Origin of the sequence: Streptosporangium sp. G11 (assembly GCF_051192615.1) — a bacterium.
In the GTDB taxonomy this organism is placed as follows: domain Bacteria; phylum Actinomycetota; class Actinomycetes; order Streptosporangiales; family Streptosporangiaceae; genus Streptosporangium.
This window is the reverse complement of the sequence record NZ_JBPJUQ010000009.1, coordinates 1-57,671: the sequence shown is the minus strand read 5'-3', so window position 1 is coordinate 57,671 and position 57,671 is coordinate 1. Positions and strand designations below refer to the sequence as shown.

At 71.7% G+C, this 57,671-nt stretch carries 43 protein-coding genes (1 of these 43 running past the window's edge); 23 read left to right on the top strand and 20 right to left on the bottom strand.

The window, feature by feature from the left end:
• A protein-coding gene (locus ACSDR0_RS11855; RefSeq protein ID WP_435288831.1) for a beta-propeller domain-containing protein crosses the window boundary here: on the bottom strand, positions 1-106 show its beginning. It extends 2,126 nt beyond the left edge of the window; only the first 106 of its 2,232 coding nucleotides appear in the window; it begins with the start codon at positions 104-106; the stop codon falls past the left edge of the window.
• Positions 107-195: 89 nt separating this feature from the next.
• Here ACSDR0_RS11855 and ACSDR0_RS11850 point away from each other — a divergent pair, with 89 nt between their 5' ends.
• The 3 genes from ACSDR0_RS11850 to ACSDR0_RS11840 all read left to right on the top strand — a co-directional run bounded on the left by ACSDR0_RS11850 (position 196) and on the right by ACSDR0_RS11840 (position 5,022).
• Positions 196-1,776, top strand: coding sequence for a succinic semialdehyde dehydrogenase (locus tag ACSDR0_RS11850; RefSeq protein WP_435288830.1), 1,581 nt, complete (start codon positions 196-198; stop codon positions 1,774-1,776).
• Positions 1,777-1,874: 98 nt separating this feature from the next.
• Positions 1,875-3,566 (top strand): GMC oxidoreductase, encoded by a 1,692-nt coding sequence (locus ACSDR0_RS11845; RefSeq protein ID WP_435288829.1) that lies wholly within the window; start codon positions 1,875-1,877, stop codon positions 3,564-3,566.
• Positions 3,567-3,630: 64 nt separating this feature from the next.
• Positions 3,631-5,022, top strand: a complete 1,392-nt coding sequence (locus ACSDR0_RS11840) for a pyridoxal phosphate-dependent decarboxylase family protein (RefSeq protein WP_435288828.1) — start codon at positions 3,631-3,633, stop codon at positions 5,020-5,022.
• A 141-nt stretch (positions 5,023-5,163) separates the two neighbouring features.
• Here the strand turns inward: ACSDR0_RS11840 and ACSDR0_RS11835 are convergent, their stop codons facing one another.
• Positions 5,164-5,571: a winged helix-turn-helix transcriptional regulator gene (locus ACSDR0_RS11835; protein ID WP_435288827.1), complete on the bottom strand. Its 408-nt coding sequence runs from the start codon at positions 5,569-5,571 to the stop codon at positions 5,164-5,166.
• 82 nt (positions 5,572-5,653) lie between these two features.
• Here ACSDR0_RS11835 and ACSDR0_RS11830 point away from each other — a divergent pair, with 82 nt between their 5' ends.
• The gene (locus ACSDR0_RS11830; RefSeq protein ID WP_435288826.1) at positions 5,654-6,493 is read left to right on the top strand and encodes an NAD(P)H-binding protein; all 840 of its coding nucleotides are present in this window, start codon (positions 5,654-5,656) and stop codon (positions 6,491-6,493) included.
• A 174-nt stretch (positions 6,494-6,667) separates the two neighbouring features.
• Here the strand turns inward: ACSDR0_RS11830 and lanL are convergent, their stop codons facing one another.
• Positions 6,668-9,619, bottom strand: a complete 2,952-nt coding sequence (gene lanL / locus ACSDR0_RS11825) for a class IV lanthionine synthetase LanL (protein ID WP_435288825.1) — start codon at positions 9,617-9,619, stop codon at positions 6,668-6,670.
• 603 nt (positions 9,620-10,222) lie between these two features.
• On the opposite strand from lanL, the gene ACSDR0_RS11820 reads away from it, so the two are divergent.
• Complete coding sequence (locus tag ACSDR0_RS11820) at positions 10,223-11,758, top strand: DUF885 family protein (protein ID WP_435288824.1); 1,536 nt, start codon at positions 10,223-10,225, stop codon at positions 11,756-11,758.
• A gap of 85 nt (positions 11,759-11,843) precedes the next feature.
• Here the strand turns inward: ACSDR0_RS11820 and ACSDR0_RS11815 are convergent, their stop codons facing one another.
• A complete protein-coding gene (locus ACSDR0_RS11815) occupies positions 11,844-12,590 on the bottom strand; it encodes an SDR family NAD(P)-dependent oxidoreductase (protein WP_435288823.1) in 747 nt (248 codons plus the stop codon).
• 148 nt (positions 12,591-12,738) lie between these two features.
• On the opposite strand from ACSDR0_RS11815, the gene ACSDR0_RS11810 reads away from it, so the two are divergent.
• From ACSDR0_RS11810 to ACSDR0_RS11800, 3 genes are all read left to right on the top strand, one after another.
• Positions 12,739-13,614, top strand: a complete 876-nt coding sequence (locus ACSDR0_RS11810) for an SDR family NAD(P)-dependent oxidoreductase (RefSeq protein ID WP_435288822.1) — start codon at positions 12,739-12,741, stop codon at positions 13,612-13,614.
• Positions 13,615-13,854: 240 nt separating this feature from the next.
• The gene (gene guaA / locus ACSDR0_RS11805; protein ID WP_435288963.1) at positions 13,855-15,426 is read left to right on the top strand and encodes a glutamine-hydrolyzing GMP synthase; all 1,572 of its coding nucleotides are present in this window, start codon (positions 13,855-13,857) and stop codon (positions 15,424-15,426) included.
• Positions 15,427-15,522: 96 nt separating this feature from the next.
• Positions 15,523-16,728 carry an acyltransferase family protein gene (locus ACSDR0_RS11800; protein ID WP_435288821.1) on the top strand — a complete coding sequence of 402 codons (1,206 nt, stop codon included), beginning with the start codon at positions 15,523-15,525 and terminating at the stop codon, positions 16,726-16,728.
• 9 nt (positions 16,729-16,737) lie between these two features.
• On the opposite strand, the gene ACSDR0_RS11795 is transcribed toward ACSDR0_RS11800, so the two are convergent.
• On the bottom strand, positions 16,738-17,574 hold the full coding sequence (locus ACSDR0_RS11795) for a polysaccharide deacetylase family protein (protein ID WP_435288820.1): 837 nt from the start codon (positions 17,572-17,574) through the stop codon (positions 16,738-16,740).
• Between the two features lie 263 nt (positions 17,575-17,837).
• Here ACSDR0_RS11795 and ACSDR0_RS11790 point away from each other — a divergent pair, with 263 nt between their 5' ends.
• Positions 17,838-19,481: a hypothetical protein gene (locus ACSDR0_RS11790; protein WP_435288819.1), complete on the top strand. Its 1,644-nt coding sequence runs from the start codon at positions 17,838-17,840 to the stop codon at positions 19,479-19,481.
• A 94-nt stretch (positions 19,482-19,575) separates the two neighbouring features.
• On the opposite strand, the gene ACSDR0_RS11785 is transcribed toward ACSDR0_RS11790, so the two are convergent.
• The 3 genes from ACSDR0_RS11785 to ACSDR0_RS11775 form a co-directional block, all read right to left on the bottom strand.
• Positions 19,576-20,703, bottom strand: coding sequence for a glycosyltransferase (locus ACSDR0_RS11785; protein ID WP_435288818.1), 1,128 nt, complete (start codon positions 20,701-20,703; stop codon positions 19,576-19,578).
• A complete protein-coding gene (locus ACSDR0_RS11780; protein WP_435288817.1) occupies positions 20,700-23,597 on the bottom strand; it encodes a CDP-glycerol:glycerophosphate glycerophosphotransferase in 2,898 nt (965 codons plus the stop codon). Before ACSDR0_RS11780 ends, ACSDR0_RS11785 begins: the two co-directional genes overlap by 4 nt.
• A 203-nt stretch (positions 23,598-23,800) precedes the next feature.
• A complete protein-coding gene (locus ACSDR0_RS11775; protein WP_435288816.1) occupies positions 23,801-25,354 on the bottom strand; it encodes an NAD(P)/FAD-dependent oxidoreductase in 1,554 nt (517 codons plus the stop codon).
• A 482-nt stretch (positions 25,355-25,836) separates the two neighbouring features.
• On the opposite strand from ACSDR0_RS11775, the gene ACSDR0_RS11770 reads away from it, so the two are divergent.
• The 4 genes from ACSDR0_RS11770 to ACSDR0_RS11755 all read left to right on the top strand — a co-directional run bounded on the left by ACSDR0_RS11770 (position 25,837) and on the right by ACSDR0_RS11755 (position 32,532).
• Positions 25,837-29,268, top strand: coding sequence for a bifunctional glycosyltransferase/CDP-glycerol:glycerophosphate glycerophosphotransferase (locus ACSDR0_RS11770; protein WP_435288815.1), 3,432 nt, complete (start codon positions 25,837-25,839; stop codon positions 29,266-29,268).
• Between the two features lie 172 nt (positions 29,269-29,440).
• Positions 29,441-30,451: a CDP-alcohol phosphatidyltransferase family protein gene (locus ACSDR0_RS11765; RefSeq protein ID WP_435288814.1), complete on the top strand. Its 1,011-nt coding sequence runs from the start codon at positions 29,441-29,443 to the stop codon at positions 30,449-30,451.
• A gap of 25 nt (positions 30,452-30,476) precedes the next feature.
• Positions 30,477-31,487, top strand: a complete 1,011-nt coding sequence (locus ACSDR0_RS11760) for a sulfotransferase family protein (protein ID WP_435288813.1) — start codon at positions 30,477-30,479, stop codon at positions 31,485-31,487.
• A 1-nt stretch (position 31,488) separates the two neighbouring features.
• Positions 31,489-32,532 carry a sulfotransferase family protein gene (locus tag ACSDR0_RS11755; RefSeq protein WP_435288812.1) on the top strand — a complete coding sequence of 348 codons (1,044 nt, stop codon included), beginning with the start codon at positions 31,489-31,491 and terminating at the stop codon, positions 32,530-32,532.
• On the opposite strand, the gene ACSDR0_RS11750 is transcribed toward ACSDR0_RS11755, so the two are convergent.
• The 8 genes from ACSDR0_RS11750 to ACSDR0_RS11715 all read right to left on the bottom strand — a co-directional run bounded on the left by ACSDR0_RS11750 (position 32,522) and on the right by ACSDR0_RS11715 (position 42,776).
• Entirely contained in the window at positions 32,522-33,709 is a 1,188-nt protein-coding gene (locus ACSDR0_RS11750; protein WP_435288811.1) for a glycosyltransferase, read from the bottom strand. The genes ACSDR0_RS11755 and ACSDR0_RS11750 overlap by 11 nt on opposite strands.
• Positions 33,706-36,516, bottom strand: coding sequence for a bifunctional glycosyltransferase/CDP-glycerol:glycerophosphate glycerophosphotransferase (locus tag ACSDR0_RS11745; RefSeq protein WP_435288810.1), 2,811 nt, complete (start codon positions 36,514-36,516; stop codon positions 33,706-33,708). The genes ACSDR0_RS11750 and ACSDR0_RS11745 overlap by 4 nt, the downstream gene beginning before the upstream one ends.
• Positions 36,517-37,028: 512 nt before the next feature.
• Positions 37,029-38,330 carry an SRPBCC family protein gene (locus tag ACSDR0_RS11740; RefSeq protein WP_435288809.1) on the bottom strand — a complete coding sequence of 434 codons (1,302 nt, stop codon included), beginning with the start codon at positions 38,328-38,330 and terminating at the stop codon, positions 37,029-37,031.
• A 209-nt stretch (positions 38,331-38,539) separates the two neighbouring features.
• Positions 38,540-39,511 carry a pyridoxamine 5'-phosphate oxidase family protein gene (locus ACSDR0_RS11735; protein WP_435288808.1) on the bottom strand — a complete coding sequence of 324 codons (972 nt, stop codon included), beginning with the start codon at positions 39,509-39,511 and terminating at the stop codon, positions 38,540-38,542.
• Between the two features lie 6 nt (positions 39,512-39,517).
• Positions 39,518-39,961: a VOC family protein gene (locus ACSDR0_RS11730; protein ID WP_435288807.1), complete on the bottom strand. Its 444-nt coding sequence runs from the start codon at positions 39,959-39,961 to the stop codon at positions 39,518-39,520.
• 182 nt (positions 39,962-40,143) lie between these two features.
• Positions 40,144-40,719: a CGNR zinc finger domain-containing protein gene (locus ACSDR0_RS11725; RefSeq protein ID WP_435288806.1), complete on the bottom strand. Its 576-nt coding sequence runs from the start codon at positions 40,717-40,719 to the stop codon at positions 40,144-40,146.
• A gap of 124 nt (positions 40,720-40,843) precedes the next feature.
• A complete protein-coding gene (locus ACSDR0_RS11720; protein ID WP_435288805.1) occupies positions 40,844-41,050 on the bottom strand; it encodes a hypothetical protein in 207 nt (68 codons plus the stop codon).
• Entirely contained in the window at positions 41,040-42,776 is a 1,737-nt protein-coding gene (locus ACSDR0_RS11715) for a PspC domain-containing protein (protein WP_435288804.1), read from the bottom strand. The genes ACSDR0_RS11720 and ACSDR0_RS11715 overlap by 11 nt, the downstream gene beginning before the upstream one ends.
• A gap of 141 nt (positions 42,777-42,917) precedes the next feature.
• On the opposite strand from ACSDR0_RS11715, the gene ACSDR0_RS11710 reads away from it, so the two are divergent.
• From ACSDR0_RS11710 to ACSDR0_RS11685, 6 genes are all read left to right on the top strand, one after another.
• Positions 42,918-44,132 carry an ATP-binding protein gene (locus ACSDR0_RS11710; RefSeq protein ID WP_435288803.1) on the top strand — a complete coding sequence of 405 codons (1,215 nt, stop codon included), beginning with the start codon at positions 42,918-42,920 and terminating at the stop codon, positions 44,130-44,132.
• 154 nt (positions 44,133-44,286) lie between these two features.
• Positions 44,287-44,925 carry a response regulator gene (locus tag ACSDR0_RS11705; RefSeq protein ID WP_435288802.1) on the top strand — a complete coding sequence of 213 codons (639 nt, stop codon included), beginning with the start codon at positions 44,287-44,289 and terminating at the stop codon, positions 44,923-44,925.
• Between the two features lie 65 nt (positions 44,926-44,990).
• A complete protein-coding gene (locus ACSDR0_RS11700; RefSeq protein WP_435288801.1) occupies positions 44,991-46,460 on the top strand; it encodes a glutamate--cysteine ligase in 1,470 nt (489 codons plus the stop codon).
• A gap of 181 nt (positions 46,461-46,641) precedes the next feature.
• Positions 46,642-47,316 carry a neutral zinc metallopeptidase gene (locus tag ACSDR0_RS11695; RefSeq protein ID WP_435288800.1) on the top strand — a complete coding sequence of 225 codons (675 nt, stop codon included), beginning with the start codon at positions 46,642-46,644 and terminating at the stop codon, positions 47,314-47,316.
• Positions 47,317-47,458: 142 nt separating this feature from the next.
• Positions 47,459-47,746 carry a WhiB family transcriptional regulator gene (locus ACSDR0_RS11690; RefSeq protein ID WP_435288799.1) on the top strand — a complete coding sequence of 96 codons (288 nt, stop codon included), beginning with the start codon at positions 47,459-47,461 and terminating at the stop codon, positions 47,744-47,746.
• Between the two features lie 128 nt (positions 47,747-47,874).
• The gene (locus ACSDR0_RS11685) at positions 47,875-48,837 is read left to right on the top strand and encodes a CPBP family glutamic-type intramembrane protease (protein ID WP_435288798.1); all 963 of its coding nucleotides are present in this window, start codon (positions 47,875-47,877) and stop codon (positions 48,835-48,837) included.
• Here ACSDR0_RS11685 and ACSDR0_RS11680 read toward each other — a convergent pair.
• Together ACSDR0_RS11680 and ACSDR0_RS11675 are read right to left on the bottom strand one after the other, a co-directional pair.
• Positions 48,720-49,556, bottom strand: coding sequence for an ABC transporter permease (locus ACSDR0_RS11680; RefSeq protein ID WP_435288797.1), 837 nt, complete (start codon positions 49,554-49,556; stop codon positions 48,720-48,722). The two genes, ACSDR0_RS11685 and ACSDR0_RS11680, sit on opposite strands and share 118 nt — an antisense overlap.
• A gap of 53 nt (positions 49,557-49,609) precedes the next feature.
• Positions 49,610-50,329 (bottom strand): PIG-L deacetylase family protein, encoded by a 720-nt coding sequence (locus ACSDR0_RS11675; protein ID WP_435288796.1) that lies wholly within the window; start codon positions 50,327-50,329, stop codon positions 49,610-49,612.
• 124 nt (positions 50,330-50,453) lie between these two features.
• Here ACSDR0_RS11675 and pcrA point away from each other — a divergent pair, with 124 nt between their 5' ends.
• Positions 50,454-52,706: a DNA helicase PcrA gene (gene pcrA, locus ACSDR0_RS11670; RefSeq protein ID WP_435288962.1), complete on the top strand. Its 2,253-nt coding sequence runs from the start codon at positions 50,454-50,456 to the stop codon at positions 52,704-52,706.
• 26 nt (positions 52,707-52,732) lie between these two features.
• On the opposite strand, the gene ACSDR0_RS11665 is transcribed toward pcrA, so the two are convergent.
• Positions 52,733-53,650: a hypothetical protein gene (locus ACSDR0_RS11665; protein WP_435288795.1), complete on the bottom strand. Its 918-nt coding sequence runs from the start codon at positions 53,648-53,650 to the stop codon at positions 52,733-52,735.
• 264 nt (positions 53,651-53,914) lie between these two features.
• Complete coding sequence (locus ACSDR0_RS11660) at positions 53,915-54,823, bottom strand: hypothetical protein (protein WP_435288794.1); 909 nt, start codon at positions 54,821-54,823, stop codon at positions 53,915-53,917.
• Between the two features lie 467 nt (positions 54,824-55,290).
• On the opposite strand from ACSDR0_RS11660, the gene ACSDR0_RS11655 reads away from it, so the two are divergent.
• The 3 genes from ACSDR0_RS11655 to ACSDR0_RS11645 all read left to right on the top strand — a co-directional run.
• Positions 55,291-55,698 carry a cobalamin B12-binding domain-containing protein gene (locus ACSDR0_RS11655; protein WP_435288793.1) on the top strand — a complete coding sequence of 136 codons (408 nt, stop codon included), beginning with the start codon at positions 55,291-55,293 and terminating at the stop codon, positions 55,696-55,698.
• A gap of 295 nt (positions 55,699-55,993) precedes the next feature.
• A complete protein-coding gene (sucC, locus tag ACSDR0_RS11650) occupies positions 55,994-57,175 on the top strand; it encodes an ADP-forming succinate--CoA ligase subunit beta (RefSeq protein WP_435288792.1) in 1,182 nt (393 codons plus the stop codon).
• Positions 57,175-57,671, top strand: a 497-nt coding sequence (locus ACSDR0_RS11645; protein ID WP_435288791.1) for a CoA-binding protein, incomplete at its 3' end; no start/stop codon positions are given. The genes sucC and ACSDR0_RS11645, both read left to right, overlap by 1 nt.

Genomic DNA, 57,671 nt, shown 5'->3' with positions numbered 1-57,671 from the left:
GTGACGTACGGCCCGCGGCGGTCTTCGTCTCCGTCGAAGTGCACGCCGTGGCGAGCAGGGCGGCGGCGAGGGTGACCGCGCCGGCCGTACGAATGGATGTCCTCATGCCCCTACGACGGATCCGAAGGGCCTGCGGTTCAACAGCTTGCTACTCGCTGGTAGCCACGGCCCGCCTCCCACGATTACGCTGCGAACATGGCCGTTCCCCCTGAAATCACACGGGCCGAGATGACACGGGTCCTCGACCCCCGCATGATCGAACGCGTCGTACGGCACGTGGCCTCCGGCGGAAAGACGCGGGAGATCACGGCGCCGTTCACCGGTGAGGCCCTCGCCGAGATGCCCGTCTCCACCGCCGACGACGTCCGCGCCGCCCACGCCGCGGCGCGGGAGGCACAGCGGGCGTGGGCGGCCAGGCCCGCGCGCGAGCGTGCCGAGCCCTTCCTCCGCCTGCACGACGCCATCCTCGACCGCCGCGAGGAGATCCTCGACGTGGTCCAGTGGGAGACGGGCAAGGCCCGCAGGCACGCCTTCGAGGAGGTCCTCGACGTCGCGGGCTGCACCCTGTACTACGCACGGCGGGCCCCCGGCCTGCTGGAGCCGAAGCGGCGGGCCGGAATCCTGCCCGTCGCCACCAGGACGGTCGAGACGCACCATCCCCGGGGAACGGTGGCCCTGATCTCGCCGTGGAACTACCCGCTCTCGCTCGGCGTCACCGACGCCGTCCCCGCGCTGCTCGCGGGGAACGCCGTGGTCCACAAGCCCGACACCCGGACCGCGCTGTCCACTCTGTGGACGATCGACCTGCTGGTCTCCCTCGGAATGCCCCGCGAGATCTGGCAGGTCGTCCTCGGCGAGCCCGAGGAGGTGGGCGAACCGCTGCTCGACGGCGCCGACTACATGGCGTTCACCGGCTCCACCAGGACCGGCCGGAGGATCGCCGAGGAGGCGGCCAGGCGGCTCATCGGCTGCTCGCTGGAGCTCGGGGGCAAGAACCCGATGCTCGTGCTCGACGACGCCGACCTGGACGCGGCGACCCAGGGCGCGCTGCGCGCCTGCTTCACCAACGCCGGGCAGCTGTGCCTGTCCGTCGAGCGGCTCTACGTCCACGACTCGGTGTACGACGCCTTCGTGGAGCGTTTCGTCCGGCAGGTCGGGAACATGAGGCTCGGGGCCGGGCTCGACTGGAACGTGCAGATGGGCTCGCTCTCCTCCGCGCGGCAGCTGGAGGCGGTCGGCGCCCACGTGGACGACGCCGTCGCGAAGGGCGCCCGGGTCCTCGCCGGGGGGAGGGCCCGCCCCGATCTCGGCCCGCTGTTCTACGAGCCCACCGTCCTGTCCGGCGTCGACGAGACCATGGAGCTGTGCCGCGCCGAGACCTTCGGGCCCGTCGTCGCGATCTACCGCTTCGGCGACGACGACGAGGCGGTCGAGAGGGCCAACGACACCTCGTACGGGCTCAACGCCTCCATCTGGACCCGCGACGTGCCGCGCGGGCGGGCGCTGGCCTCCCGGATCAGGGCGGGCACGGTCAACATCAACGAGGGGTACGGCTCGGCCTACGCCTCCTACGACGCGCCCATGGGCGGCATGAAGTCCTCGGGCCTCGGCCGCCGTCACGGGATCGAGGGGCTGCTGAAGTACACCGACGCGCAGACCGTCTCCAGCCAGGCGCCCTGGCTGGGCTTCGAGCCGATCCTCGGCATGGCCTACGAGAAGTACGCCGACACCCTCGCGACCGTCTTCAGGGTCATGAAGACGCTCCACCTGAAGTAAGGGCTCCGGGGCCGCCGGGGCGTCACGGTCGTCACAGGCCGTCGACGCCCCCGGGGCCGACGGAGATCGCCGGGGATCGTCACTCGAAGGGAGCCGCCGTGTTCGACCACGACGTGCTGGTGATCGGATCGGGGTTCGGCGGGAGCGTCTCGGCGCTGCGGCTGACGGAGAAGGGCTACCGGGTCGCCGTGCTGGAGGCGGGGCGCCGCTTCGACGAGACCACGCTCCCCAGGACCTCCTGGCGGGTCCGCGACTTCCTGTGGGCTCCGGCGCTGGGCCTGAAGGGGATCCAGCGCATCCACGTGATCCGGGGCCGGAAGGGCACCGGCGTCATGGTCCTGGCGGGCGCCGGGGTCGGCGGGGGCTCCCTGGTCTACGCCAACACCCTCTACGAGCCGCCGGACGCGTTCTTCCAGGACGCCCAGTGGTCGTCCATCACCGACTGGAAGGCGGAGCTGGCCCCGTACTACGACCAGGCCTCGCGCATGCTGGGCGTGACGCCCAACCCGACCGTCACCCCGGCCGACGAGGTGGTGCGCGCGGTCGCCGAGCGGATGGGCGTGGGCGACACCTTCCACCTGGCGCCGGTCGGGGTCTTCTTCGGCACCCCGGGCGTCGAGGTGGACGACCCCTACTTCGGCGGCGCGGGGCCGCGCCGCAGGGGCTGCACCGAGTGCGGCGAGTGCATGACGGGCTGCCGCCACGGGGCCAAGAACATGCTGGTCAAGAACTACCTCTACCTGGCGGAGAGGGCCGGGGCCAGGGTCTTCCCCGAGACCACGGTCACCTCGGTCGTCCCGGTGGGCGGCGGCTACCGGGTCGAGACGCGCGGGACGGGCGCGCCCTGGCGCCGCCGCGCGTTCACCGCCGAGCACGTGGTCTTCGCGGCGGGGACGTACGGCACCCAGCGCCTGCTGCACCGGCTCAAGGCCGAGGGGACGCTGCCCCGGCTCTCCGACCGCCTGGGGACCCTCACCAGGACCAACTCGGAGGCGCTGCTCGGGTTCGAGCGCCTGTCGGTCGAGGGGGAGAAGCTCAACCGGGGGGTGGCGATCACCTCCTCGATCCACCCCGACGCGTACACGCACATCGAGCCGGTCCGCTACGGAGACGGTTCCAACGCGATGGGCATGCTCCGCACCCTGCTCATCGACGGCGGCGGCGCCCCGCGCTGGCTCAAGTTCCTCGGCGAGGCCCTGCGCCGGCCCCGCCTGGTGGCGAGGATGTTCAACCACCGCCGGTGGTCCGAGCGCGGCATCATCGCGCTGGTCATGCAGGCCAAGGACAACTCGATCACCCTGTCCCCGCGCAGGGGGCCGTTCGGCCGGAGGCTGCGCTCGGAGCGGGGCCACGGCGAGCCCAACCCCACCTGGCTGCCCGCCGGTCACGAGTTCGCCCGGTACGCGGCCGAGGAGGTCGGCGGCATCCCCGGCGGCTCCTGGCTCGACCTGTTCGACATCCCGGCCACCGCCCACTTCCTGGGCGGCTGCGCCATCGGCGCCGGGCGCGACACCGGGGTGATCGACCCCTACCACCGCGTCCACGGGTACGAGGGCCTGCACGTCGTCGACGGCTCCGCGGTCTCCGCCAACCCGGGCGTCAACCCCTCCCTCACCATCACCGCCCAGGCCGAGCGCGCCATGGCGCTCTGGCCCAACCGGGGAGAACCGGACACCCGCCCCGCCCAGGGCTCCCCGTACGCCCGCCTGTCGCCCGTCGCCCCCGGCACCCCCGCCGTCCCGGCCGCCGCCCCCGGAGCCCTCCGCCTTCCCATCGTCGGCATCACCTGACCTTCGTACGCGCCGGACGATCCGGCTGGCATGACGCCGTGAATTCGACCAGGATCCCGGTGTGATGTGGAATGTCGAAGAGTTCGTGCGCGCGGCGGGCGTGACCGTCGACGAGCTGGCCGCCTACGTGGACGAGAGCCAGCGGGGAGTGCCGCCCGTCCTGCGCCGCAGCCCCCCGGGCGAGCTGGCCGAGCGGCTCGGGCTCGCCCGGTGGATCCGCGAGGGCGGGATGACGCCGCGGGAGTACGGGGAGTTCCTCCGCGCCTACCTCGCCGAGGGCACCCGGCTGCACCACCCCGCCCAGCTGGGACATCAGGTCGCCGCGCCCGACTTCCCCGCGGCGCTCGCCGACTTCGTCCACGGCGCGCACAACAACCCGATGGCGATCTACGAGATGGGCGCCTCGGCGGCGACCGTCGAGTTCGAGGTCCTGCGCTGGATGCTCGGCAAGGTCGGTTTCGGAGAGGCGGGCGGCGGGGTCCTCACCCACGGCGGCTCGCTGGCCAACCTCACCGCGCTGCTGGCCGCGCGGGCGGCGGCGGCCCCCGGCGCGTGGACCGAGGGCGTCCCCGGCGACCTCGCCCTGCTCGCCCCCGCGTCGGCCCACTACTCGCTCGCCCGCGCCGCCGCGATCCTCGGGCTGGGCGAGCGCGCGGTCATGCCGCTGGACGTGGACGGGCTCGGCAGGATCGACGTCGCCCGCCTGCCGGAGGCCCTGGAGCGGGTGCGCCGGGCGGGGCGGCGGCCGATGGCCCTGGTGGCCAACGCCGGCGCGACCGGGACCGGCCTCTACGACGACCTGCGCGGGATCGGGGGGTTCTGCGCCGCCAACGGCGTCTGGTTCCACGTGGACGGCGCCCACGGCGCCTCCGCGCTGCTCTCCGACGGGCACCGCCACCTGCTCGACGGGATCGGGCTCGCCGACTCGGTGGTCTGGGACGCGCACAAGATGCTGCGTACCTCCAGCCTGGCCGCGGCGGTGCTGACCCGGCGCGAGGGCGACCTGGACGCGGCCTTCCGGCAGCGGGCCAGCTACCTGTTCTACGGGGAGCAGGGCTTCGACCTCATCGGCAGGACCGTGGAGTGCAGCAAGGCCGAGCTGGGCCTGAAGGTCTTCCTCAATCTGGCCTGGCGGGGCGAGCAGGGCCTGGGCGAGTACGTCGCGCGCCAGTACGCCACCGCGCACCGCTTCTGGGAGCTGGCCCGCGAGCGGCCGGGCTTCGAGTGCCCGTACGAGCCGGAGAGCAACATCGTCTGCTTCCGGTACGGCACCGGCGACCAGGTGGACATCCGCGAGCGCCTGATGGGGGACGGCGCCTTCCACCTGACCTCGGCCGAGGTCGGCGGGGTCCGCCATCTGCGGGTCACCGTCATGGCCCCCGCCACGGACGACAAGACGCTGGAGGCGCTGCTCGACCGCATCACCGAACCGGAGGCCACGGCCGGTCCCCGGTGAACCCCCGCGCGAAGAGCCGGGGCGGCGTGCTCCTCCACGGCGAGAGTCCCCGGTGAACTCCCGCGTGGAGAGCCGGACCGGGTGTGGCCGGGGTGGAAGGGCCGGTCCCCGATTCGATCCCGAGGCGGGGCCCGGCGGGTGTCAGTGAATTCCGGAGCCGGGGTTGGCGGCGTCCCAGCGGCGGCGCGACTCGGCGATGCCGTCGCGGTGCTCGGCCGACCAGTCGGCGAGGGTCCTCACCAGGTGGGTGAGGCTGTGCCCGGTCGAGGTCAGCTCGTAGTCGACCTGCGGCGGGACGACGGCGTGGACGGTCCTGGAGATCAGGCCGTCGCGCTCCAGCCGGCGTACGGTCAGGGTGAGCATCCGCTGCGAGATGCCGGGCACGGCCCGCTGGAGCTCGCGGAACCGGCGCACCCCCTGGGCCAGCTCCACGACCACCAGCACCGACCACTTGTCGCCGATCCGGTCGAGGACCTCGCGGATGCCGCAGTCCTCACCCCCGCAGGAGACGACCGGCTCCGTGGTTACCGCCGTGTGCCCGACTGACATCGAAGTGCCTCCTTATGCCACGCGTCCTGGCTATCGATGATGGACCCAGTTACCGAAGAGAACCACTCACGGGGGAGATTCCATGATTCTCATGACGGGGGCGACGGGCGCACTGGGGCGGCTCGTCGCCACGCGGCTGGCCGGGCGGGACGACGTGGTGATCGGCAGCCGCGCCCCGGAGGCGGTCCCCGCCGGGACACCGGCCCGGCCGATCGACTTCGAGCACCCCGCCTCGCTGGCGGAGGGCTTCGCCGGGGTGGACACGCTGCTGCTGATCTCCGCGGGCTACGGCGAGGACGACGTGGTGATCGCCAGGCACGGCGCGGCGATCGAGGCGGCGGAGAAGGCGGGGGTCTCGCACATCGTCTACACCAGTCTCAGCGCCGCCGGGGACCACCTGGCCTACGCGCTCGCCCACCGCTGGACCGAGCGCAGGCTCCGCGAGGGGGTCGCGAGCTGGACGATCCTGCGCAACGGCCTCTACGCCGAGCTGCTGGCGACGCTCGCGCCCGCCGTGGACGGCAGGATCACCGCGCCGCTGGGATCGGGACGGCTGGCCGCGGTGGCCCGCGAGGACCTGGCCGACGTGGCCGCCCTGGTCGCGACCGACGCCTCCGCGCACGCGGGCCGGACCTACGAGCTGGTCGGGGAGGAGGCGGTGGGCGGCGCGGAACTGGCCGCGGCCCTCACCGAGGCCACGGGAGGCGCCGTCTCGTACGAGCCCGGCACCCTCGCCGGGGCCCGCGAGGCGTTCACCGCCCTCGGCCTGGCGTCCTTCCAGGTCCCGATGCTGGTGAGCACCTACTCCTCGATCGCGAACGGGTTCATGGACGCGACGGGCGGCGACCTGCGGAGCCTGCTCGGCGGGGCTCCCCGGTCCGCCCTGGAGGTCATCGCCGCGGGACTCCGCGAGCAGGGCTAGGACGCGCGGCGGCCGAGGGCCCCCTGCCCGGCCGCGGAGAGGGCAGGGGGCCGTGTCTTCAGTTGTCGGTGCAGAACATGTGGATACGGCAGTTCGTGAGGCGGCCCGCCTCGCTGGAGGCCGGCTCGCGCTCCTCCAGACCCTGAAGGTCCTGAACGTCGAACGACATCGATTTCACCTCCTCGCCGATCTCGTGGCCGCGCCGGGCGCGGACCGCTTCTCCTTCCGCCGCCCGGGAGCGGGCGGCGAGCCTGGGGCGGGGGGACGCCAGGCGTCCCCCACGACGTCGTCGAGCATCCACGGCCGCGCGTGCCGGTGGCGCAGCCGGATGAGGAAGGCGACGATCCCGGCCGTGCCGCCGAGGAACGTCGGGACGACCTCCGAGAAGGGATCGGGCACCAGCAGCCTGCCGGAGCGGGTCACGGCTCTGGCCTCCAGGCATCCGGCCAGGTCCCGGGCCCAGCGCAGATACCGGTCGTCGGCCGTGAACCCGGCCATGTCAAGGAGGAACTCGCCGTCTCCGGGCAGGCCGTGGCAGGTCACCGCCCCCGACTGCCAGCGGGTCCGGTGCACCGCGACCGCCGCCTGGCCGGCGAGCCTGCGGGCGTCCGGGTCGCCGGTGGCGCGCCAGTACCGGACGAGGAAGGAGCCGACCCCCGACGAGCCGCCGCACCAGTGCGGGCGGCGCGGCCGGACCGTCCGCGAATCCCCCGCGAGGGTCGGCCACCAGGCGGTGTCGCCGTCGACGTCGGCGCGCTTGTACAGGGCGCGGGCGACCTCGCGCACGGTCGCCATCCACTCGGGGCGGCCGAGGGTGACGGCGGCGTAGAGCAGCGCCGTGCCGACCCCGGCGATTCCGTGCGCGAAGCCGAGGTGGTCGGCGCCCGCGAGACCGGAGTCGAACGACTCCGGCGTCGGCCATCGAGGGTGCCCCATCCGGTAGGACCGCGCGTCGTGCAGGTTCTCGAACGTCTCCACGGCCCGCCTCCGGAGTACGGGGTCGCCCGAGCGCAGGGCCAGGCGCAGCACCGTCATGCCGGACCCGGCCAGCCCGTGCGTCACGTCCGGGCTCGGGTGGTCCACCGGGAGCCGGGCCGCCGCCCGCAGCGCGAACGCCCTCGTCTCGTCGTCGCCCGCGGCCTCCGCCGCGTCATGGAGGGCCCAGACGGCTCCCGAGCGCCCGAAGTACAGGCCGGGGGGCCAGACGTCCTCGTCGGCGAGACGCCGGCGGAGCCACCCGGTCGCGGCGGCGACCGCCTCCGAGACGCCGGCGGCACCCGCGCCCCCCGTCCCGGCTGCGCCCGCTGTCCTTGCCGCGCCCTCCGTCCTCGCCGCGCTCCCTGCTCCGGCCGCGTCACCTGTCGCCGCCGCGTCACCTGTGGCGGCCGCGCGGGAGGCGAGCGCCAGGACGCCCAGGACGCCCGGTACGCCGCCGTTCACCGAGCACGGGTCCGCCTCGGCCCCGCCGGACCCACCGGCCGCGTTGGGCCACGGCGACGGGCTGTCCTGCCGGGTGTCCATGGTCTCCACCAGCCGCGCCAGCCCGTCCGCCACCAGGACGTCCGTTCGTCGCGCCCCGCCCGCCCCCACCCCCGCGCTGGCACTCGCCGTCTTCCGCGCCGTCGCGGCGCGCGTGCCGGTGAGGGAGAGCGTGTCCAGGTACCGCGCGCAGCGGCTCAGCGACCAGCGGTCCTCCGGCTCGGTGACCAGTCCCTCCACCAGGGGGCGCAGGAGGGCGAGGGTGGGATTGGCCGCGGACACCGCGGCGACGTGGTCGAGGAGGCGCCGGCCGCGGGCCGGGCCCGTCGTGCCGTCCTCGGGGAGCTCCAGCCCGGCGCCGGTCGCGAGGAAGTACGCCAGCCCGCCGAGACCGAACAGGTCGGCCGCCTCTCCCGGCGCCGGGCGGAGCTCGCCGGTGTGCGGCACCAGCTCCGGAGCCAGGTAGCCGGGGGTTCCGCCGATCATGACGATCTCGCCCGGCACCGTCGCGTACTCCAGATCGATGAGCCGCAGGTCGCCGCCGGGCAGGAGCATCACGTTGTCCGGCGACAGGTCGCGGAAGACGTGGCCGAGGTCGTGGACGGCCCGCAGCGCGTCGACGAGGCGCCGCAGGACGGGCCGGACCTCGGCGGCCCCGTTCCCGAAGCCGTCGGGTCCGAGAGGCCCGGCGTTTCCCTCGGACCAGCGGCGCAGCGTCGTCCCAGGCACGCGTTCCTCGACGAGGAACGCGTGCCCGCCCTGTTCGAAGAAGTCGACCACGGCCGGGACGACCCCGCTGGACGCCAGGGCCTCCAGCCGGGACCTCTCCGCCGCCAGCCGTCCGCGCGCGTCCCGGCCCCCGAGATCGGACGAGGCGTGCGGCCGTCCCTCCTTGATCACGACTTCGGCGCCGCTCTCGGTGTCCTCCGCGATGTACACGCCGCCCCTGTTGGCGTGTCGCACGGCCTCGCGGACCACGAAACGGCCGTTCAGCATCACGGCGGGCCGCTCCGGCGGTGTCCCGGGGGCGCGGTCCGCCGCCTCGGAGGCACCGGACGCGGTGAAGGGGGAGACGGCGAAGGACGGTGGGGAGAACCGTGGCAGCCGCTCGTCGTGGATCGCCGTCCCCTCCGGCGTGCGGAGCCTGGTCTCGTAGAAACCGTCGTTGCCGAGCACCCGGTGCCCGCCGAAGGCCCCGTAGCGGTAGTGGACGATCCCGCCGGGCCGGTACGGGTGGTCCGACAGGATCGCCGGACCGGGGAGCCCCCAGGTGGCCTCGTCGAGCAGCGGCGCCAGCCGGGCCGCCTCGGCGCTGCCCGCCGGGTAGGCGGTGACGAACTTCCCCGCCTGGGCGCGGGCGCAGTGGGGGGCGAGAAGCTCCCAGTAGTCGCCCAGCCGCGCGGGGAACTTGAAGGCGCACCCCTCGGCGGCCAGCACCCGTACGACCCGGGAGAGCACGATCGGGGCGGAGAGCATCGTCGCGGAGACGTGGAGTTTCCAGCCCTGCGTGGGCATCACGTATCCGCCGGGAACGACCAGGCACCAGAATTCCCCGTCGGTGACCGACCAGTCGCGGGCCGGGACCCGCCCGATCTCGGCGATCGCGATGTCACGCAGGAGGGCACTGTCACCCGGGGGGCTTTTCACGGGAGGTCATCCTTCGGCTGTCACGGTTCGGCGTCACGCGAGAAATCCACGTCGCATGAGGAAAATCCACGGCGCGCCGGGAAAAGGGACGCGGGACACGAACACAGGAGGTGCGTGGGAAACGAGCGAGGGGCGCGCGAGGCGCTCACGCCCGGGAGCCGCGCCGACGGCGTGGAGCCCGCCGGGGGCGTGGTCATCGCCCCATGTCATTCGGGGCCGCGTCACCGGGACCGTGCATCGGAACCGTGTCATCGGGACCGTGCATCGGGACCGTGTCACGGGGATCGCGTCGCGGTGATCGCGCATATGTGAGATCGGCGGAACCGCCGTGTTCTTTTCCGCCCGTCGGCGCTGGGCAATACGAAAACACGCTGACATGAAGTGCGCCACGTAAAATTACGCACTTCTCGCGCGGCACGTGCGGCCGGCGGGTATTCAATGCGCTTATTTCATATTCCCATATGTTGATTCCGGTCCGCCGTGGCGGCGCCTCGCACGGACGTCCGCGGGGAATCGGGCGGCGAGTTTCCCGGGCCCGCCCCCCGGATGCGCGGACGCCGTTTCCCAGGTTCGGAGGACCCGTCCTGATATAGCGTCGCGTCCATGACCGAACTCGACGGCCGCCTGCGCGCGGTGTGCGACCTCGCCGTCTCCGGCGTCCGGGAAATGGCCGGGCGGCACGAGTACGACGGCCTGATCCAGGACCTGTCGCCGGAGGGGGTCCGCGCCGGGCTGGCCGCGCTGGGCCGGGGACCGCTGCCCGGCGACCCGTACGACGCGGCGCACCTGCAGATCTTCGAGGAGGCCACGCGGGTGCAGCTCGGAGAGCTGGAGCTGCACCGCCGCAGCCCCCTGGAGCACCTGGGCAACCTCGACCTGGCCACCTACGACCGCGAGTACGCCCCAGAGGCCGAGCGGAACGCCGCCAAGCTCGCGCACCTGGCCCGCTGGCCCGAGGCGGTGGACAACGCGGTCGCCTCGCTCGACCTGCTCAGCGCCCCCGTCGCGACGGCCCTGCTCGGTGCGGTGCGCGGCCTGGCCTCAGGGGTGCCCCAGGATGCCGAGGAGAGCGTGCGCGAGGCGGCGTTCAGGGCCCACGCCCGGCTGGTGGAGCACGTCGAGAAGGCCGCGCACACCGGCGACCCGGACGCCTCCCTCGGCGCCGCGGGTCTCGCCAGGCTCATGGGGGCCGGTGACGGCCTCCCGGTCGACCTGGGCCGGCTCGCCGAGCGCGCCGACGCCGAGCGCGACCGCCTGATGGCCCGGCTGGCGGAGTCCTGCGCCGCGCTGGGATTCGCCGGACGGCCGCCGCTGGAGGTCGCGCGCGAGCTCGTCAGGCAGCACCCCGGCCCCGACGGCGTGATCGAGGCGGCCAGGATCGGCACCGAGAGGGCGATCGCCTTCACCAGGGAGAAGGACCTGGTCCCCTACCACGACGGCGAGTGCCTGGTCGGCATCGCGCCCGAGTCGCGCCGGTGGGCCATGGCCATGATGAGCTGGTCGGCGCCCGGCGAGCCCGACGGCCCCTCGTGGTATCACGTCACCCCGCCCGACCCCTCGTGGCCCGAGCGCGACATCGAGGAGTGGCTGGAGGTCTTCAGCGAGACCACGCTTCCCGCGATCAACGTGCACGAGGTCGCCCCCGGGCACTTCTCCCACGGCCGAGCCCTGCGCCACGTCGGCTCCGACGTGCGGCGGACGTTGATGTCGCTGGCCTTCGCGGAGGGCTGGGCGCACTACGCGGAGGAACTCTGCGTCGAGGAGGGCTTCGCCCCCGGCGACCCGCGCTTCGAGATCGGCGTGTGGCTGGAGGCGCTCATCAGGGTGACCCGGCTGGCCTGCGCGATCGGCGTGCACTCCGGCGCGATGACCGTCGAGGAGGGCGCCCGCCGCTTCGCCGCCGACACCCACATCGCCGGTCCCGCGGCCCACTCGGAGGCGGCGCGGGCCACCTTCGACCCCACCTACGGCCGCTACACCTGGGGCAAGCTGGAGATCCTCGACCTTCGCGACCGCGCCAGAGCCGAGTGGGGCCCCGGCTTCGGCCTCAACCGCTTCCACACCGCCATGCTCGCCCTCGGCTCCCCGCCCCTCGGCCTGCTCGGCCACGCCCTCGGGTCACGGCCCGGCACCCGGTAGGCCGTGCGAAGCCGCCCGGGCGGCTTCGCGAGCACGGCTTCGCGAGCACGGCTTCGCACGGCCACGGCGTCGGATGGACGCGGGCTCAGCGGTCGACGGCCGTGGCGCCGCCGTCGACGACCAGGTGGGTGCCGGTGATGAAGGACGCCTCGTCGCTCAGCAGGAACCGTACGGCCGCCGCTACCTCGGCGGGACGGCCGAGGCGGCGGAACAGCGACTTCTGGGTGAAGGATTCCAGATAGCGCGTGTCGCCGTCTGTGGCGAGGGTGAGCATCGGGGTGTCGACGTAGCCGGGGCAGACGGCGTTGACCCGGATCGGCGCCAGTTCGTGGGCCATGGAGCGGGTCAGGCCGAGCATGCCCGCCTTGGACGAGCAGTAGGCGGGGATGAAAGCCTGCCCGACCAGGCCCTCGATCGAGGAGATGCCGACGACCGCGGAGCCCTCCTGGCGGCGCAGGTCCTCCAGCAGGGCCTTGACCAGCATGGCGTGGGCGCGCAGGTTGACGTTGAGCACCGCGTCCCATGAGGCCTCGGTCAGGTCGCCGATGGCCGTGGGGGCCGCGATCCCGGCCGCGTGCACGAGGCCGCCGATCGAGGTGAGGGCGGCGCGGCTGGTGGCGACCGCGGCGGGGAAGGCCGAGGAGTCGGTGACGTCGACGGCGACGGCGATCGCGGTGACGCCCTTCATGGCGGCGAACGAGGCGGTCTCCTTGGCGGCCGTCTCGTTCAGGTCCCAGATCGCCACCGGGCGCCCCGCCTCGGCGAGCGCCAGCGCGCAGGCCCGGCCGATCCCCGACGCCCCTCCGGTGACGACGACTCCGGTGCCGGTCATCGGTTACCTCCTCGACTGGTGATGCGCTTCACGTTAGCTTTGTGCCCAATCGGTCGCTAGGTGCGGCGCGAGCCGAAGCCGGGGCGATGTGTGAACCGCCGGTCCGGAGGTAACACGATGCGTGAACCGTCAGGCTGGAGGAAGCGTCATGCGTGAACTGTCGGGCAGGGTCGCGGTCGTCACGGGGGCGGGCGGCGGGATCGGGAGGGCGCTCGCGCTGAGCCTGGCCGCGGAGGGGATGTCCCTCATGCTCGCCGACGTCGATCCGGGAGGTCTCGCGGAGACCGCCTCGCTGGTGGAGGGCAGCGCGGGGCGGGGAAGCGCGGCGGAGGGCAGGATCCTCGGGGGCAAGGTCCTCACCGAGATCACCGACGTCTCCGACCCGGTGGCCGTGCAGCACCTCGCCGACCGTACGTTCGGCGAGCTGGGCGCGGTCCACGTGCTGTGCAACAACGCGGGGGTCTTCCAGGGCGGCCGGATGTGGACGCGGGAGCCCGAGGACTACGCCTGGATGCTCGGGGTGAACCTGTGGGGCGTGCTCCACGGCGTCCGGGCCTTCGTGCCCCGCATGATCGACCAGGACACCGAGGGCCACATCCTCAACACCGTCTCCGCCGCGGGACTGTTCGCCGTCCCCTACCTCGGCCCCTACACGGTCTCGAAGTACGCCGCGTTCGCCGCCTCGCAGTCCCTCGCCCAGGATCTCGCGATGGCCGGTTCCAAGCTCCGCGTGAGCGCGCTGTGTCCCGGCGGGGTGCGCACCGGCCTCAACCGCTCCGGCCGTCTCCGGCCGGAGAGCCTCGCGGCCGCCGAGCGCACCGAGGATGAGGCGGTCTCCACCGCGATCATCGACAGCCTGGTGGAGGGGGGCGTCGACCCGGCGGAGGTGGCGCTCGCCGCGGTGGCCGCCATCCGTGAGGAGCGTTTCCTGGTCCTCACCCACCCCGGCCACGCGGAGGCCCTGCGCGAGCAGACCGAGGCCCTGCTCTCGGGAGCGCTGCCCTCGCTGCCCGGCCCCGGGTGACGGCGCCGGAGGGAGATCTTTCCGGCCCCGGGGACCGCCCGGTCACGGGTGGTGGAACCGAAGGGGGATCTTTACGGTTCCGGGTGACGACCCCGGGTGACGGTTCCGGATGACGGCCACGGCGGCGGTGCTGCCGGGTGCCGCCGGGGGGCGATGAGCCGGCGGGCCGGAGACTCCGCCCCCCGTTTCCCGACTGCGAGCGGGTACGCAGACGGGCGCCGATAGACTGGCAGCACCGCTCTGTTCCTTTTGGGGGTCTTGGTGTCTGAGTTCGACACGGTCCTGGTCGTCGACTTCGGCGCGCAGTATGCGCAGCTGATCGCGCGAAGGGTGCGTGAATGCCACGTCTACTCCGAGATCGTCCCCTCGACGATGCCGGTCGAGGAGATGATGGCCAAGAAACCCAAGGCGATCATCCTGTCCGGCGGTCCCTCGTCGGTGTACGCCGAGGGCGCCCCCGCCGCCCCCGCGGGCCTGTTCCAGACCGGCGTGCCGACCTTCGGCATCTGTTACGGCTTCCAGATCATGGCCCAGGAGCTCGGTGGAGAGGTGGCCAGGACCGGCACCGCCGAGTACGGCGGCACCCACCTCGACGTCGGAGAGCAGGGCGTGCTCTTCGCGGGGCTGCCCGCCGCGCAGTCGGTCTGGATGTCCCACGGCGACAGCGTCTCCGCCGCCCCCGAGGGCTTCACCGTCACCGCCGCGACCGCCCAGACGCCCGTGGCCGCCTTCGAGCACCCCGAGCTGGGCCTGTACGGCGTCCAGTTCCACCCCGAGGTCCTCCACTCCGACCACGGCCAGGCCGTGCTGAAGCACTTCCTCGACGCCGCGGGCTGCCGCCCCTCCTGGACGATGCTCAACATCGTTGAGGACGCGGTCGAGGCGATCCGCGCCCAGATCGGCTCCGAGGGCCGCGCCATCTGCGGTCTCTCCGGCGGCGTCGACTCCGCGGTGGCCGCGGCCATGGTCCAGCGGGCCATCGGTGACCGGCTGACCTGCGTCTTCGTCGACCACGGGCTGCTGCGCAAGGGCGAGGCCGAGCAGGTCGAGCGCGACTTCGTCGCCGTCACCGGCGTCAAGCTCCGCGTGGTCGACGCCCAGGAGCGCTTCCTGAAGGCGCTCGACGGGGTCACCGACCCCGAGGAGAAGCGCAAGATCATCGGCCGCGAGTTCATCAGGGTCTTCGAGGACGAGCAGCGCGCCATCATCGCCGACGGCCCCGTCGACTTCCTCGTCCAGGGCACCCTTTACCCGGACGTGGTCGAGTCCGGTGGCGGCACCGGCACCGCCAACATCAAGTCCCACCACAACGTCGGCGGCCTCCCCGACGATCTCCAGTTCTCGCTGGTGGAGCCGCTCCGCGCGCTGTTCAAGGACGAGGTCCGCCGGGCGGGGGAGGAGCTGGGCCTGCCCGCCGCCATGGTCTGGCGCCAGCCGTTCCCCGGCCCGGGGCTGGGCATCCGCATCGTCGGCGCGGTCAGCCGCGAGCGCCTGGAGATCCTCCGCGAGGCCGACGCCATCGCCCGCGAGGAGCTCTCCCGCGCCGGTCTCGACCGGGAGATCTGGCAGTGCCCGGTCGTCCTGCTCGCCGACGTCCGCTCGGTGGGCGTCCAGGGCGACGGCCGCACCTACGGCCACCCGGTCGTCCTGCGCCCGGTCTCCAGCGAGGACGCCATGACCGCCGACTGGTCGCGCGTCCCGTACGACGTGCTCGCCCGCATCTCCACCCGCATCACCAACGAGGTCCGCGAGGTCAACAGGGTGGTGCTCGACGTGACCAGCAAGCCCCCGGGCACCATCGAGTGGGAGTAGGCGCCCCGGGGGTCGCGGCCGGGGCGCGGGCCGCCCCGGCGGCGGTTGGCGCCGATGACACCGTTTCGCGAAGTGCCGGGAGGTAAGTTGGGGCGGGTGTCCTCCACCACCCCCATCGGCGCAGACTCTCCGAAGACCCCCGTCGCCCGCCTGGCGTGGCTCGACGCGTTGCGCGGCATCGGCGCGGTCGCCGTGTTGCTGGAGCACCTGCTGCCCTGGTTCATGCCCGCCCTGAGACCGTACTGGTTCAACCTCGGGATGTACGGCGTCCTGGTGTTCTTCCTGGTCAGCGGCTATATCATCCCCGTCTCGCTGGAGCGGCGCGGCGACGTCAGGGCCTTCTGGATCAGTCGCGTGTTCCGCCTCTACCCGATCTACCTGCTGGTCGCGGCGGCCGTCCTGGTCATGGCGATCTGGATGCCCGTCCGCGAGCAGGTGCCCAGGGATCTGTCGTCGGTGTCCGCGCACGCCACGATGCTGCTGGACGTGGTGCACCTGGGCGGCCTGGCCGACACCATGTGGACGCTCTCTTACGAGATGGTCTTCTACCTGGTCGTCACCGCGCTGTTCGTCGGCGGGGCGCACCGCGCGAGCGGGACCTACGCGGTGGGCTTCGGCGCCGTCGCGGTCGTGGCGGGGCTGCTGCTGACGGGGCCGCTGCTGGGCGGGCCCTGGCCCGCGTACGTGTCCGGCGTGGTGTTCTTCGCGGGCCTGGCGTGCCTGCTCAGCGGCCGGTTCCAGAAGGCCGCCGCGTACGTCCTCGGCGCGATGGCGCTGGTGCTGCTGATCTTCTCGGGTTTCGTGCCGTGGCTGGGGGCGGCGATCCTCGCGGTGATGTTCGCCGGGACCGCGATCCGCCGCTGGGAGCAGGGTACGGGCGGGCTCTGGCCCGTGGCGGCGGCGACCGTGCTCGTGGCACTGGCGCCGGTCTGGTCGGAGCAGGCGGGCTGGTGGTGGGTGCGGCCGGGGCCGTGGTTCGCGACCATGGCGCTGGCCGGGGTGACGTTCGCGGGCGCGATGGCCCTGCGCGAGCGGCGGCTGCCCCGGTTCCTCGTCTGGCTGGGCCTGGTCAGCTACTCGATCTACCTGCTGCACCACCCGCTGCTGCGGCTCATGCACGCCGTTGTCGGCGACGTGCGGGACGCGGGGCAGGTGGTGCAGCTGTCACTCTCGGCGGCGTTCGTGCTGGTGGTGCTGGGCCTGAGCCTGCTCACCCACCGCTACGTGGAGCTTCCCATGCAGCGGCTGGGCAGGCGGCTGGCCCGGAGGCCGTCTTCGAGTGAGGTCGTCTCTTCACGGTGAGGTAGCGGCTCAAGAACCGTCCGGGGGCGACTGGGCGAAGTCGTCCGGGTCGCCGGTGGGCGACTCGGAGGGCAGGTCCGTGTCCTTCTCGGAGCCGACGGGGTAGACGTCCCCGGCCTTGGTGGCCTTGGCGCCGCGCAGCGAGGAGACCGCCACCACGTGGTACCCCTGCTTCTGCAGGGCCACCAGCAGCTTCGGCATCACCGTGACGGTCTGCGCCACCCAGTCGTGCATGAGGATGACCCCGTCACGCTTGGCGTTCTTGAGCACCTCGTCGTAGATGGCCTTCTCGTTCTTGGTCGCCCAGTCCCGAGAGCCGCCGTTCCACAGGACGATCGGCATGCCCATCTCGGTGGCGATCGCCGCGACCCGCTCGTCGAACTCGCCGTAGGGCGGGCGAATCGTCGTCGGGTACTTCCCGGTGGACTTCTTGACGATGTCCTGGGTCTTGGTCAGCTCCTCGCGGATCTTCTCTTCCGACAGCTCCCGCAGATGCGGGTGGCTGTAGCTGTGGTTGCCGATGTCATGGCCTTCGGTGACCATCCGCTTGGCGAACGCGGGGCGGGACTTCACGTACTGGCCCTCAAGGAAGAACGTCGCCTTGGACTTGTACTTCTTGAAGGTGTCGAGCAGCTTGTCCGCGTACTTTCCGGGGCCGTCGTCGAAGGTCAGCGCGATGCACTTGACCTTCGTGCAGTCCACGGGCACGGGCTTGGGGGTGGTCGTGGCCTTGGGGGTGGGCTTGGCCTTGCCCGCCGTCGTGGCCGTCGTTCTGGGCTGTTCCGCGCTCCACGCGGTGGTCGGGGCGGAAATCATGGCCAGCGCACAGGATGTGGCCAGCAACATTCGGGCAGGAGACTTCATGAGGGGAGCTCCGGGTCAAATCGACGTCGGTCGAATGGGCATCCTATCGAGACGCTTGATGCCTCCTGGGGCTTAAGCGTCACGATGTCCTGTGAAAGGCGCGCTCTCCCGCGATCGGGGCGCGGTGTCCCGCCGAGCACAAACTTGACGTTTTCCCAGGTCATGGGTGCGTATAGCGGGCCGGTCGCGCCCCGGGCGTGCCCGATGATGGGCATCGGACCCCGCCGGAGCACGCTGGGAAGACCATGACGATCAATGCGGTGAGCCCGGACCCGGTCGAGGAGGGGCGAGGGGAGACCGGCGGGGCACCGGCCCGCGACCGGTGGTTCACGCTCGCCTGCTACGCCACCGCCCAGCTCGCGTTGCTCGGCTGGTGGCTCGGTTTCCATCCCGGGCTGATGAGTCCCGACTCCGTCACCTACGTCGCGCACGTCACGACGGGTCCCTGGGGGGCCGCGCACTCGGTCGCCTACGACGCCCTGCTCGCACTCTCCCTGAGGGTGACCGGCGACCTGTCCCCGGTCACCCTCCTGCAGACGGCGGCGATGGCCGCCGCGCTGGCCCACCTCGCGGGCGCGATCCGGCCACTGGGGGTACGGCGGCGCCCGCTGCTCGTGGCGGTGGGGTGCGCGGCGCTGTCGCCGCCGCTCGGCGCCTTCACGGTGTCGATGTGGAAGGACGTGCCGTTCACCGTGTGCGCCGTACTGGCCGCGGGCACCGCCATGCGGCTCGCGACCCGGCCTGGCGTCCGGTCCGGCGTGCGGGGCGCTGCCGGGTCCGTTGTGCGGGTTGAGGATCGGGTGCCGGGGGTGGCCGGGTCCGTTGTACGGGGCGAGGCGGCCGGGTCCGTTGTGCGGGGCGAGGACGGGGTGCGGGGCGTGGCCGGGGCCGCGGCGTGGGACGAGGCCCGGGGGCCGGGTGTGGCCGGCCGCGGCCGGTGGGCCTGGGACCCGCGCCTCGCCGCCCTCGGGGCCGAGCTGCTCGGGCTGGGACTCTTCCGCAACAACGGCTTTCTCGTGGCGCTGATCGCCGCGGTCCCGCTGGTCGTGCTCCTGTCCGGCACCCCGGGGGCCCGCCGACGGGTCGCGACGCTGGCGGCCGGGGCGGTGGCGGCGCCCCTGCTCCTGCTGGGCGTCGGCTACCCGGCGATGGGCATCGTCCCGCCGTCCCGCTCGTTCGCCTACCAGACGGTCTTCGGCGACCTCGCCGTGGCGTACGGGGAGAGACCCGGGCTCTTCGACCGCGGGCAGCGGGCACTCCTGGCGGGGATCGCCCCCCTCGACACCTGGCGGTGGGGGGCGACCTGCCAGACCGTGGCGCGCGTCTTCTTCGATCCCGGATTCGACCACGGGCAGGCCGAGCGGCGGATCTCCGACGTCCTGGAGCTCTGGCGGGGGCTGCTGCTTCGCGCGCCCGGCACGATGCTGAGCACCCGGATCTGCCGCGCCGCGCTCGCCTGGCAGATCGGCTCGACCTCGGGCGAGCCCGGCGGTGAGCTCTACCGCTTCTCCCTGAGGGATCCCCGGCTCCCCGACGGCTGGGAGGGCACCCCGGCGGCCTCGGTGATGCGGCAGCGGCCGATCTCCACCGGGCTGCTGGCCGCCGGGCTGTTCGCGCTGGACACGAGCACGGTCAGGCAGCTCGAATGGCTGCTCTGGCGGGCGCCCTTCTGGTGCTACCTCACCTACGCCGCGGCCGCGCTCGTGTGGTGGCGGACGGGGAACCGGGCGGCGCTCGCGGGGGCGGCCGTGGTCGCGGGGCAGCAGATCGGCGTGATCCTCACCAACACCGCGCCGGACTTCCGGTTCATGGTGGCGCCGATCTTCATCGGGGTCCTGTTCGTTCCGCTGTTCCTGCGGGAGGCGGGGACCCTGCTGCCCCGCCGGTGAGCGGGACTTCCGGAGATCCCCGTGGCGCTTCCGGGACCCCTCGCCCGTTCCGCGGGTTCTCGCCGGTCCGCCGGTCCGCCGGTCCGCCGGTCCGTCAGCGGTCGAGTTCCTCGAACAACGCCTCCCACCGGTCCAGGACGCGGGGCAGCCGGTACTTCCTCATCCGTTCCCTGCCCCTGGCCCCCATCCTCCGGCGCAGCTCGGCGTCGGACATGAGGCGCTCCAGGGCGGCGGCGAAGCTCCCGGTGTTGCCCGGCTCGGCCAGCATGCCGTTGTCCCCGTCCTCGACCAGGGTCCTGACCCCCGCCGAGGCGTCGCAGGCCACGGCGGGCAGCCCGCAGGCCGCGCCCTCGGCGAGGACCAGCCCCCACCCCTCGAAGTCGCTGCTCAGGGTGACGATGGAGGCGTCCAGGTATTCGGCCTCGACGTTCTCGACCTGCCCGCGGAAGACGATCCGGTCGCCGAACCCGGTCTTCGCGGCCTGCGCCTCCAGGGCCGCCCGGAGCGGCCCGTCACCGATGATGTGCAGCTCCCACGGCTCGGCGACGGCCGGGGCCGCGGCGGCGAAGGCGTCGATCAGCAGGTCGATCCGCTTCACCCTGACCAGCCGTCCCGCCGAGACGATCCGCGGGTTGCGCAGCGGGGCCGCCTTCTCGGGAAAGACGCTGACCGGGTTCAGCATGGTCCCGCAGTTGGCGAGCCGGTGTGCCGTGAAGGACGCGGCGTAGTCGTCGCAGAGGAACAGCGCCTTGTCGAGGTGCGCGTAGTGCTTCTTGATCAGCCTGAGGTTCGGGGAGTCCACCGCCTCGGCGTACGACTGGTGGTACTGGCCGACCTTGGCGATGTGCGGCATGGGCAGGTCGGCGATCCAGTGGGCGGCCCAGGGCGAGGCGATGACCATGTAGCCGTCGCCGATCCGGTCCGTCAGCCGCAGCAGTTTCCGGCGGGCGGCGGCGACCTCCTCCGGGGTCCTCCTCTGCCTGGCCTTGCGCCACGGGAGCGAGCGGGAGGTGGGCTCGGGGGCGGGCGTGTCGTACAGCGTGGTGTGCCGGTAGAGGGGGTCGGCGACGTAGGTCTGCGGCTGCCGGGAGGGGTTGATGCTGATCAGGGTCACCCGGTGCCCGCGCGAGCCGAGGCCTTGGGCCAGGGTGTGGATGACCCGCTGGGACCCGCCCATCGAGTCGCCGTCGGTGCTGAGGAAGAAGACGTTGCGCGATCTCATCGCATGACCTCCGGGAAGAAAGCGTCCACGACCCTGCCGCTCGCCTGCCCGTCGTCGAGGCCGCACCAGCGGTCGCGGAACTCCGCGTAGCGCGGCCCGTACCTCTCGGTGATCTCGGCGAGCCGGTCCAGCGCCGCGACCAGCTCGCCGGGGTCGCGCAGCAGCGGCCCGGGGGCGACCTCGGCCAGGTCGAAGCAGACCCCCCGCTGGGCGGAGGCGTAGCGCTCGTAGTCGTCGACGTAGTAGAGGATCGGCCTGCCGAGGCAGGCGTAGTCGAACATGATCGAGGAGTAGTCCGTCACCAGGACGTCCGAGGCCAGCATCAGGTCGTTGACCTCGGGGAACGTCGAGGCGTCCCGGACGAGGCAGCCGAGCGGGTCGGGCACCGCGAAGCGGTCGTACTGGTGGGCGCGGACCAGGATCACCCAGTCCGGGTGCAGCGCGCCGGCGAGGGCGGGCAGGTCGAGCCGGATCGAGTCGCCGCTGAAGCGCCTGCCGTCGCGGTAGGTGGGCGCGTAGAGGATCACGCGCTTTCCCGCGGGGATCTCGAAGAACTCCCTGACCCGCCGCGCCCGCTCGCGCTGCGCCGGCTCCATGTGCCGCACCAGCACGTCGGTACGCGGGTAGCCGGCGTGCAGCAGCTCGCCCCCGAACCCGCTGGCCTCGGCGAAGTCGCGGCGGAAGTCGGGGCCCGGCGTGAGCAGCGCGTCCCAGCGCGCCACCGCCTCGGCGTACTTCTTGGCCAGGGACGGCTGCGCCCGGTGCCGGGGCTCGTCCATCCCCATCTTCTTGAGCACCTGACCGTGCCAGGTCTGCAGGTAGCGGGTGCTCCCGCGCTTGCGGTAGCAGTAGGGGAGGTTGTGGCTGTCCACCCAGTGCCCGGCGCGTGCCAGGGTCCAGGCGTAGCGGAAGGTGTCGCGCCGGACGAGGTCGACGTCCTCGGGGAAGCGCTCGGGCACGTCCGCGTGGGACCAGACCGCCCGCAGGCCCGTGGCGCGCCGCTGCAGTTCCTCGTGGATGTAGCGCGGGTTGCCGGTGTAGCCGGTGCCCTCCGCCGACTCGAACAGCACCAGGCGGCGGTTCACCGGCATCACCGTGCTGACCAGCCGGTAGAAGCGGCCCAGGTTGCGGGGGGTGGCGAGGTCGGACAGCAGATTCCGCCAGAGTTCCGCCACGCTCGGGAGACGCCGCCTGGACGCGGGGCCGAGCCTGCGCGCCGTGAGGCGGAACGGGAGCTCGGCGGACGCTTCGAGGACCAGGCGGCCCGAGCCCACCGTGCCCACGGAGGTGAACGACAGCCCCGGCGCCGCGAGGATGGGCCTGAGGTTACGGCGCTCGCCCTCGTGGAGCGAGATCATGACCGCCTGCGGCCTGACGGCGTTGTCCGGCCACTCCAGGTCGGGCAGGGAGATCGTCACCGCTCCCTCCAGGATTCCCGTCCCCTCCGGGGTTCCCGTCTCTCCGGGAGCCCCTGCCATCCGCGGGATTCTCGTTCTCTCCGGCTCCTCCGGTTCCCACTGCCCTTCGAGCCCCTTCGGGGCCTGTTTCCCCCGTTCCTCCAGCTGCTCGATCGTGACGGGTGCCATCTGGACGGGGATCGAGGCGATCGCCCGCTTCCTGCCTCCGATACGAAGCCACGCGGTCAGCGTGCGGCCGTCGAGCACCCGGCCCGGATCGTAGGTCCGCAGGTGCAACCGGATCCGGTCCCTCGACGCCTGCAGGTCGACGAGCTCGTGCCGGAGCAGCGCGCCGGACAGCGGTTGCTCCGCCAGGTGCAGCTCGGTGACGTCCAGCTCGCTTCGGCCCTGCTCGCTCTCCGGGAGCGTCGTGCCCCAGAACACCCGCTCGCCGTCCGCCGTGACGGCCCGGGGCGGGACCGAGTGCCTACCCCCCAGCTCGAAGGCGGCGAGCGCCGCCTCCGCTCCGCGCCGCTCGCGGACGAGCTGGACGCACACCCGCTCCGCCCGGGTCAGCCGCTCGATCGCGGCGGGTTCGAGCGTGTCCACGTACGGGATGACGATGTCGGCGAACTCGGAGATCCACGCCGGGTCGCGCTGGGGCAGGTCGCCCAGGTAGAGGCGCAGGTCGTGGGAGAGGAAGCGGAAGTCCTTGTCCTCCTTGAGGTCGAGGGAGTGGGTGCTCGCCAGCACGCGGTCGCTCAGGACGGCGGCCGTGACGCGCTGGCGCACGTTCTCCAGCTCGTGCCGCCGGGACGAGATCGACCTGGTGGCGGGCGTGGCGGCGAGCAGCCAGCGGTAGACGGGCCACGGCACGATGGCGAACAGCTTGCTGCGGCAGAACAGCTCCGTCGACCAGACGATGTCCTCGTGGTGGATGTCCTCGGGGAAGCGGATGCCGGTGACGTCGAGGAAGGTGCGCCGGTACAGCTTGTTGGTGGCCAGGCAGTTGAAGAGGAGCTCGGGCTCGGCGCGGATGCCGTCCACGACCCGCCGTTCCGCGAACAGCTGGGGGTACCAGAGGGTGACGGTGCCGGTCGCCTCGTCGACGCGCTCCACGGTGCCCATGACGAAGTCGGCGCCGGTCGTCTCCGCCTCCAGCAGGAGGCTCTTGCAGGCGTGCCGGGGCAGCTCGTCGTCGCTGTCGAGGAACATCAGGAAGGGCGCGCGGGAGGCGTCGACGCCCGCGTTGCGCGGCGCGCCGCAGCCGCCGCTGTTGGCGGGCAGCCGCATGGAGCGGACCCGGCCGTCCTCCTCGGCGAGCGCCCTGGCCACCGCGGGGGTGTCGTCATCGGAACAGTCGTCCACGATGATCACTTCGAGGTTCTTGAGCGTCTGACCGAGAACGGAGCGCACGGCCCGGGGTAACCGGGCCGCGTCGTTGTAGGTGATGACGATCACGCTGACGTCCGGGACCGTGTGTCGCTGTGCTGTCATGGTGCGCAACTCCAAGGCGGCTGGGAGGAGAGCCTTGACCCGCGGTGGCCCGTGCCCTGATGGGCGAAGGCCAGGCAAGGCGTCATGGGATCGCTGATGTCGGTCGGGAGGCCGTCAGGCCGAGGTGGGCGATGGGATCGCCGGTGTCGGTCGGGGGGCGGTCAGGTCGAGGTGGGCGATGGGATCGCCGGTGTCGGGGGCGGTCAGGCCGAGGCGGACGTCTCCGCGAGCAGGACGGGGGCGTCACGGCCGGTGCCCCGCGCGGCCTTCCCGCGGTCCGCGCGCTCCTCGTGGTACTCCGCGTCGACGTTGACCTCCCAGACGTCGTGCCGGGCTCCGTCGACGACGTTCTCCACGGTCAGCATCGCGGTGAGCATGGAGTGGTCCTGGTTGTTGTAGCGGTGCATGCCGTTGCGGCCGATCGGGTGGATCTCCGGCCACTCCACGTCGAGATACTTCCTGAGCACCTCGACGTTGTCGGCGTAACCGGCGTCGTAGACGGGGTAGGCCTTCGGCATCCGCACCACGTAGCCCCGCTGGACCGAGCCGGGGGTCACCAGGCCCAGGTGTTCCAGCTCCCGGGTGCCGAACGCGACGAGGTCGTCGTCCGGGGTGCGCCACAGGTCGTCGCCCTCGTTGACGAAGTACTCCAGGCCGAGACAGGTCCGCCCCGCCTGCACCAGGTACGGCGACCAGGAACCGTAGTTCTGCACCCGGCCGAGCCGGACCTCGGGGGAGTGGATGTAGATCCAGTTGTCGGGGAAGGAGAACCGCTCGGGGACGACCAGCGCGACGGTGAGGAAGTCGCGGTATCTCAGCCCCGCGGCGGCCTCGGCGACGGCGTCGGGCACGTCTGGCCCGAACGCGCGGATCAGGGCGTTGAGCGGCATCGAGGAGATGAGGGTGTCGCAGTGCACCTCGCGGGTGGCGCTCCCGCCGTCCGGGCGGACGCGGCTGCCGTCCGGGCGGATGACGCCGTTGACGCCGCCGTCCGAGTGAAAGCCGTCGTCCTGGCGGACGGTGACGGCCAGGCGGCCGCGGTGGCGACGGACGCGCTCGACCCGGGTGCCGAGGTGCACGGGGGAACCCCGCTCGCGGACCCGGTCGGCGCAGGCCTCCCACATCATGCCCGGCCCCAGCCTGGGGTAGCGGAACTCCTCGATGAGACTCGTGATCTCCTTCTGGTTCCTCCCCGGCCTCAGCGCGTCGGCGACGGCCTTCCCGAGGGAGAGGTTCCTGATCCGCTGCGCGGCCCAGTCGGCCTGGATGCTCGCGGCGGGAACGCCCCACACCTTCTCGGTGTAGGTCTTGAAGAAGATCCGGTAAAGCCGTCGGCCGAACCTGGCCGCCACCCAGCCCTCGAAGGTGGACTGGTCGGCGGGCGGCCTGACACGGGCCCAGGCGTACGAGCCGACGCACCGCAGGGATTCGAGGACACCGAGGTTGAGCAGGGCGTTGGACGCCCTGAGCGGGTAGTCGTAGAAACGGCCCCTGTAGTGGATGCGGCTCATTCTCGGGCGGAGCAGGAAGTCCTCCTCACCGAGGATCTCGTTCCAGAAGTCCTCCACCCGCGGCACCTTCGTGAAGAAGCGGTGCCCGCCGATGTCGAAGCGCCAGCCGTCGCGTTCCTCCGTACGGCTGATCCCGCCGACCACCCGGTCGGCCTCGAAGACCTCGCACGGGTGTCCTCGCCGGGTCAGCTCGTAGGCCGCGGTGAGCCCGGCGGGCCCCGCTCCCACGACCACTGTTGATTCCATGCGCTTCCCCCCGCGAATGCCGTTTCCCGCGATCTCGCCCGTCTCGGTCACACGATCGTGTCGGACGGCCAGGGGGGACCGAAGGGTCATTACGTCTTACCAGGACGTGTGCATTCCCAGCCTTGACCTGGGCTTGGGGAAGGCGTTGCCGCGTCACGGGCCGGAAGCCGGATCGGCCGCCCGCGGGAGATGTGCGGGAGATGGTCAAGTCTCGGTCAGCTCACTCCATCGCGGTCATATTTTGAGCTCGCCAGGCCTGTCACGGAGCCATGCTGCTTGACGTGACGTCTACGTCGCGTTCATGGCCGCCAGGTTGTGTCGACGGGCACACGGGTTCCTTCCGCCGTTTTCCGGCGACCGCTGGGCCTCCCGCCGCGCGCCCGTGACGTCTTCCACGATGAGTGGATCTTCACCTGCGTGCCGTGTCCGGCGTTCACGCCGATGGACCGGACTGTGAACTTTCGACTACCGGAGGATCGATCGTGGCCTCAGTGAGCATCATCGTGCCCATATACGACGTGGAACCGTACCTTGAGGCGTGTCTGGAGTCGTTGGTCGCGCAGACCTGGAGTGACATCGAGGTCGTCATGGTGGACGACGGTTCTCCCGACTCCAGCGCGGAGATCGCCGGCGCCTTCGCCGAACGTGACGCCAGGTTCCGGCTGATCCGGCAGGAGAACGGGGGCCTTGGCACCGCGCGCAACACCGGTGTACGGCACGCCACCGGTGATTTCCTCGCCTTCTTGGACAGCGACGACATGCTCCCGTTGACGGCCGTCGAGACGATGGCGTGCAGCCTGGAGGAGAGCGGGTCCGACCTCGTCACGGGCAACGTCCTGCGCTTCAGCGGGCAGGGGGTGCGCCAGTCGGCGATGCACAAGGTGATCTTCGCCAACTCCGCCCGGCGGACCCACGTGACCGGCGACGAGATCCTGCTCAAGGACCGGCTGGTCACGAACAAGCTCTGGCGGCGCTCCTTCTGGGACGAGAAGGGACTGAGCTTCCCCGAGGGGGTCCTGTGGGAGGACATCGCCGTCTCCCTGCCCGCCCACTTCCTGGCCGGGGCGGTGGACGTGCTGTCCACCCCGGTCTACCTGTGGCGGGAGCGGGAGGGGGAGAGCGTCTCGATCACGCAGAACCGGGGGCACGTCAAGGGGATCGAGGACCGGTTCGCCGCCGTCAACTCGGTGCGGAGCTTCCTCGTCGACACCGGACGGGCCGAGCACCTGAAGGCGTGGGACCGGATGGTCCTCGACAGCGACCTGCCGAACTTCCTGCAGGTGCTCGACCAGGCGGGAGAGGAGTTCCAGAACCGCTTCCTCGACCTGGCATGCGCCTACATCGACCAGGCGGGGCCGAAGATCCTCTCGCTCATCCCCGCGCAGCGCCGGGCGAAGTGGGCTCTCGTACGGGAACGCCGGGTGGGCGACCTCGTCCAGCTGCTGGAGTGGGACAGGACGGTCAAGCCGACCGCCCGCGTCGTCGGCGGCGGCCTGCGCGGATACCACCTCAACAGCCCCGTGCAGGTCGAGCGGTCGGCCACGCGGATGCGCGAGGAGCTGGACCTGCGACAGCGGGTGGACAGCCTGGACTGGAAGGACGACAAGCTGGTCGTCGAGGGCCGGGTCTCGCTGCGCTACCTGCGTCCCCGCAGGCGGATGCAGCAGCACGTCCTCGCCTGGCTGGTCCCCGAGGGCCCCGGCCGCAGGATCCGGCTCCCGGTCACCATCCGGCGGGGCCTGTCGCTGGTCGACACCGGCCCGCGCAGGCGCAAGGACTGGTGCGGGTTCCGGCTGGCCGTCGACCCGGCCGTGCTTCCCGCCGGCTCGTCCTGGCGGATCGACCTGGGCGTGCTGTCCCGGGGCCTCGTACGGAGAGGCAGGCTGGCCCAGCCGAGCCCGGCCGCGCGGCGGCTGGAGTTCACCGAGCGCGAGTCGGGGATCGTGGCGTGGACGGAGTGGACGCCCGCCGAGGAGTTCAGGCTCCGGGTGGAGAGGCCGGGCGGCCGGGTCACCGGTCACCGGGTGGCCGAGGGCAGGCTGCGGATCAGCGGCCGGTGTGACGGCGACCTCGGCGCCGCGCCGGCGCTGCGGCTGACCCGGCCGGAGGGGGGCCGCGACCGGCGCTACCCGATGACCGTGTCGGACGGCGTCTTCGAGGCGGTGGTCGACCTCGACGGGGTGCTGTCCGAGCGCTGGCCGGGTCTCGACCCGGCCAGCCTGGAGATGAGCGCGCTCAACCCCGGGGCCGAGTGGCGCTTCGAGGTCGTCCCCGAGGAGGGGCAGGCTCGGCCGCTGCTCGTCGGCCGCGACGTGGAGCGCGGCCTCTACCGGCTCCGCGGACGCGACGTGGTGCTGGACCGGTCGCAGGCGGGCGGGCTCGTGCTGCGCGAGCAGCGGCCGACGTTCTACGTGGAGCGGGTGGAGTGGACCGGGCTGGGCCACCTCAAGCTGACCGGGGCCCCGATGCGCCCGATCGACGGCCCGGCGTGGCTGGTCGTCACCTCGCGCAACCGGCTCAGCGAGCGGCTCTTCCCGCTCGACGGCGGAAGCGTCACGGTGACGCCCGAGGGGAGCGACACGCTCGGCGGCTGGTTGCCGCTGCCGGCGGGCACGCACGGCTTCGCGATCCGTACCGGTGCCGGCGACATGCGCGTGGAGTTCCGGCTGTCCGCGCCGCTGGAGCACATCTCCGCCACCCGTACGTACACCTTCGACACCGACCTGATGGACGAGGCCGTCTTCACCGTGAGCGACGATCTGCGCGCCTCGGGCAGGCCGAAGCAGCAGCGGCTGCTGAAGGAGGACTTCTACCCCGCGAGGTGCAGGGAGCCGCTGCGGGACGCGGTCCTCTTCGACAGCTACGGGGGCAGGCAGTTCTCCGACAGCCCGAAGGCGATCTACGAGGAGCTCGTGCGGCGGGGCGCCGACCTGGAGTTCATGTGGATCGTCAGGGACGGGCAGGTGGAGCTGCCCGAGGGGGTGACGGCGGTCCGGCGGTACGGGCGGGAGTTCTTCGACGCCCTCGCCCGCTGCCGGTACATCGTCACCAACAGCCACCTGCCCTCCTGGTTCGAGCGCAGGGAGGACCAGACGGTGCTGCAGACCTGGCGCGGCACCCCGCTGAAGCGCATCGGCTTCGACGTCGAGAAGGTGCCGCTCGCCAGGTCCGACCACCACGAGCGGCTGGCCAGAGCCGTCGCCCGGTGGAGCCACCTGATCTCGCCGAGTCCCTGGTGCACGTCGGTCCTGGACGGCGCCCTGCGGTTCGAGGGGGAGGTGCTGGAGATCGGCTCGCCCCGCGACGACCTGTTGCGCCGCGCCGGAGTCGCCGCGCGGACCAGGGAGATCCGGGAGCGGCTCGGCCTGCCCGAGGGCAGGAAGGTCGTCCTGTACGCCCCGACGTGGCGCGACGACAAGTTCTACAGCAAGGGCCGCTACCGGCTCGACCTGCGCCTGGACCTCCAGCGCATGGACGAGGAGCTCGGTGAGGACCACGTGCTCATGATCCGCAAGCATCCGAGCGTCACCGACAGGCTGCCGAGGGTCGGCACGGACTTCGTCCTCGACGTCTCGGCGTATCCGGACATCCAGGAGCTCTACCTGGTCGCGGACATGTTGATCACGGACTACTCGTCGGCGATGTTCGACTTCGCGGTGACCGGCAAGCCGATGTTCTTCTACACCTACGACCTGGAGCGCTACCGCGACGAGGTGCGCGGCTTCTACTTCGACTTCGAGGCCGAGGCCCCCGGGCCGCTGCTGCGGACGACCGAGGAGGTCGTGGCGGCCGTGCGGGACGCCGGCGAGGTGCACGCCAAGTACCGGAAGCTGTACGACGCCTTCACCGCCAGGTTCTGCCCGCTGGAGGACGGCGGCGCGGCGGCCAGGGCCGTGGACCGGGTCTTCCGGTAGCCGCCCGCTCCGCGGTGGGTCCGGCGAAAGGCCGAGGAAGCTTTCCTCGGCCTTTCGTGTCTTCAAAGCACCCGATCCCTGTGGCGCGGGTCGGTCAAGAAGTGGCATGGAGATCTTCTAGTAGTTACAGAGCGTAGATGATAGGAGACACCGCGTGGTCATGCTGGAAGGCATGAGGGCCTATTCGTTGGACGACGTTCACGCGACCCGGAAACGAAAAGACTCCTGGTGGACCGTTTTCCTGGTCGACCCGGTGGCGTGCAGGCTCACCCTGCTCGTCGCCAACCACACGTCCATCACCCCCAACGGGCTCACCCGCTTCTCCCTGATCCTCGGGATGTGCTCGGCGATCTGCTTCGCGTCCGGACGGCTGGCCGCGGGGGCCCTGCTGTTCTACGTGAGCTTCATGGTCGACTGCATGGACGGGAAGATCGCCCGGCTCAAGGGGACGGGGACGGCGTTCGGTCTCTGGCTCGACTACGTGGGCGACCGCATCAGGGTGGTCTGCTGCGCCGCGGGGCTGGCGTCCGGGCAGTACGTGGCGACGGGGGAGGTCTCCTACATCCTGCTCGGTGCGGGGGTGGCCGTGCTCGACCTGTTCCGCTATGTGAACGCGCCGCAGATGAAGCGCGTGCGCGAGGTGGTCAAGGAGAACCGGCTCGGACGCCTGGCGTCCGTCGAGTCCATGGTGACCGTGGGACACCCCAGACCCGGAGAGGCGCCGGTGGCCGCCGGGCACACCGTCCATGCGGGACACGCGGGGTATGCCGGACACGGCGAGCACGCGGGGCACGTCAGGCCCGTCGAGGTCATCACCCCCCGCGAGCCGATGCGAGTCGCCGGGTCCGAGAAACGGGGCGAGGGCCGAGGCGAGAACCGGGGCGGGGGCAGGGCGGGACGGCCGGGCCCCCGGGGTGGCCGGCGTCCGAGGCTGCCCCGCAGGTTCGGGCGCCTCCTGGCCCGCCACCGGGTGCGGAGCCACCTGATCAGCGGCATCGAGTTCCATGCCGCGGTGTTCGTGGTCGCCCCGCTGATCGGAACGGTCGCCCTGGTGCCCCTCGCGGTCGCGGCGGGGGTGCTGCTTCTGCTGAACGAGGTCGTCCTGATCTATCGAATGTGGCTCTTCTCCCGGGTGGTGCCCGTCGTGCCGCTCGTGGAGAAGGCGCCACGCGTATCTGTTTGACCAAGCTTTACGGGGGTTCGTTGTCATGCAGTCCGACCGTCCGATCTTCGTGATCGGTTGTCCGCGTTCCGGCACCACGATGTTGCAGCTGATGCTGCACTCGCACCCGCGCATCGCGGTGCCTCCGGAGACACGGTTCGTGGTGCCCGGCTACTACCGCAGGTTCTCCTTCGGGGACCTGCGCGAGGAACGCAACCGGCGGAGGGTCGGCCGGTGGATCGTGAGCGACAAGGACACCAAGTTCAAGGAGCTCAAGCTCGACGGGGACAGGCTGATCGACGACATCGTCGCGGGCCCGCCCACGCTGGGGTCGGCGATGGGCATCACCTTCCGCTCGTACGCCGAGCAGTACGGCAAGAGCCGCTGGGGTGACAAGCGGCCCAGCTACTACCACCACGTGGACCTCCTGCTGCGATTGTTCCCCGACGCCCAGTTCGTGCATCTGATCAGGGACGGCCGCGACTGCGTGGCGTCGCTGAAGGAGATGCCCTGGTACACCAAGGACGTCTTCCACGCGGCGGTCAACTGGAGCGAGGCCATCGACTACGGCCGCCACCACGCCAAGAAGCTCCCCGCCGACAGCTACTACGAGCTGCGTTACGAGGACCTGACGGCCTACCCGGAGACCGAGCTGAGCAAGCTCTGCGACTTCCTCGGCGAGGACTACGACCCGGCGATGACCGAGCCGTACCACGTCGCCAGGGTGGCGATCCCGCAGCACAAGGTCTGGCACAGCAACACCCACGGCGACGTCACGACCGCCAGGGCGGGTTCGTGGAAGGCCCGGCTGGAGCCCTGGGAGATCTCGGTGTGCGAGACCGTGCTGGCCGACCGGCTCACCGCCAACGGCTACGAGCTGAGCGGCGCGCCCAAGGCGAGCAAGGCCCACGTCGCGGCGTGCGAGAAGGCGGCGTCCAAGCGGCGCTGGGCGCGCAGGCGCAAGGAGATCCGCGACCGTATCAACCGGTTCCGTGAGCCGAGCCCGGTGGCCGCGCGGCTCACCAGCCGGCAACTCGGCGAGCTTGCGAAGGTCTGACATGAAGCCCGATCGCCCGATCTTCGTCCTGGGCTGTCCCCGCTCGGGGACGACGATGCTGCAACTGATGCTGCACGCCCACCCGCGTGTCGCCATCCCGCCGGAGACCCGGTTCATGGTCTCCACCTACCAGCGACGGCTCCAGTTCGGTGATCTCAACGATTCCGAACACCGGCGCGAGCTGGGCGAATGGGTGGTCGACCGGCGCCAGACGCGCTTCCACGAGCTGGCACTGAACCGCGACGAGGTGCTGGAGCAGATCGTCGGCGGGCCGCCGACGCTCGGCTCCGCGCTGGGCATCGTGCTGCGCGCGTACGCGGCCAGGCACGGCAAGCCGCGCTGGGGTGACAAGCGGCCCTCGTACTTCCAGTACACCGACGTGCTGTTGCGGCTGTTCCCCGACGCCCAGTTCGTGCATCTGATCAGGGACGGCCGTGACTGCGTGGCGTCGCTGAAGGAGATGCCCTGGTACAACGGGAGCGTCTACAGCGCGGTCTGCGCCTGGGCCGAGGCGATCGACTTCGCCCGGCACGGCGCGCCGAAGCTTCCCGAGGGCAGTTACCACGAGCTGCGCTACGAGGACCTGACCACGGAGCCCGAGGCCCACCTGCGCAGGTTGTGCGAGTTCCTCGGCGAGGACTTCCACCCCGCCATGTGCGACCCGGGCGCGGTGGCCGGTATCGCCGTACCCGCCCGCAAGACCTGGCACGCGCGCACCTTCGGCGAGGTGACGACCTCGCGGACCGGTTCGTGGCGCGACCGGCTCGACCCCGGCGAGATCTCGCTGTGCGAGAGCGTGCTCGGGGACCGGCTGAAGACGTACGGGTACGAGCTCACCGGGGCGCCGAAGGTCGAGACCTCGCGGATGGTCTCCTACGAGCGGACCGCGGCCAAGCGGAAGCTGGCCCGCGTCAAGCGGGTCGCGTTCGACCGGCTGATCCGGCTCCGCGAGCCGAACCCGCTGGGGGCGCGGCTCACCTCCGCCCAGATCGTGATGGCGGGGGTGCCGATGCCGCGCACCGAGCCCGTCGGGGTCAGCGGGTGACCTGCTCGAACAGGGCCTCCCACCGGTCCAGGACGCGGTCCGGGCGGAACGCCTCGACGTGCGCGCGGGCGGCGGCTCCCAGCCGTCGCCGCTCCGCGGCCGAGGCCATCAGCCCGGCCAGCGCGGTGGCGAGCGCGGTCACGTCGGCCGGGGGCGCCAGCACCCCGGTCCGCCCGTCCAGCACGAGCGACCTGAGCCCGCCCGACACGTCGAACGCCACCGAGGGCACCCCGTAGGACGCGGCCTCGCCGACCACCAGCGGCAGCCCCTCGTGCTCGCTGGACAGCGCCAGCACCGACCCGCCCATGTACTCGTCCGGCATGAGGGCCGCGGGCACCGCGCCGCGGAACACCACCCGGTCGCTCACCTCGCACTCCGCGGCGTGCGACAGGAGCCGCCCCCGCTCGCCCCCCTCGCCGATCAGGTGCAGCTCCCAGCCCTCGCCCGCCTCGCGACGGGCCTCTCTCGAACCGGCCTCCCCCGAACGAGCCTTCCCGGAACCGGTCCCCGGACCGGCACCGCCGCGAGCCGGGCGGCCGCACGCCTCCGCGAAGGCCGAGATCAGCCGGTCGAACCGCTTCACGCCCTCCAGCCTGCCGACCCCGAGCACCCGGCGGGCGGTCAGCTCCGCGGTCCGCGACGGCCAGGCGGGCAGCGGGTTCGGGATGGACCAGGTGTTGGGCAGCAGCGCGTGCTCGGAGAACAGCCACGCGTCCTCCTCGCTCAGGAACACCGCCTTCTCCAGGGTGCCGTAGTGGCCGGTGACCGAGCCGAGGTGCCAGGATCCCCGCGCGTGCTCGTACGACCCGTGGTACTGCCCGATCGGCAGCAGCCGCTCGGGCAGCAGGTCCCCGATCCGGGTGACCACGCTGGGCGAGGAGAGCACCGCGAACCCCGGCCCCACCTCCCGCAGCAGCCTGTCGAGCGCGCGCCGCTCGCGGCGCCTGCCCGGACCCGAGAGTCTCCCCACGGGAGCGCGGTGGATCACATGGCTGGTGTAGCGCGGCCGTTCCACATAGCGGAACGGCTTCTCCGCGCGGTGCAGCCCGATCACGTGCACCTCGTGGCCCCGCTCGGCCAGGCCCTGCGCCACGGTGTGGGTGACCCGCTGGACGCCGCCCAGGGTGTCGGCGTCCATGCAGGCGAACACCACCGCCCCCGTGCGTCCGTCGCTCACCGCGGCCGCCCAGGCAGCGGCGAACGGCTCGGGTGCCGTGCCCCGGCCACGACGCGTTCCCGCACGTCACCGACCCGGGGAACCCGTGCGGGGACCCGGGGGCGTGAGGGCTCGAAGAAGGCGTCCACCACCCTCGCCGCGGCGTGGCCCTTCTCGTCGGCGCACCACGTCTTGCGGAACGCGATGTACCTGGCGGCGAACGCCTCCGTCCACCTGTCGAGATCGCGCAGCACCTCGATCAGCTCCTCGGTCGTGGTCAGGCAGGGACCGGGGGCGATCGCAGGCAGGTCGTGGTAGACCCCGCGTTCCACCCTGCGGTACTCGTCCCAATCGTCGATCAGGAACAGCATCGGCCGCCCGGTGACCGCGTAGTCGCACATCAGCGACGAGTAGTCGGTCAGCAGCGCGTCCGAGAGCAGTATCAGGTCGTTGACCTCGGGATACGATCCCGCCTGCCGGACGAAGTGGCGCAGGTGCTCCGGCACCTCGAACCGCTCGACCGGGTGGGTCCGCAGGATCACCGTCCAGTCGTTCGACAGGGCCTCGGCCATCGCGGTCAGGTCGGCCCTGACCGACTGCCCCGACCCCTTGGCCCGGTCGCGGTAGGTGGGGGCGTACAGCAGCACCCTGGACCAGTGCGGGATCTCCAGCCGCTCCCTCGCCCGCCTGGCCGCCTCCCGGTCACCGTGCACGAGCACGTCACAGCGGGGCGAGCCGTGCCGCAGCAGCCGCCCCCGGTAGCCGTTGGAGGGCACGAAGACCCGCTCGAACTCGGCGCTGGGCGAGATCAGCGCGTCCCAGCGCTCCACCGCGGCCCGCCAGGTCGCCCTCGGCCCGTCGAAGTCGGCGCGCAGGTCGGGAGCGTCGAAGCCGACCGACTTGATGCCCTGGCCGTGCCAGGTCTGCAGGTAGCGGGTGCCCGGCGGTTTCGGGTAGGCCAGCGGCATGCCGTGGCTGTCGACCCAGTAGCCCGCCCTGGCCATGGTCCAGACGTGGCGCCAGCTCATCCGCCGCACCAGCCTGACGCCCGGGGGGAAGTCCCCCCGGTTCTCGACGACCGACCACACCACCTTCAGCGGCGTGCCCCGGCGCCTGAGCTCCTCGTAGATGTAGCGCGGGTTGCCGGTGTACCCGGCGCCGACGTCGGACTCGAACAGGGCCAGGTCCCCGCGCGGCGGCAGCACGGAGATCAGCCCCTTGTAGACGCGGAGCTTCACCCGGGGCCCGCCCACCCTCCGCAGCAGGGCGGTACCGGCCCGCTTGAGCCGGGGCAGCTGCCGCAGCGGCCCCGTACGGCGCCAGAGCACCCGCAGGAACGCGGCGTTCCCCTCCGCCTTGACGACGACCTGGTGCCACAGGATGGTCGTACCGAACGTCGCGGTGGACGGGTCGACGAGCAACCGGTCGGAGGTGACCCGCCCGTCGGGGTTGACGATCTCGACCACGGGGTCGTAGCGGTCCTCGAAGCCCAGGCGGCCGTGGCGGATCGCGGCGAGATCGATCGTCGCCTCGCTCAGGTAACCGCCGTCGCCGTCCCGCTCGCGCGGTCGCAGCCGTACCCGATGGTTCTTGAAGCGCAGGAACGCGTTCCAGCCGGGCGTGGCGGCGAGCACCCCGAACGGGTCGTACGTCGTGATCGCCAGCCTGATCAGCGAGCCCTCGCCGGTGACGACCGCCTCGTGGCGCAGCCGGGAGGCGCTGTAGGGAAGCTCGGCCATCCGGAGCGAGGTGATCTCCCGCCTCTCGTCGGCGACCGTGCCCCAGTAGGTGCGTCCCCCCTCCCGTACGGCGACGCGCGGCGGGGCCTTCGGCCCGTTCAGCGACCGGGCGGCCACCAGGAGCTCGCCGGGCCTGCCGTCGAGGGTGTAGCTGCAGCAGACCCGGATGAGCGGGTCGATCGTCTCGAACACCACCGGGTCGAGCTCCGCCAGGTAGGGGCGGACCACCGAGACGAACTCCTCGATCCACGCCGGGTCGCGCGAGGGCAGCGGGTTGAGGTAGACCCGCAGGTCCTGGCGGACGAAGCGGCGCTGCCGCTCGTGCACCAGGTCGCCGAGGCCGTTGTCCCGCAGGATGTCGTCGCTCAGCCGGGCCGCCCTGATCCTGGAGCGGACGTTGGCCATCTCCGTCAGGCTCAGCGAGATCGACGGCCGGGCCTCGCTCTCCGCCGAGGCCCGGTGCCAGAGGTAGACCACCCAGGGGACCACGGCGAACCGCCGCGCCGCGCAGTACAGGGCGGTGCTGAAGACGTGGTCCTCGTAGTGCATGTCCTCGGGGAACGGCACCCGCCGCAGCAGCTCGGCCCGGTAGAACTTGTTGGTACTGAAGGAGTCGAGGAACATCTCCGGCTCCCGGGCGATCCCCTCGACCGTCCTGCGCCTGGCGAACAGGGCGGGGTAGTAGCGCGCGGTCTTCCCGGTCCGCTCGTACAGTCGCGCGATCTGCCCGGTGACGAAGTCCGCGCCGGTCCGCTCGATCTCCAGCAGCATGCTCTTGCAGGCGTGCCTCGTCAGCTCGTCGTCGCTGTCCAGGAACATCACGTACGGCGCCCGCGCCGCCGCCACCCCCCTGTTGCGCGGGACCCCGCAGCCCCCGCTGTTGACCTCCCCGCGCAGGTAGCGGACCCTCGGGTCCTTCCGCTGCAACCTCCGGGCCACCCTTTCCGTGTCGTCGGTGCTCGCGTCGTCCGCGATGATCACCTCGACGTTGCGCAGGGACTGCCGGAGCACGGATCGCACGGCCCTGGCCAGCCGTGCGGCATCGTTGTAGGTGATGACCACAACACTGCATTCCGGGACATTGATCACGACCCCAGGTATTCCCGAGAAAAAGTAGCCAGTTGTCCCACTTGTGCACTGATGACACTGTTTTTGGGGTTGTGTGAATTTGTGAGGCGGCCGTCGGCCCTGCTTCTTCAAGGCGTTGAAAGCGGGTGATGCCGCTCTCGCCGACTCGATCGCAGGGTGGCGGACGCGGGCGCGCCGATGACCCTCTGATCCTGGCGGCGACCGTGTTCTATGACCACCCGCATCTGCGGGCCTTCCTGCGGGCTACGGCCGGCGGGGAAGCGGCGGAACGGCGCCTCGTGATCGACGGGGGACGACCCGCGCGGTCCTTCACGTGAACTCGATGGCGAACGGCGGGGTCCCCGCCGCCGACACCCTGAGCAAGGAAACGGGCCTGGCCTTGGCGAGTGTGAACGCCGTCATCGCGTTCGAGGGGATGGGCCGGACCAACGAGGCCCCACTGTCGCCCGAGGGGGTGTACGGGCGGCGAAGCCGGAGGTGCGTACCTGCCAGATCCAGGGGGCGCACATCCACTAGCGCCGCAGGGCGCGGCGGATCAGCCAGGCGAGCAGGATGATGCCCGCCAGGGCGGCGACCAGGGGCGCGACGCGCTTGAGCAGGGGCAGGCCCGCCACCTCCAGGAGGTTCAGGGCCTCCTCGTCGGGGCTGAGCGAGGTGCGCGAGGTGCCCGCCGGGTGGCTCTGGCGGGACTCCGCCTCCTCGCCGGCGGCGAGGTCGGGTGGCGTGGGCACCGCGCTGAGGTGACGTCCCGGCCCGCCCGGGAGCTGAGGGCCGTTCAGTCCTTCCGGACCGCCGGGACCGCCCAGCCCGGACGCCGCCGCAACCGGGTCCGTGACGCCGGGCGCCGTCGTGCCCGTGTCGGTGACGCCGGGCGCCGTCGTGCCTGCTCCTCCGCCGGGCGCCGTCGTGCCTGCTCCCGTGCCGCCGGGACCTTCCGCGCCGTGGCCCGTCGAGCCCGCCGGGCCGGGGAACGCCGAGCCCGCGGTGCCGGGGGCCTCGGTGCCGGAGGCTGTGGAGCCCGCCGGGCCGGGGGGCGTCGTGTCCGAGCCCGTGGCGTCCCGTCCGGCAGGGCCGGAACCCTTCGAGCCGCCCGATCCGGTGCCGCCGGGGCCTTCGGCGCCAGAGGCCGTGGCGCCCGCCGAGCCGGTGGTCGCGGCGGTCGCGGTCGTGGAGTCGACGAGCTCGTCCGAGCCGGTGGGGCTGTCCGAACCGGCGGGGCGCGCAGGGCCGGGACCCCAGGTCTCCGAGATCGCGGGAACGTCATCGGCCGCTTCCGTGGGCACCGGCTCCCGCTTCTGGGGCGCGCTCCAGCCGCCCACGCCGGTCGTTCCCGTGGTCGTCTCGGCGGCCGTCTCCACGCCGGGGCCCTCGCCCAGCAGGCGGGAGAGGTTGGCCGCGAACCTGTCGACCAGCTTCCCGCCGACCTCGGTCATCACGCCCCGGCCGAACTGGGCCGGGCGGCCGGTCACGTTGAAGGAGGTGTCGACGGTGACCCTGGTGTCCCGGCCCTGGGGGTGCAGGCGCGCGACGACCGTGGCACCGGCCACGCCCGGCCCCCTGGCCTCCTTGCCGGAGGCATTGAGGGTCATGGAGTGGGTGTCCTCGTCCACTTTCTCGAAGGCGACCCTGCCCTGGTACGTCACCGTGATCGGCCCGATCTTCATCTTCATCCGGCCGGTGAAGGAGTCACCCTCCACCTTGTCGACGGCGGCTCCGGGCAGGCAGGGCGCGATCCGCTCGACGTCGAGCAGCACCGGCCACGCCTGCTCGACAGGCAGGGGAACCGTGAACTCGTGCTCGAATCGCATCGCCATCGCTCCGCTCCTTGCCGGTCGGCCGCTGTTGCGACATTAGGACTACACGGGGGCGTATTGCCAGTATGCCGCTCTGGAGCGGGTCGGACCGTCCATGGCGGTCCGTGCCCGCCCTCCAGATTTGTGCCCGTTCCCTGTACTGCCCTCGTTGGCGGGGACGATGCGCACACCCACGCCTTCAGACCGGCGGGATGCGCGCATCCGCTCCCTCAGACCGGCGGGTTGTGGCGGGAGTATTCCGTGAGCCTCCAGCGGAGCGGGCTGGCTCCCCGTACGCGGACGAGCCGGTCCACCTCGAAACGGACCAGCCGCTGCGCGCCCGGGACGTCCCCCGGATCCCAGTCGACGTGGGCACGCCCGGTCAGGTGCAGGGCGCCGCCGCCCTCCCAGTCGAGGAAGAGCAGGCCGCAGCCGTCGTCCAGCTCAAGGTTTCCCAGCGTCATGTACATGGAGTTGCCGACGTAGTCCGGCCAGACCAGCCGCCGGTCGTCCAGCACCCGGACGAACCCGGGGTTGCCGCCCCGGTGTGACAGGTCGGCGCCGAGACCGGGCGCGGAGGTGGCGACGAAGAACGTGTCGGCGCCCTCGATCCACGCCCGGTCGCCGGCGCCGAACGCCGTCGCCGAGGAGAAGCCGGGGGAACCGGGGGCGCCGGGGAAGTCGGAGGAGTCGGAGAGGTCGGAGGAACCGGGGGAGTCAGCGGGCTCGGGAGGGCCGGGAAAGCCGGGAGAGCCGAGGGTGGGCTCCGCCGGTTCCGTGACGACCTCCCGCGCCTGGATGTACTTGGGACAGTTGGCGTACGTCTGCTCGGTACGGACGATCAACCGTCCGCCCTCCCGCGAGACCGTGCCGTTGACCCGCATCCTGCGCCTGCTCAGCGGCTCGATCGCGAGCATCCCGATCTCGCCGCCGTCCAGCCCCGCCAGCGGGTCGTGCTCGCCCGGCACCGCGTCGATCACGACCGTCCGCTCGTCCACCGCCTCGGCGAACCCCTCGGGCCCGGTCAGGGCGGACGCCCACAGGCGCCCGTCCCGTCCCGTGGCTCCGATCAGCAGCATCCGCTGTCGCCCCAGGAACTCGGCCGCCACCACCGGGATCTCCGGCCGGGTCCTGGCCGAACCCAGCGCCACCGCGCGTACCCCGGCCCTGCGCTGAACCGCGAGCTCTCCTGCGTGCTCCACGGTCGTTTAGAAGAAGCCGCAGGTGGGGGCGGCGGCCACCGGCACGGGGGAACCCTCGGCGCCGGTGGGCGCGTAGATCTCCAGCCGGATCCCGTCCGGGTCCTCGAAGAACACGCCGCCCGAGGACGCGCCCTCGCGGTGCGCCACCACACCGCCGTGGTGGAGGGTGGCGCCGGCCTCCCTGATCGCGTCCTCGGCTCGGCGGACCGTCTCGATGTCCGGAACCTGGAAGGACAGGTGGTGCAGGCCGGGCAGGCCGGTGGCGAAGCGGCCCTCGCTCTGCTGCCAGAGGGTGAGCACCAGCGTGCCGTCGAGGCCGAGGAAGGCGTACCGGCGGTCCGCCTCGCCGGACTCGGCGAGGACCTCGAAGCCGAAGATCTTCAGATAGAAGTCCCTGGACCTGTCGAGGTCGGAGACGTTGAGGCCGACGTGGCCGGTCTTGAAGGTCATCTGGTCTCTCCCTCAGGCTTTCTAACGGCTTGTTCCGTTAGTTCGGCTGGCAAGGCCAATCTAACGCAAAATCATCATTTTTCCCGTTATGGTTTTATGACCTGAATCACAACCGTGGGCACTCTGGGTGAAGCCCTGACGGGAGATCCCCTGGTCAGGGCGTGTCCGGCTTCCGGGCGGGGTCAGCCGTCGCGGTGCTGGTGGTAGTGGCGGGCCGCGCGGGCCCGGTTGCCGCAGCCGACCGAGCACCACTCCTGCCGGGCGTGGTCCTTGAGGAAATAGAGCACGCAGCGCGGCGCGGGGCAGGTGCGGAGCCGCTCACGCTGCGGCCCGGCCAGCAGCTCGATCGCCGACGCCGCGAGGGCCGCCCGGATCCGCGCCGACTCCGTGGTCCCGTCGGCGGGGACGGTCCGTGCCAGGGGGGCGCCCTCGTCGGGCCACTCCAGCCGCACGGCCGGTGGCGCGGCCAGCGCCGCGGCGTTGACCAGGTCGAGTGACTCGGCGAACCCGGGGAGCCGGTGGGCGTCCGCGCTGCTCGCGGCGCGCGGCCCCACGGCCCTGGCGAAGAGCGCCCGCACGGCCTGCCGCAGCTCCACGACCTCGCGCCGCAACTCCTCCGAGGCGACGAAGTCCGGGGTGATCCCCAGCTGGGCGGCGTGCGCCCGGCCCCACGCGGTCATGCCCTCGACGTCGGCGAGCGTGTCTGTCAGACCGGCCCGCGTCGCGCGGACGGTGCTGACGAACTCCAGGGCCGACATACCCCGACTCTAATGCTTGATCTGGCCTTTTGCCGTGAGATCTCGTCGGCCTCGTTCCCGTACGTCCCGCATCGCCACAGGCCGGGCGGCGCCGGCCCCGGCGTGCGATGTGAGGCCCGCGGCTCTAGCGCCGGACGGCCTTGGCCAGGATGGCGACCAGACCCGCGAAGCCCAGGCCGCTCAACAGGATCGTGAGCATGACCAGTGGCGGGACGGACGGATCGCTCATGAAGACGATTCCGGCCGCGATGAACACCACGCCGCTGAGCAGGGCCATCCAGTCGGTGCGGTGCGCGCGACGGCGCTCGGTCCTGTCGATGTCAGGCCGCACGGCGCACCTCCACGTCCCCGATGCCGGCCTTGATGTTCAGCACGATGGTCGCCGCGTCGCCCTTGGGGGCCACCTCGGGCTCCAGGATCTTGTTGTGCTGGATGTCGGCCCCTCCCTCCACCACATGGTCGATCTTGACGTCACCGAACCTGGTGGAGCCGTTCACCTCGATCCTGGCCGTCGAGGGCACGATCACGTTTATCTCGCCGACAGAGACCGAGGCGTCCACGATGGTCCGCGAGCCCGGCGGCAGGACCAGGTCGCCCAGGTCGAGGTTGCCCTCTCCCACGCCCACCGAGTAACTGCGGGCCACCTCGGACAGGCTGGCGGGCTGCCAGTTGAAGTCGCCGTACTTCTTCGGCATGCCGCCCAGCGTGGACCCCGCGACCAGGGCGATCGACAGGACGGTGCCGGTCGCGACCAGCCCCGCTCCCCGGCCGAACCAGGTGGCGACCAGCAGGCCGACGCCGATGACGACGAGTACCGCGCCGCCGACGACCGTCATGTTGACCGGCCCCGAGGCGGACTGGATCGCCACGATGATCCCTCCAACGATCATGGCCAGACAGATGGTGATGCTCCCGACGAGCGATCTGCGCCGCCGCGGCCTGGGCGGCGCCACCACCGTTCCGCCGTACGCGGACGGGCCGTAGGGGGAGTACGGCTGCTGCTGCCGCCTCCGGGGGTCCAGAGGCTGGTAGGGGCCGTACGGGGAGAAGGGCTCGCCGGAGGAGTCGAACGGCCTCGCGGCGCGGTACGGGTTCGTCGGGGCGGCCCGCCGCGCGTCTTCCCACGGCGCGGCGGGGCCCGGCGCGTGTCCGGGACGGCTCTCGGAGGCGGACGCGGCCCAGGCGCCGGGGGACGGCTGGGCCCTGGTGGGTCCTGTCGTGGGTCCCGCTCCGGCCTCGGCCGCGGGCGCGTACGGCTCCCTGACCGTCTCGCCGCCAGGCCGGGCCGCCGCGCCGGCGGCGTGAGTCGTGCTTCCGGCGCCGGTGCCGCTTCCGGTGCGGGTTTCGGTACCGGGCCCGGCGGGGGCGTGAGTGGCGCCTCCCGCGGTCGCGCCGGTGGGCCCGGCCGCGGGGAATCCGGTGTACGTGGCGGGGCCGGCGGCCGAGGGCGCGGTGGTGTAGGCGGCCGGATCCCGTTCGCCGACGGGGCGCCGCCCGGCGGCGGTGTCGGGCATGTGGCCGGACGAGGCGGCCGGGGCGGACGAGCCGGGCCACTGGTCGGCCGGATACGAGCCGCGGCGCCTGCGCAGCCGTTCCGGCAGCGACCTGGCCACGGCCAGCAGGTCGACCCCGCGGGAGTGGGCGGCGAGCAGGGCGATGGCGAACACCGTGCCGACCACGACCGTGCCGGTGCCGATGCCGTCCGAGGAGACGTTGACGATCAGTCCGAGGGCGAACAGGCCGGTCAGCAGGGTCAGGGCCGTCTCGCTGTCGAAGTCGCGCCGGATCCACTGCTCCAGGTAGCCGGGGCGGCCGTCGGTCTCGCGCATCAGCAGGAACGCCGCGATGTAGAGCATGATGCCGATGCCCGAGCCGAGCACCAGCACCGCGAAGCCGACCCGCAGCAACACGGGATCGATCCGGGCGTATCTCCCCATACCGGCACAGACGCCTGTAAGCATGCGCCCGTCGTTGCTGCGCCTCAGGCCGCGCTCCTCGAAGGGGGAGGAGGCGGACGGCGAGCTCGCCGGATCCTGGGCCCGCCCGGTGTCGTTCATGTCCTCATCGTGGCCTTTCCCCGTCCGTGATGCATCCGGGAGACCCCTGAGTCGTCCCGGAGAGGGAATGTCCCTCTCAGGGTCGCTTCAGGGGAACGCCTGATGCACTGGCAGGCTGGTTCATGTGACGATGCTGACGATATGGCTGACCGACAGACAGTTCGCGACGCGGCGCCCGTGACACCCGACGACGCCCCCTTCCCTCGCCTGATGAGACCGGTGGAGGGGCGGCTGGTCGCCGGGGTGGCCGAGGGTGCCGCCGCCCAGCTCCGGCTCGACCCGGTCGTGCTGCGGCTGGCGTTCGTGCTGCTCACCGTCCTGGACGGGTTCGGCGCACTGGCGTACGCCGCCCTGTGGATGTTCACCCCGCGCGAGCCGTACGAGGGCAGGGAGCCGGGGAGGGACTGGAGCCAGATCGCCGCGTACAGCGCGATCGGGCTGGCGCTGATGGCCCTGGGCTGGCTCACCGGCGCCTCGGGCGCCGGGATCGGGGCCTGGCCGATCGCCGTGGGCGGCATCGGCTCGCTGATCCTGTGGCAGCAGGCCGATCCCGACCGGCGGCAGCGCTGGATGAACAACACCGTCGGGCAGGTCCGTCAGAACCGGGTCCGCACGGTCCTCGGTCTCGTCCTCGTCGTGGTCGGCGCGATCGGCTTCCTGGTGGCCAACGACGAGCTGGGCAACGCCCGTCCGGGCATCGTGTTCACGCTGGTGGTCGTGGGCGGTGTCGCGCTGATCGCGGCGCCCTGGCTGGCCGCCCTGTGGAAGGAGCTGCAGCGCGAGCGCCGCGAGCGCATCCGGCAGGAGGAGCGCGCCGAGGTTGCCGCGCACGTGCACGACTCGGTGCTGCACACGCTGACGCTCATCCAGCGCAACGCCCAGGACTCGCGCGAGGTGATGCGGCTCGCCCGCTCCCAGGAGCGGGAGCTGCGCAACTGGCTCTACCAGCCGCAGCAGGACGCCGACGCGTCGGTGGCCGCGGCCGTGCGGCGGGTCGCGGCCGAGGAGGAGGACGCGCACGGGGTGCCGATCGAGGTCGTCTGCGTCGGCGACGGCCCGCTGACCCCCGAACTGTCCGCGATGATGCAGGCCGCGAGGCAGGCCATGGTCAACGCCGCGAAATACTCCGGGGCCGAGGTCATCTCCGTGTACGCCGAGACGGAACCGGACGAGGTCACCGTCTTCGTCAGGGATCGGGGAGCCGGGTTCGACATGGGCGATGTGCCCGAGGATCGTATGGGTATCCGCCAGTCGATCATCGGCAGGATGGAGCGCCACGGGGGCAGCGCCCGTGTGCGGACCGAGCCCGGCGAGGGCACGGAAGTGATGCTGACCATGAAGCTGGAGAAGGCGTGAGTAGCGAGCGAACCACGGCACGGCGAGCCGGGGCCCCGCCCCCGGGATCGCGGCGGGCCGAAGTCCTGCCCGTAGGATCGCAGCGAGCCGAAGCCCTGTTCCCGGGACCGCGGCGAACCGGAGAGCGGCCCTCGGGGCCGCGAGGGGAAGTCCGATGAGCGTGGTGAAGGTCCTGATCGTCGACGACCACCGCCTGTTCCGTTCCGGCGTGCGGGCCGAGCTGGGCGACTCCATCGAGGTGATCGGGGAGGCCGAGGACGTGGAGTCCGCGGTCAAGGCGATCACCGCGCTGGGGCCCGACGTGGTCCTCCTCGACGTGCACATGCCCGGTGGCGGTGGCCAGGAGGTGTTGCGCCGGATCCTCGGCTCCGGTTCCACGGTCCGCTTCCTGGCCCTGTCGGTCTCCGACGCGGCGGAGGACGTCATCGGCGTGATCCGGGGCGGTGCCAGGGGATACGTGACCAAGAACATCAGCGGGCGCGAGCTCACCGACGCCATCCGCCGGGTGGCCGAGGGCGACGCGGTCTTCTCCCCGAGGCTGGCGGGGTTCGTGCTGGACGCGTTCGCCTCCAGCGAGGCCCCGCCGATCGACCCCGAGCTCGACTCGCTCACCCAGCGCGAGCGCGAGGTCCTGCGGCTGATCGCCCGCGGTTACGCGTACAAGGAGATCGCCAAGGAGCTGTTCATCTCGGTGAAGACGGTGGAGACCCACGTCTCCTCCGTGCTGCGCAAGCTGCAGCTCTCCAACCGCCACGAGCTGTCCCGCTGGGCCACGGCGCGGCGCCTGGTCTGAACCTCCGCGCATCCGTACCCGCAGCCTTCTGTACGAGTAGTTACTTGTGTGCGACTCTGCGAAGTATGGGACGCGATGTACCTGCGATGGTGTTCAGCCGCGAGGACCGGCGGCGCTACCGGGACAAGGTTCGCCGGTGCCTCGACGTCTTCGCGCAGATGCTGCGCGAGTCCAGATTCGAGTTCGACGAGCCCAGGGCCGGGCTGGAGATCGAGCTCAACCTCGTGGACGAGCGCGGCGAGGCCACCATGAAGAACATCGAGGTGCTGGAGGCCATCGCCGAGCCCGACTGGGCGACCGAGCTGGGCCAGTTCAACGTGGAGATCAACGTCCTGCCCGAGTCCCTGGAGGGGGACGGCGCCGCCCGGCTGGAGAAGGTGATCAGGGACCGGCTCAACCACGCCGAGGAACGGGCCCGTACCGTCGGCGGGCACATGGTGATGGTCGGCATCCTGCCCACGCTGCGAGAGAGCGACGTGCACGAGGGCACGCTCTCGGCCAACCCCCGCTACAAGCTCCTCAACGAGCAGATCTTCGCGGCCAGGGGCGAGGACCTGCACCTGTCGATCGAGGGCGAGGAGTTCCTGGAGACCTACGCCGACAGCATCACCCCCGAGGCCGCGTGCACGAGCCTCCAGCTCCACCTCCAGGTCAGCCCGGAGGCGTTCTCCGCCAACTGGAACGCCGCCCAGGCCATCGCGGGCCCCCAGGTGGCGCTGGCGGCCAACTCGCCGTTCCTGTTCGGCCGCAGGCTCTGGCAGGAGACCAGGATCCCGCTGTTCGAGCAGGCCACCGACACCCGCCCGGTGGAGCTGAAGACCCAGGGCGTGCGGCCCAGGGTGTGGTTCGGCGAGCGGTGGATCACCTCGGTCTTCGATCTCTTCGAGGAGAACGCCCGCTACTTTCCCGCGCTGCTGCCCCTGTGCGACGAGGAGGACCCGCGCGAGGAGCTGGCGCGCGGGATCACCCCCCAGCTCGGCGAGCTGACCCTGCACAACGGCACGGTCTACCGGTGGAACCGGCCGGTCTACGCGGTCGTGGGCGGGACCCCGCACCTGCGGGTGGAGAACCGGGTGCTGCCTGCCGGGCCCTCGGTCGCGGACGTCGCCGCCAACGCCGCCTTCTACTACGGGCTCATGCGCGTCCTCCCGTACGCCGAGCGCCCGGTGTGGACGCGCATGTCGTTCGCCGCGGCCGAGGACAACCTGCACGCCGCCGCCCGGCACGGCCTGGACGCCCGGCTTTTCTGGCCGGGACTCGGCGAGGTGGTCGCGTCCGAGCTGGTCCTGCGCCGCCTGCTGCCGCTCGCCTACGAGGGGCTCGATCTGTGGGGCGTGGCCCCCGCGGACAGGGACCGGCTGCTGGGGATCATCGAGCAGCGCTGCCTGACGGGCACGACCGGGGCGAGCTGGCAGATCGACGCGGCGAACGCGCTCGGCGACCTTGAAAGGCACGAGGCGCTGCGCCGGATGACCCTGCGCTACATCGAGAACATGCACACCAACGAGCCCGTCCACACCTGGCCCACCCTCTGAGGTCCGCCTCTGCTTTCCCCGAGGTCCCGCCTCTCGGCCACCCGCCCGTTTCCCCGGGACCCGCCTCTCGGCCCCCTGCCCGTCCCCCTGGACCCGCCGCGTGCCCGCGTCTCCGCGCCGGCCGGTTCCCCGTCGCGCCGATCCCTCGCGCGAGGGGCGTGGACTCCGTCACGATGGACCCATGAAAGCCTTCTCTTTTTTCCTGGCGCTCGTCCTGGCAGCCGTCACCGCCTGCGGGAGCGTGGGGGAGGGCACCGAACCGGAGGCGGGCCCCACCGGCGAGCGGGCCACGCCCAGCTCGCGCGGGCAGACGTTCGAGTCGGACGTCGAGCTGGCCAGGGAGCTCACCGAGGCCTACTGGAAGCAGACCTTCTCGGCGGCCGGGCTGACCTACCGCCCGGTCACCGCGTTCACCGCCTACCGGGGAGAGAACGGGCCCGACTGCGGCGGGCAGCCGTCGGTGCCGAACAACGCCTTCTACTGCCCGGCGGGACACTTCATCGCCTACGACGAGGAGTGGATGAACGGCCTCTACGAGCGGATGGGCGACGGCTCGGTCTACGTGATCATCCCGCACGAGTTCGGGCACGCGGTTCAGGCGCAGCTGAACACCGCGTTCCGCCTGAACATCGAGCAGGAGCTCCAGGCCGACTGCTACGCCGGGGGGACCCTGGGAGCGCTCGTCAAGGGCGGCTCGCTGCAGACCGAGCCCGGCGACGAGGACGAGCTCCTGATCAACCTCGCCGCGGCGGGCGACCCCACCGACGACTGGCTGCGCCCGGACGCCCACGGCACGGCGGGGCAGCGCCAGGAGCTCTTCGCCAAGGGATACAACCAGGGGACGACCGCCTGCTGAGGCCACCGGGGGCTCGTCGCGCGTACGGGAGCCGGAGGGGGCCGGGAAGGGATGCCCGCCGGAGTACCCCGCGATGAGTACGTACGAATCCCCCCGGAGGCTGATGTCCCGCCTTCACGGTCCACCTACCCTGAGGTCGACGGTGAGCCACCAGGGGGGCGATGTCATGCGGATGATGGTGCGGGATATCGGCTGGGCCGCGCGAGGTGCCTGCGGTACGAGCGATCCCGAGCTGTTCTTCCCGCTGACGCAGTCGGCCGAGCACGAGGCGAGGGCGAAGGCGGTCTGCGAGCGGTGCCCGGTGCTGAACGAGTGCCGGGCCTACGCGCTCCGTGCGGCCGAGCCCGAGGGGATCTGGGGCGGCCTGACGGTGAGGGAACGCCGGGGCCTGCGCTTCCCCACCGGCTGGCGCCAGGCCGCCACGGGCTGAGCCCCCGTCGCGTAGCCTCGAACCGGATTCGAGGGGATCCCGAAGATCACGGGACGTGCCCGGGGTCGCGGTCCCCGGGCACGTCCCGGCACGCGGGGCGCGAGACGACGTTCGGGGGAGTCGTGGGCATGGAGCGCGAGCCGGGGCTATCCGCCGGTGCCGGACCCGAGGCGGTGCCCGGCGCGCTGGCGGGCGCGGTGGCCGTGCTGGTGGCGGCCAACGTGCTCAACAACCGTCTGGCGCCGAGGCTGGCACCGCTGACCTCGGCCGCGGCCACCGGCGCGCTGGTCGTCATGGCCCGCCGTTCCGGGCTCTCCTGGGCCGAGCTGGGATTCCACCGGCGCTCGCGGGGCCTGCGGATCGGCGGCGCGCTCGCCTCCGCCGTGGCCGGGGCCTACGCCGTGGGCATCGCCGTCCCGGCCACCCGAGGGTTCTTCCACGACGAGCGCGCCCTGTCCCTGTCTCGCGCCCGCGCGCTGGAGGAGGCCCTGCTCCAGGTGCCGGTCGGCACGGTCCTGCTGGAGGAGGTCGGCTTCCGCGGGGTGCTGCACGCCCTGGTCGCCCGCTCCCACGGCCGCGGTACGGCGACCGCCGTCTCCTCGGTCCTCTTCGGCCTCTGGCACATCCTGCCCTCCCTCGACATGATGGCCGCCAACCCCGCCCTGAGCCGCCTGGCCGCGGGGGAGGCCCTCGACGTTCCCGCCGCCCGTGACTCCGGCGTGGAGGGCGCGGGGAGCGAGCGGCCCACCGGACCGGACGCGCCGGGCGTCCCCGCGGCCCCCGGCGTACCCGCGGTCCCCGGCGTACCCGCGGTCCCCGGCGTACCCGGGCGGGCGCCCGCGTGGCGGGTGGTGCGCGTCGTGGCCGGGTCGGTGGTCACGACGGGGCTCGCCGGGGTGCTCTTCACCGAGCTGCGCAGGAGGGGCGGCCTGGCCGCCCCCGCGATGTTCCACGTGGCGACCAACTCCCTGGGCTACCTGTTCGCCCGCCTGGCCCCGCCGAACCTCGCCAACCCGAACCGTCCGGACCGTCCGACCCGCCCGGCCCCGCCGGAAGGTCCCGCTCCGGGCCGCAGACCGCCGCCGAAGTAGCCGCGGGCGGCGAGTTCGATCGTGACGACCACGGCCACCGCCTCCGCGGCCAGCAGCGCGACCAGCACGACGAGCTGCACCACTCCGGCCTGGAGCGGGTCGGCTCCGCCCAGGAGCATCCCCACGAAGGCGCCGGGCAGCGTGACCAGGCCCACGGTTCCCGTCTGGTCCAGCGCGGGCACCAGCGCCTGCGCGGCGGGCGGGCGGCAGATCTCCAGCGCCGCGTCCCGGTCGGAGAGGCCCAGCGAGAGCGCCGCCTCCACCTCGCCGCGCCGGTGGGCCAGCTCGTCCAGGGCCCGCCGCCCCGCGAGGGCCGTGACCGTCAGGCACCCGCCCAGCAGGATGCCCGCGATCGGGATCAGCGTGATGCCCAGAGGCGGGACGACGCCGCTGCCGAACAGCAGCGCCAGGACCGGCACCGTCCCGGCCGCGATGGGCACCGCGGCCCACCGGACGGCGGGACCCGAGGTGATCCTGCGCCCCGCGGTCACGCTCGCCACCCCGTACATGACCAGCACGAAGACCGTCACCGCGAGCGCGTGCTCGACGGCCCAGACGATGATCAGGGACACCGCGCCGAGCTGGACGACGGCGCGCAGGCACGCCACGAGCACCGAGGGCGCGTGCCCGAGGCGGCCGAGCCGGGCGACGGCGGCGGCTCCGGCGGCCAGCAGGAGGACGACGACGACGGTGGCGAGCGACAGATGGATGTTGTTCAACGGCGCGGACTTCCCGTCGGGTGCCTTCCAGGCTTCCAGACCCTCCGGGGAGATCAGGCGGTGGGGACCCGCTGGAAGGCCTCGACGTAGCGGCCCTCGCCGAAGCCCGCCTCGGTGGCGATCTGCGAGAAGCGGCCCCGCAGGAAGTCCTCGAAGTCCTCCAGGTGGCCGATCTGGCTGGCGTGGGCGCGCAGGGCGGCGAGCTTGCGGTCGAAGGTGTCGGTGACGTCCACGTAGTGGTCGGGCGTCGGTCCGCCGTTGAGCCAGACCTCGCGGACGGTCCACGCCTCCAGCCCCTCGTCGAGCAGCAGCGACGGGAAGGTGTACGGGTTGCGCGCGTCGGGGTAGACGGCGTCGAGGGCGCAGCCGCCGACGGCGCGGTGGTCGGGGTGGCTGGGGGCGATGAACCGGTGGTTGCGCTCGGGGCTGTGGGTGATCACCAGGTCGGGCCTGACCTGGCGGATGACCCGGGTGATGTCGCGCCGCAGGTCCAGGCTCTGCACCACGGTCCCGTCGTGGTGGCCGAGGTAGCGCACGTCGGTCACGCCGACGGCCTTGGCGGCGTTGGACTGCTCGACCCGGCGCAGCTCGGCCATGCCGCCGTTGTCCAGCTCGCGGTCGAAGCCGCCCGCGTCGCCGTCGGTGACCACGCAGTACGTCACCTCGACGCCTCGCGCGGTGAACAGCGCGATCGTGCCCGCGGCGGCGAAGTCGACGTCGTCGGGGTGCGCGGTGACCGCCAGCACGCGGTTGATCTCGTTTTCCGAAAGCATGGGAGGGCCTTTCCGTTTTCCGCGTACCGCTCGGTCATCACAACCGTGGGCAAGTCCACCCGCATTCCTTTGCGGCGGCTGGACCCGGTTGTCGGCCGGTCGCTCTAACCTAGGTGACGTGTCGATCCCAGCCTCTTCCCTGACCCATCCGTTGCTCGACGGGCTCAATCCCCAGCAGCGCGAGGCCGTCGTGCACCACGGCAGCCCCCTGCTCATCGTCGCCGGCGCGGGTTCCGGCAAGACCCGGGTGCTGACCCACCGCATCGCCTACCTGCTGGGCGAGCGGGGTGTGCAGCCGCAGGAGATTCTGGCGATCACCTTCACCAACAAGGCCGCGAGGGAGATGAAGGACCGGGTCGACCGGCTCATCGGCCCGCGCTCGGCGGCGATGTGGGTGATGACCTTCCACAGCGCGTGCGTGCGGATCCTGCGCCGCGAGGCCAAGCGCCTGGGCTTTCCCGCGAGCTTCTCCATCTACGACCAGGCCGACTCCCAGCGCCTGATGGCGATGGTCTGCCGCGAGATGGACCTCGATCCCAAGCGCTACCCGCCGAGGTCCTTCTCCGCCCAGGTCAGCAACTTCAAGAACGAGCTGATCGACTACGAGACGGCGTCGGCCCAGGCGTCCACCCACCTGGAGCGCAAGCTCGCCGAGGCGTACCGCAACTACCAGCAGAAGCTCACCGAGGCCGGGGCGATGGACTTCGACGACCTCATCATGCTGACGGTGACGCTGTTCCAGATCTTCCCCGACGTGGCCGAGCACTACCGGCTCCGCTGGCGTCACATCATGGTCGACGAGTACCAGGACACCAACCACGCCCAGTACACCCTGATCCGCGAGATCGCGGGCCGTCCCGAGCTGCGCACCGCCGACGGGGACGTGGTCAGGGAGGGCGGGGTCGCCCCGGCCGAGCTGTGCGTGGTGGGTGACGCCGACCAGTCGATCTACGCCTTCCGCGGCGCGACGATCCGCAACATCCTGGAGTTCGAGCGCGACTACCCGGAGGCCAGGACGATCCTGCTGGAGCAGAACTACCGCTCCACCCAGACGATCCTGTCCGCCGCCAACGCGGTGATCTCGCGCAACGCGAGCCGCAAGCCCAAGAACCTCTGGTCCGACCAGGGCGCCGGGGCGAAGATCACCGGCTATGTCGCCGACAACGAGCACGACGAGGCCATGTTCGTCGCGCAGGAGGTCGACAGGCTCACCGACCACGAGGACGTCGTTCCTGGCCAGGTCGCCGTCTTCTACCGGACCAACGCCGCCTCCCGGGTGTTCGAGGAGATCTTCATCCGGACCGGCCTGCCGTACAAGGTGGTGGGCGGGGTGCGCTTCTACGAGCGCAAGGAGGTCCGCGACCTGCTCGCCTACCTGCGCTTCCTGTCCAACCCCAACGACGTGGTGTCGCTGCGCCGCATCCTCAACGTGCCCAAGCGCGGCATCGGCGAGCGCGCCGAGGCGATGGTCGAGGCGTTCGCGGCCAGGGAGCGGATCCCCTACTGGGAGGGCCTCCGCCGGGCGGACGACGCGCCGGGCATGGCCACCCGCTCGCTCAAGGCCATCAAGGAGTTCGTCGCGCTGATGGACGAGCTCATGGTGAAGGCCGACGACATGACGCCCTCGGAGCTGGCCCAGGAGGTGCTGGTGAGCACCGGTTACCGCCTGGAGCTCACGGCCTCCAACGACCCGCAGGACGAGAGCCGCCTGGAGAACCTGGACGAGATGGTCTCGGTCGCCTCCGAGTTCGAGGAGGCCAACCCCGAGGGCACGCTGGTGGAGTTCCTGGAGCAGGTCTCCCTGGTCGCCGACGCCGACCAGATCCCGGCGGCCGACGGGGGCCAGGGCGTGGTGACGCTGATGACGCTGCACACCGCCAAGGGGCTGGAGTTCCCGGTGGTGTTCCTCACCGGCATGGAAGACGGCGTCTTCCCCCACATGCGCTCCCTCGGCGAGCCCAAGGAGCTGGAGGAGGAGCGCCGCCTGGCCTATGTCGGCATCACCCGGGCCGAGCAGCGCCTCTACATCTCCAGGGCGGCCGTCCGCAGCTCCTGGGGCTCACCCGCGTTCAACCCGGCCTCCCGGTTCCTCGCCGAGATCCCGTCCGAGCTGGTCGACTGGCGCAGCGACCCGCAGAAGAGCGCCTGGGGCGCCGCGACCCGCCGCGACTCCCGCCCCGCCCCGGCGGCCAGGAAGCCCGGCGGCAGGCAGATCCCCAACCTGACCCCCGGCGACCGGATCACCCACGACCAGTTCGGCCTGGGCACGGTCGTGTCCGTGGACGGCGTCGCGGAGAAGACCAAGGTCAAGATCGACTTCGGTGGCGGGGGAGAGAAGACCCTGCTGCTGGCGTACGCGCCGCTGGAGAAGCTCTGAGCGCCGGGTGAGCGCCCAGGGCCGGTTCAGCTGCCGAGGATGTCCCCGATGGGGTCCTCGGGCCGGGTGGTGTCGCCGATGAGCTCGTCGAACTCGACCACCTGGTCGGCGGGCGGCGCCTTGATCGTGACCTTGGTGCCCCAGCCGGTGTAGCGGGTGTCGTTGACGTAGGTCAGCTCGGTGCTGTTGAGGCCCCGGGTCGACTCCGTGTACGACGACACGACCCGGCGGACGAGCTGGTCGGAGCCGATGTAGATCTTCCAGGTCACCGGGAGCGTCGCGGACCTGCCGGTGGGCTTCTTGGCCAGCAGCGTACGCACCGACGGAGAGATCTTGAAGAGCTCGCCCAGCGTGATGGTGCCCGAGTGGACCGTGGTCCGGGTGCCGTCCCACGTCCCGCCGGGACGCCTGGCGCCGGTGTGGGCCAGGGTCGCCTTGAGCGTGCCGGGCTCGACGGTGCTGATGATCTGCTGGACGGCGCTGACCAGGGAGAGCGTGTCACCGGGGGTGCGCAGCCACTTCTTGCCCTCGGGCATGGACTCGGCGAAGATGCCGCCCGAGGTGTAGCTGACGCCCTTCAGCGAGATCGTCCGCGACGGGGTGAACAGGCCCTTGAACTCGCCGCCCTGGGAGGGCAGGTTGAACCTGGTGGTCAGGTCCGAGGCGACCAGGCCGGTCCTGCCGAACTCCAGCACACCGCTCCGCCGGGTGAAGATCGCGCGGTTCTTCTTGCTCTCACCGACGATTTTCGTGTTCTCGGTGAGCTTCACGCCCCTGTGGGTTTTGAAATGGCGCTTCAGCGCCGAGACCGGGTCGGCCGCCGCGGTCTGAGTGGCCTTGGGGGTCTGGGCGCTCTTGGCGCTCGCCGGGGCGACGGTCACCAGCGTGGGAACGATCAGGGCTGCCACGGTGGCGCCGGTCAGGGCGGCGATCCTTCGCCTCATCAAGGGGGTCCTCCCGTATGTGTCCTCGCGTCATCGCGGAGGGCGGAAGAAGATTCTTACCTATATCCCGAAATATCGGATCAAGAATCGCCGGAGGCGTCGGGTCGTGTGCCGCCGGCGGGCGCCGCGGGCCGCACCCGGGGGGTTTCCCCCTCCGGGTGCGGCCCGCGGCCCGCGGTGCTGTGCGCGCTCGGTCGCGGTGCGCAGTGCGGTTCGCGGTGCGGCGCGTGGCTCGCGGTGCGGCTCGTGGTCAGCGCGGAAGGATCACTTGACGGTGAGCAGCGGGATGGGCGTGTCGGCCTCGAAGCCCGCCTCGAGCTCCTTCACCGTGGCGACCTGGTCGGCCGGCGGAGCGGCGATCGCGACCTCCGAGCCCCAGCCGCTGTAGCTGGTGTCGACCATGGAGGTCGGGCCGCCGGGGAAGGCCTCATACGAGGTCGCCAGCCGTACGGGAAGCCGCTTGGCGTCGAGGAACAGCTTCCAGCTGACCGTGGTCTTGGTCTCCTTGCCGGACAGCTTCCGCCCCTGCGTGACCCGGAACCACGGCGAGACCTTCTGGAGCTCACCGAAAGTGATCTTTCCGGCGTAGGCGGCCGGGCGCTTGACCGTGGCGCGCGCGAGGAGGGCCTTGAGGGTCGCGGGTTCGGCGACGTTGACGAACTGGCCCAGCGAGCCGGTCAGGCCGAACGTGTCCTCGGGGAATCCGAGCCAGGGCTTGTCCCTGGGCAGGAACTGGCCGTAGGCCCCGCCCCAGACGTAGGCCTTCTTGTCGACCCGTACGACGCGTTCCGGCTCCGCCAGTCCGGCGAACAGCTTCTCGAAGTTCTCCTCCTCCTTGGTCTTTTCGTGGTCGGTTTCTTCGCCGCTGAAGTCGTTGTCTCCCGTGCCGAATGTGAGGGCGCCCTCCGCGAAGCGGAGCTGGGTGGTGTGGTCCGACGCGCTGACCCCGGAGGTGTCGAACTGCAATTCTCCGTTGCGCTTGCCGAGAACCGTGCTCTTGCCGCCGAGTTTCGTCTTGATGGTGTCGACGTACGTGACGCCGCGACCAATTTTGAACTGGCTCTTCAGCGCGCTGACCGGATCGGCGGCCTGCGCGTGCGCGGTCGATGCCAGCGCCGGAACGCCCAGCACGGCCGTCGCGGCGCATGCCAGCCCGGCGATGTATCGCTTCAAAGGGAAACCCTCCTGATTGATCCCCCGCCCCCGTTGGAGGAGGGGCAACACATTCTCGTGAAACAAGATCACGGAATGGTAGCGCATTTGGAGGATTGCCTTGAATTAACTGTGCACATTCGGTGCAGAGATACCCGCTCGGCCTTTGGGGCCCTGTCGTGTGCCGTGCCGGGAACATGGATCCGCTTCCATCCAATCACGGACGGTTATTTTCTTTTCCTGTGGCGCTCCCGTCCTCTCGCGCATTCCGGCCGGTTTAACGCGCGGGCGCGGCCGTTCCGGGAGGCGGTCCGCGGTGCCGTACGGGAAACCGATGCCGTATGGAAAGCCGGCGTCGTACGGAAAAGCGATGAAATCCGGGCCGCTGTACCGTGGTTCGCGGTGGCCCGCCGAGCCCGGCGAGACATGGCCGGTTACGCTGCGGACAGCTCTCACGTCGCGAGGGGAGCGCAGACAAGGAGGTCTGGATGGATGCCGTGTCAAGGATCCGCGTCGTCATCGCCAAGCCGGGGCTGGACGGCCACGACAGGGGTGTGAAGATCGTGGCGCGGGCGCTGCGGGACGCCGGGATGGAGGTCGTCTACACCGGCCTGCACCAGACACCCGAGCAGATCGTGCGCACCGCGATCCAGGAGGACGCCGCGGCGGTCGGGCTGTCCATCCTGTCCGGCGCGCACATGACGCTCTTCGCCAAGGTGCTGGAGCTGCTGAAGGAGAACGACGCGAGCGACATCGTGGTGTTCGGCGGCGGGATCATCCCCGAGGCCGACATGCCCGCGCTCCAGGAGATGGGCGTCGCGCGCGTCTTCACCCCGGGCGCCACCACCCAGGAGATCGTCGACTGGGTGCGCAGCGCGATCACCTCACCCGTCTGACGACCCCCGCCCGACCGGCGGATCCCTCGCCGGTCCTTTGGCCGGTCTTCCCGCCGGCCTGACGAACCCCTGACAGATCTTCCGCCGGTCCGGTGAACCGCCCCGCGGGACCGGCGGCGGGCCCACCGGTTCGGCGCCGACAGCATTCGGGGCGTACGATCTGGAACCCGGTTACCTGGTCATCCCATCAGGCGGGCTAGGCTTCATTGGCGCAAAACCGCCGGGCTCCCCCTTGGATCATGGAGTCGGCCCGCTCACATCTGTACACCAGCCGGACAAGCAAGGACGGACCCTCGTGGACCTGTTCGAACATCAGGCGAAGGAGCTCTTCGCGGAGTACGGCATCCCGGTGCCGCGCGGCGTGGTCGCGCACACCGTGGAGGAGGCACGGGCGGCAGCCGAGCAGCTGACCGGCCGTGTCGTTGTCAAGGCACAGGTCAAGACCGGTGGTCGAGGCAAGGCCGGCGGCGTGAAGGTCGCCGACGACGCCGCCGACGCCGAGCGGAAGGCCACCGACATCCTCGGCATGGACATCAAGGGCCACACGGTCCACAAGGTCCTGATCGAGGAGGCCAGCGCGATCGCGGAGGAGTACTACTTCTCCTTCCTGCTCGACCGCGCCAACCGTACGTTCCTCGCCATCTGCTCCGCCGCGGGCGGCATGGACATCGAAGAGGTCGCGCACAGCGCCCCGGAGAAGGTCGCGAAGGTTCCGATCTCTCCCCTGGACGGCGTCGACCGGGCCAAGGCCCGCGAGATCGCCGAGGCCGGAGGGCTGCCGGAGGTCGCGCTCGACGGCGCCGCCGAGCTCATCGAGAAGCTCTGGTGCGCCTTCGTCGACGAGGACGCCTCTCTCGTCGAGGTCAACCCGATGATCCTGTCGGCCGACGGCCAGGTGAAGGCCCTCGACGGCAAGGTCACCCTCGACGACAACGCGTCGTTCCGCCAGCTGGACCACGCGAACTTCGAGGACAAGGCCGCCGAGGACCCGCTGGAGGCCGCGGCCAAGGCCAAGGACCTCAACTACGTCAAGCTCGACGGCTCCGTCGGCATCATCGGCAACGGCGCCGGCCTGGTCATGTCGACCCTGGACGTCGTCGCCTACGCCGGCGAGGCGTTCCCCGGTCAGCCCAAGCCCGCCAACTTCCTCGACATCGGCGGCGGCGCCTCGGCCGAGGTGATGGCGGCCGGCCTGGAGATCATCATCTCCGACCCCGCGGTGAAGTCGATCTTCGTCAACGTCTTCGGCGGCATCACCGCCTGTGACGCGGTCGCCAACGGCATCGTCTCGGCCTTCCAGCTGCTGGACGCCCGCGGTGAGACCGTGAGCCGCCCGCTGGTCGTCCGTCTCGACGGCAACAACGCCGAACTCGGGCGTCAGATTCTCTCCGACGCCAAGCTTTCCGGCGTCGAACTGGTGGACACCATGGACGATGCGGCCAAGCGCGCCGCCGAGCTCGCCGCGGTAGGTGCGTAATGGCCATTTGGCTGAACGAGAACAGCAAGATCATCGTCCAGGGCATGACCGGCGGTGAGGGCACCAAGCACACCCGCCGGATGCTCGCCTCCGGCGCCCGCGTCGTCGGCGGTGTCAACGCCCGCAAGGCCGGCACCGTCCACGAGGGCCTGCCCGTCTTCGGCACCGTCGCCGAGGCCATCAAGGAGACCGGCGCCGACGTTTCGGTCGTCTTCGTGCCCCCGGCGTTCACCAAGGACGCCGTCAAGGAGGCCATCGACGCCGAGATCCCGCTCTGCGTGGTCATCACCGAGGGCGTCCCGATCCACGACACCACCGAGTTCTGGGCGTACGCGGTCGCCAAGGGCGGCAAGACCCGGATCATCGGGCCCAACTGCCCCGGCATCGCCTCGCCCGGCGCGTCCAACGCGGGGATCATCCCGGCCGACATCACCAGCGCGGGCCGTATCGGCCTGGTCTCGAAGTCGGGCACGCTGACGTACCAGCTCATGTACGA

Excerpts from the sequence above, each read along its gene's own strand:
- ACSDR0_RS11705 (WP_435288802.1), top strand. The coding sequence starts at position 44,287 with ATGAGCGTGGTGAAGGTCCTGATCGTCGACGACCACCGCCTGTTCCGT.
- ACSDR0_RS11730 (WP_435288807.1), bottom strand. The coding sequence starts at position 39,961 with ATGACCTTCAAGACCGGCCACGTCGGCCTCAACGTCTCCGACCTCGAC.
- ACSDR0_RS11725 (WP_435288806.1), bottom strand. The coding sequence starts at position 40,719 with ATGTCGGCCCTGGAGTTCGTCAGCACCGTCCGCGCGACGCGGGCCGGT.
- ACSDR0_RS11685 (WP_435288798.1), top strand. The coding sequence starts at position 47,875 with ATGGAGCGCGAGCCGGGGCTATCCGCCGGTGCCGGACCCGAGGCGGTG.
- ACSDR0_RS11790 (WP_435288819.1), top strand. The coding sequence starts at position 17,838 with ATGACGATCAATGCGGTGAGCCCGGACCCGGTCGAGGAGGGGCGAGGG.
- ACSDR0_RS11755 (WP_435288812.1), top strand. The coding sequence starts at position 31,489 with ATGAAGCCCGATCGCCCGATCTTCGTCCTGGGCTGTCCCCGCTCGGGG.
- ACSDR0_RS11715 (WP_435288804.1), bottom strand. The coding sequence starts at position 42,776 with ATGAACGACACCGGGCGGGCCCAGGATCCGGCGAGCTCGCCGTCCGCC.
- ACSDR0_RS11765 (WP_435288814.1), top strand. The coding sequence starts at position 29,441 with ATGAGGGCCTATTCGTTGGACGACGTTCACGCGACCCGGAAACGAAAA.
- ACSDR0_RS11785 (WP_435288818.1), bottom strand. The coding sequence starts at position 20,703 with ATGAGATCGCGCAACGTCTTCTTCCTCAGCACCGACGGCGACTCGATG.
- ACSDR0_RS11835 (WP_435288827.1), bottom strand. The coding sequence starts at position 5,571 with ATGTCAGTCGGGCACACGGCGGTAACCACGGAGCCGGTCGTCTCCTGC.
- ACSDR0_RS11655 (WP_435288793.1), top strand. The coding sequence starts at position 55,291 with ATGGATGCCGTGTCAAGGATCCGCGTCGTCATCGCCAAGCCGGGGCTG.
- ACSDR0_RS11810 (WP_435288822.1), top strand. The coding sequence starts at position 12,739 with ATGCGTGAACTGTCGGGCAGGGTCGCGGTCGTCACGGGGGCGGGCGGC.
- ACSDR0_RS11780 (WP_435288817.1), bottom strand. The coding sequence starts at position 23,597 with ATGACAGCACAGCGACACACGGTCCCGGACGTCAGCGTGATCGTCATC.
- ACSDR0_RS11675 (WP_435288796.1), bottom strand. The coding sequence starts at position 50,329 with ATGCTTTCGGAAAACGAGATCAACCGCGTGCTGGCGGTCACCGCGCAC.
- ACSDR0_RS11815 (WP_435288823.1), bottom strand. The coding sequence starts at position 12,590 with ATGACCGGCACCGGAGTCGTCGTCACCGGAGGGGCGTCGGGGATCGGC.
- ACSDR0_RS11820 (WP_435288824.1), top strand. The coding sequence starts at position 10,223 with ATGACCGAACTCGACGGCCGCCTGCGCGCGGTGTGCGACCTCGCCGTC.
- ACSDR0_RS11840 (WP_435288828.1), top strand. The coding sequence starts at position 3,631 with ATGTGGAATGTCGAAGAGTTCGTGCGCGCGGCGGGCGTGACCGTCGAC.
- ACSDR0_RS11795 (WP_435288820.1), bottom strand. The coding sequence starts at position 17,574 with ATGTTGCTGGCCACATCCTGTGCGCTGGCCATGATTTCCGCCCCGACC.
- ACSDR0_RS11850 (WP_435288830.1), top strand. The coding sequence starts at position 196 with ATGGCCGTTCCCCCTGAAATCACACGGGCCGAGATGACACGGGTCCTC.
- ACSDR0_RS11695 (WP_435288800.1), top strand. The coding sequence starts at position 46,642 with ATGAAAGCCTTCTCTTTTTTCCTGGCGCTCGTCCTGGCAGCCGTCACC.
- ACSDR0_RS11700 (WP_435288801.1), top strand. The coding sequence starts at position 44,991 with ATGGGACGCGATGTACCTGCGATGGTGTTCAGCCGCGAGGACCGGCGG.
- ACSDR0_RS11665 (WP_435288795.1), bottom strand. The coding sequence starts at position 53,650 with ATGAGGCGAAGGATCGCCGCCCTGACCGGCGCCACCGTGGCAGCCCTG.
- ACSDR0_RS11740 (WP_435288809.1), bottom strand. The coding sequence starts at position 38,330 with ATGGCGATGCGATTCGAGCACGAGTTCACGGTTCCCCTGCCTGTCGAG.
- ACSDR0_RS11710 (WP_435288803.1), top strand. The coding sequence starts at position 42,918 with ATGGCTGACCGACAGACAGTTCGCGACGCGGCGCCCGTGACACCCGAC.
- ACSDR0_RS11760 (WP_435288813.1), top strand. The coding sequence starts at position 30,477 with ATGCAGTCCGACCGTCCGATCTTCGTGATCGGTTGTCCGCGTTCCGGC.
- ACSDR0_RS11775 (WP_435288816.1), bottom strand. The coding sequence starts at position 25,354 with ATGGAATCAACAGTGGTCGTGGGAGCGGGGCCCGCCGGGCTCACCGCG.
- ACSDR0_RS11830 (WP_435288826.1), top strand. The coding sequence starts at position 5,654 with ATGATTCTCATGACGGGGGCGACGGGCGCACTGGGGCGGCTCGTCGCC.